The organism is Candidatus Zixiibacteriota bacterium (genome assembly GCA_029860345.1).
Taxonomy (GTDB): Bacteria; Zixibacteria; MSB-5A5; order GN15; family FEB-12; genus JAJRTA01.
Genome location: JAOUBJ010000004.1, coordinates 230,686 through 288,356, shown reverse-complemented (window position 1 = coordinate 288,356; position 57,671 = coordinate 230,686). Strand labels below are relative to the sequence as shown.

At 53.2% G+C, this 57,671-nt stretch carries 35 protein-coding genes; 17 read left to right on the top strand and 18 right to left on the bottom strand.

What is annotated here, in order from left to right:
* Positions 1 to 55: 55 nt before the first annotated feature.
* Both OEV49_06295 and OEV49_06290 read right to left on the bottom strand, forming a co-directional pair.
* Positions 56 to 1,993, bottom strand: a complete 1,938-nt coding sequence (locus OEV49_06295) for a hypothetical protein (protein MDH3890676.1) — start codon at positions 1,991 to 1,993, stop codon at positions 56 to 58.
* A gap of 179 nt (positions 1,994 to 2,172) precedes the next feature.
* Entirely contained in the window at positions 2,173 to 4,932 is a 2,760-nt protein-coding gene (locus tag OEV49_06290; GenBank protein MDH3890675.1) for a T9SS type A sorting domain-containing protein, read from the bottom strand.
* A 164-nt stretch (positions 4,933 to 5,096) separates the two neighbouring features.
* Between OEV49_06290 and OEV49_06285 the strand changes: the two genes are divergently transcribed.
* Both OEV49_06285 and OEV49_06280 read left to right on the top strand, forming a co-directional pair.
* Entirely contained in the window at positions 5,097 to 7,547 is a 2,451-nt protein-coding gene (locus OEV49_06285) for a M14 family zinc carboxypeptidase (protein MDH3890674.1), read from the top strand.
* 184 nt (positions 7,548 to 7,731) lie between these two features.
* Positions 7,732 to 10,482 (top strand): PAS domain S-box protein, encoded by a 2,751-nt coding sequence (locus OEV49_06280; GenBank protein ID MDH3890673.1) that lies wholly within the window; start codon positions 7,732 to 7,734, stop codon positions 10,480 to 10,482.
* 401 nt (positions 10,483 to 10,883) lie between these two features.
* On the opposite strand, the gene OEV49_06275 is transcribed toward OEV49_06280, so the two are convergent.
* The 8 genes from OEV49_06275 to OEV49_06240 all read right to left on the bottom strand — a co-directional run bounded on the left by OEV49_06275 (position 10,884) and on the right by OEV49_06240 (position 28,299).
* Complete coding sequence (locus tag OEV49_06275; GenBank protein ID MDH3890672.1) at positions 10,884 to 15,644, bottom strand: choice-of-anchor J domain-containing protein; 4,761 nt, start codon at positions 15,642 to 15,644, stop codon at positions 10,884 to 10,886.
* A gap of 612 nt (positions 15,645 to 16,256) precedes the next feature.
* Positions 16,257 to 17,267 carry an ABC transporter ATP-binding protein gene (locus OEV49_06270; protein MDH3890671.1) on the bottom strand — a complete coding sequence of 337 codons (1,011 nt, stop codon included), beginning with the start codon at positions 17,265 to 17,267 and terminating at the stop codon, positions 16,257 to 16,259.
* Positions 17,268 to 17,313: 46 nt separating this feature from the next.
* Positions 17,314 to 18,402: a DNA replication/repair protein RecF gene (locus OEV49_06265; GenBank protein ID MDH3890670.1), complete on the bottom strand. Its 1,089-nt coding sequence runs from the start codon at positions 18,400 to 18,402 to the stop codon at positions 17,314 to 17,316.
* Positions 18,403 to 18,459: 57 nt separating this feature from the next.
* Positions 18,460 to 19,572, bottom strand: coding sequence for a DNA polymerase III subunit beta (gene dnaN / locus OEV49_06260; GenBank protein ID MDH3890669.1), 1,113 nt, complete (start codon positions 19,570 to 19,572; stop codon positions 18,460 to 18,462).
* Between the two features lie 271 nt (positions 19,573 to 19,843).
* On the bottom strand, positions 19,844 to 21,208 hold the full coding sequence (dnaA, locus tag OEV49_06255) for a chromosomal replication initiator protein DnaA (protein MDH3890668.1): 1,365 nt from the start codon (positions 21,206 to 21,208) through the stop codon (positions 19,844 to 19,846).
* A 409-nt stretch (positions 21,209 to 21,617) separates the two neighbouring features.
* Entirely contained in the window at positions 21,618 to 22,682 is a 1,065-nt protein-coding gene (locus OEV49_06250; protein MDH3890667.1) for an Mrp/NBP35 family ATP-binding protein, read from the bottom strand.
* A gap of 1,169 nt (positions 22,683 to 23,851) precedes the next feature.
* Positions 23,852 to 24,370, bottom strand: a complete 519-nt coding sequence (locus OEV49_06245; protein MDH3890666.1) for a nuclear transport factor 2 family protein — start codon at positions 24,368 to 24,370, stop codon at positions 23,852 to 23,854.
* A 260-nt stretch (positions 24,371 to 24,630) separates the two neighbouring features.
* Positions 24,631 to 28,299, bottom strand: coding sequence for a vitamin B12-dependent ribonucleotide reductase (locus OEV49_06240; protein ID MDH3890665.1), 3,669 nt, complete (start codon positions 28,297 to 28,299; stop codon positions 24,631 to 24,633).
* Between the two features lie 1,015 nt (positions 28,300 to 29,314).
* On the opposite strand from OEV49_06240, the gene OEV49_06235 reads away from it, so the two are divergent.
* The 9 genes from OEV49_06235 to OEV49_06195 all read left to right on the top strand — a co-directional run bounded on the left by OEV49_06235 (position 29,315) and on the right by OEV49_06195 (position 37,937).
* The gene (locus OEV49_06235) at positions 29,315 to 29,728 is read left to right on the top strand and encodes a hypothetical protein (protein ID MDH3890664.1); all 414 of its coding nucleotides are present in this window, start codon (positions 29,315 to 29,317) and stop codon (positions 29,726 to 29,728) included.
* 891 nt (positions 29,729 to 30,619) lie between these two features.
* Positions 30,620 to 31,480: a DUF4388 domain-containing protein gene (locus OEV49_06230; protein ID MDH3890663.1), complete on the top strand. Its 861-nt coding sequence runs from the start codon at positions 30,620 to 30,622 to the stop codon at positions 31,478 to 31,480.
* A complete protein-coding gene (locus OEV49_06225) occupies positions 31,477 to 32,127 on the top strand; it encodes a hypothetical protein (GenBank protein MDH3890662.1) in 651 nt (216 codons plus the stop codon). Before OEV49_06230 ends, OEV49_06225 begins: the two co-directional genes overlap by 4 nt.
* Entirely contained in the window at positions 32,120 to 32,350 is a 231-nt protein-coding gene (locus OEV49_06220; protein ID MDH3890661.1) for a hypothetical protein, read from the top strand. Before OEV49_06225 ends, OEV49_06220 begins: the two co-directional genes overlap by 8 nt.
* Positions 32,343 to 32,531 (top strand): hypothetical protein, encoded by a 189-nt coding sequence (locus OEV49_06215; GenBank protein ID MDH3890660.1) that lies wholly within the window; start codon positions 32,343 to 32,345, stop codon positions 32,529 to 32,531. The genes OEV49_06220 and OEV49_06215 overlap by 8 nt, the downstream gene beginning before the upstream one ends.
* A gap of 380 nt (positions 32,532 to 32,911) precedes the next feature.
* Positions 32,912 to 34,966, top strand: coding sequence for a tetratricopeptide repeat protein (locus OEV49_06210; protein ID MDH3890659.1), 2,055 nt, complete (start codon positions 32,912 to 32,914; stop codon positions 34,964 to 34,966).
* Between the two features lie 499 nt (positions 34,967 to 35,465).
* Complete coding sequence (locus tag OEV49_06205) at positions 35,466 to 36,419, top strand: CxxxxCH/CxxCH domain-containing protein (protein ID MDH3890658.1); 954 nt, start codon at positions 35,466 to 35,468, stop codon at positions 36,417 to 36,419.
* A gap of 18 nt (positions 36,420 to 36,437) precedes the next feature.
* Entirely contained in the window at positions 36,438 to 37,043 is a 606-nt protein-coding gene (locus tag OEV49_06200; protein MDH3890657.1) for a YceI family protein, read from the top strand.
* Positions 37,044 to 37,106: 63 nt separating this feature from the next.
* Positions 37,107 to 37,937 carry a DUF5777 family beta-barrel protein gene (locus OEV49_06195; protein MDH3890656.1) on the top strand — a complete coding sequence of 277 codons (831 nt, stop codon included), beginning with the start codon at positions 37,107 to 37,109 and terminating at the stop codon, positions 37,935 to 37,937.
* Between the two features lie 8 nt (positions 37,938 to 37,945).
* Here the strand turns inward: OEV49_06195 and OEV49_06190 are convergent, their stop codons facing one another.
* The 3 genes from OEV49_06190 to OEV49_06180 form a co-directional block, all read right to left on the bottom strand.
* Positions 37,946 to 38,332 (bottom strand): hypothetical protein, encoded by a 387-nt coding sequence (locus tag OEV49_06190; GenBank protein MDH3890655.1) that lies wholly within the window; start codon positions 38,330 to 38,332, stop codon positions 37,946 to 37,948.
* Between the two features lie 374 nt (positions 38,333 to 38,706).
* Complete coding sequence (locus OEV49_06185) at positions 38,707 to 42,843, bottom strand: PAS domain S-box protein (GenBank protein MDH3890654.1); 4,137 nt, start codon at positions 42,841 to 42,843, stop codon at positions 38,707 to 38,709.
* Between the two features lie 316 nt (positions 42,844 to 43,159).
* Positions 43,160 to 45,244, bottom strand: a complete 2,085-nt coding sequence (locus OEV49_06180; protein MDH3890653.1) for a sulfatase-like hydrolase/transferase — start codon at positions 45,242 to 45,244, stop codon at positions 43,160 to 43,162.
* A gap of 334 nt (positions 45,245 to 45,578) precedes the next feature.
* On the opposite strand from OEV49_06180, the gene OEV49_06175 reads away from it, so the two are divergent.
* The 6 genes from OEV49_06175 (at position 45,579) to OEV49_06150 (ending at position 51,718) form a co-directional block, all read left to right on the top strand.
* The gene (locus OEV49_06175) at positions 45,579 to 46,181 is read left to right on the top strand and encodes a sigma-70 family RNA polymerase sigma factor (protein MDH3890652.1); all 603 of its coding nucleotides are present in this window, start codon (positions 45,579 to 45,581) and stop codon (positions 46,179 to 46,181) included.
* Entirely contained in the window at positions 46,162 to 46,410 is a 249-nt protein-coding gene (locus tag OEV49_06170) for a zf-HC2 domain-containing protein (protein ID MDH3890651.1), read from the top strand. The genes OEV49_06175 and OEV49_06170 overlap by 20 nt, the downstream gene beginning before the upstream one ends.
* Before the next feature lie 654 nt (positions 46,411 to 47,064).
* Positions 47,065 to 49,380, top strand: coding sequence for an MMPL family transporter (locus tag OEV49_06165; protein MDH3890650.1), 2,316 nt, complete (start codon positions 47,065 to 47,067; stop codon positions 49,378 to 49,380).
* Positions 49,381 to 49,403: 23 nt separating this feature from the next.
* Positions 49,404 to 50,201 carry an outer membrane lipoprotein-sorting protein gene (locus OEV49_06160; GenBank protein MDH3890649.1) on the top strand — a complete coding sequence of 266 codons (798 nt, stop codon included), beginning with the start codon at positions 49,404 to 49,406 and terminating at the stop codon, positions 50,199 to 50,201.
* Between the two features lie 12 nt (positions 50,202 to 50,213).
* On the top strand, positions 50,214 to 51,461 hold the full coding sequence (locus tag OEV49_06155; protein ID MDH3890648.1) for a hypothetical protein: 1,248 nt from the start codon (positions 50,214 to 50,216) through the stop codon (positions 51,459 to 51,461).
* 68 nt (positions 51,462 to 51,529) lie between these two features.
* A complete protein-coding gene (locus OEV49_06150; GenBank protein MDH3890647.1) occupies positions 51,530 to 51,718 on the top strand; it encodes a DUF2892 domain-containing protein in 189 nt (62 codons plus the stop codon).
* Between the two features lie 1,251 nt (positions 51,719 to 52,969).
* On the opposite strand, the gene OEV49_06145 is transcribed toward OEV49_06150, so the two are convergent.
* The 5 genes from OEV49_06145 to OEV49_06125 form a co-directional block, all read right to left on the bottom strand.
* On the bottom strand, positions 52,970 to 53,377 hold the full coding sequence (locus tag OEV49_06145; GenBank protein ID MDH3890646.1) for a hypothetical protein: 408 nt from the start codon (positions 53,375 to 53,377) through the stop codon (positions 52,970 to 52,972).
* A 158-nt stretch (positions 53,378 to 53,535) separates the two neighbouring features.
* Positions 53,536 to 54,366 (bottom strand): damage-inducible protein D, encoded by an 831-nt coding sequence (locus OEV49_06140; protein ID MDH3890645.1) that lies wholly within the window; start codon positions 54,364 to 54,366, stop codon positions 53,536 to 53,538.
* A 115-nt stretch (positions 54,367 to 54,481) separates the two neighbouring features.
* Complete coding sequence (locus tag OEV49_06135; protein ID MDH3890644.1) at positions 54,482 to 55,381, bottom strand: DUF58 domain-containing protein; 900 nt, start codon at positions 55,379 to 55,381, stop codon at positions 54,482 to 54,484.
* A 164-nt stretch (positions 55,382 to 55,545) separates the two neighbouring features.
* The gene (locus OEV49_06130; protein ID MDH3890643.1) at positions 55,546 to 55,998 is read right to left on the bottom strand and encodes a GNAT family N-acetyltransferase; all 453 of its coding nucleotides are present in this window, start codon (positions 55,996 to 55,998) and stop codon (positions 55,546 to 55,548) included.
* Between the two features lie 101 nt (positions 55,999 to 56,099).
* Positions 56,100 to 57,563 carry a DUF1566 domain-containing protein gene (locus OEV49_06125; protein ID MDH3890642.1) on the bottom strand — a complete coding sequence of 488 codons (1,464 nt, stop codon included), beginning with the start codon at positions 57,561 to 57,563 and terminating at the stop codon, positions 56,100 to 56,102.
* Positions 57,564 to 57,671 lie beyond the last annotated feature (108 nt).

Here is a 57,671-nt window from a genome sequence, read left to right as displayed (position 1 = left end):
GTCCAAGACCCGACACAACGGTTCGGGGGCACCGCACTTCTCACATATTGCCGTCTCATTGATCCCCCTCGCTGCTGTCGACCGGGTTCAACTCGATATCCATGCCGCCGCCCCACTTGGAATCGGTTCGCCAGTAGAAATCGTTGCGCCCGTTACCCAGGTACTGATCGGCGCCGCCAAGATCGATGAACAAGCCTATCGAGCCAAAGTCCCTGCGCGGGTTGCCATACCCTTGTGTATTAAGCGGATTCTTGACAAAATAGCGATCCTCCCCCTCGCTGTCGATCAGCAAGCCGACACCGTTGGCCGAGCCTGCCCCCTGCGAGAGGTCGTAGGCGGTGTAGGTATCGTTGCCGTGTCGGTCCAGAAGGATACCGGCGGCATAGTCGTGACCACAACCATGCATCAAACCCTTGCCGAAATAGGCATCGGAGCCGTAATCGTCGATCAAGATTCCCAGCGTCATGTGTGTGGCCGCTCCCTGGGCATACTGGAATGACTGGTAGTTGTCATTACCGGATGAATCGTATATGAACCCCAGCGACCACCAGTAGCTGGCCGCCTGCGCGAAAATATCGGAGTAGTAAGAGTCGTTGCCCTTCAGATCGATAATGGCGCCGATGCCGCCTGACATCCACGGACGCACGCCGTAACCGAATCCTTGCGACAATGACAAGTAGTGATCCTCATACCGCAGTATGTCTTTGTACTTTCCGCCGGCGTAGTAGCTGTCGGAACCGTCGCTGTCATAGATCAGTCCGATGCCACCGACCCCGCCGAATCCCTGAGCGTACAAAGCAGCGTTGTAGATGTCGCGGCCACCTTCATCGATAAGCAATCCCAAACCGAACACGGCGGCGGCTTCGACATGAGTGTCGCCTTCGTAGCGGTCGATCCCCTCGGCGTCATAGAGCAACCCGAATCCGAAAAAGCCTGAGCCGAGCGCGAACGATTTGGCGTCGTAACGATCATCACCGCCGAAATCCACCAGCAGGCCCACCGATAGACAGCCGGAAGCCAGTCCAAAATCATCTTCGGTGCGATATATATCATTACCGCTCAAATCGATTATGATTACGCCGTGAGGATTATCGGGATCATATTCGAGATTGTAAACATCGTTGCCGCCCAAATCGACGATAAAGCTGAAGTCGCCTTCATAGTAGTCATTACCGGGACCGCCGACCTTCCATCCGGACTGAAAACCGAGATAGGCCTCCCGGTCGGCATCGTCCGGCAGATATCCGGTGGTGGTAAGCATCTGATGGACGTCGCCGGATTGTAGTTTCCGTCTAAGGTTCTGAGACTCAAGCAGTACTTCACGCAGACAATCAATCCCGGCCGCTATGACCGGATCGGGGTCGATCAGGTGTCCGAATTGGGCAAACTCCTCGGCATATCCTTCTTCGACTTTCTCCACCGAGTCGGACTGCTCGACCGTGAAGAACTCATGCTCAACGTGTTCGACAATCAGTTCCTTGAGTTCTACGGTCAAGAACTTCCGTTGGGCCGGGGTGAGTTTCGAGAGCATCATTTCGGTTGAGCCGGGAAAGATGACATTAAGATAGATCGCCGCCCTGGTCAACAAACGATTCAGGTCTTCGTTCCTATAGTGCAGGTTGTACTGCCGGGCAACTTCCGACGGATCGCCTCGATATGGCCGGGCTCGAACGGTCTGGCCCTCGCCGGCCAGGTCGGAGAACAGAATCCCGGCCAACACCTCAGGCTGGGTCGGCACGTGGGCATCTTTGAGCATCTGCGTGTAGTCGATCATCTGAAGAGGTCGCACCATCAGATCGGATATGATCTGGAGTCGAAACGAGTCCGGCTCGGTATAGTCGGGGCGGAAGCTGATATCGGACGGCTTCAGCCCCAGATACTCGGAAAGATGCATCAGTCCGAACTGTTCCGGGCTCAGACCGGTGCTATCCTGCGCCACCGTTTTCGAAGCGAACAGACAGAGCAGTAAACATAGAGCAACTCGGTGTATCATACTCCAGAGGTTAGGTGCACCGGCTGTCTATATCAACCATAAAATTGGAGAGTCTTTGACCGAGGTACGTCCCAAAAGGTCGGGCGCATGTAATTCAAGTTGCGCTGGGCCCTTTCCCGCTGAGGGTAAAGTTGTATACGAGCGAAGCGCAAGAGAGCCGTTTATGGCTCATCTGTCAATTACTTTAGCAGCAGCATCTTCTTGGTCTGGGTGAACGACCCCGACTCCAGACGGTAGAAATAGACACCGGCGGCAACCTCTCCTCCGGCCATCGAACGCCCGTCCCAGACAAACTCCTTTCGACCGTGCCCGAAGTACTGTGTCTTCTGATAGACAACGCGGCCGAGTACATTATATATCTTGATTCTCACGTCGCCTGCTTGTGGCAGATCGAACTGTATGACCGTAGAATTATTGAACGGGTTGGGATAGTTCTGTTCCAACGCATATTCCGTCGGCACGATTCCATCGTCTACGTCGATACCCAATACTTGATCGATAATCGCCTCGACTTTGGCGCCGGTATAGGTGCAGGTCTGTACTTCCAGCAGCGGCGCATGGACATTGCCAAGCAGCGGCCCGGCCGGGATGCGGCCGCCGCTTAATGATCCCAACCAGACACTTGTTGTCGAATCGGAGCGGTGATGGTAATCCATGCCGACAACATCGGTCAGATTCTGCGGTGTAACGACGCCGCCGAAATGAAACCAAACCGGACCCAGAGTGTCCGGGGTGGACACACTCGCCACACCATCAGACGCCTGTCTGAAGATAGCCGGGTTTGAGGATGTGCTGTCCCACTGAAAATAGGGGTCGCCATCACCGACGATTATTTGGATAATGTACTGCAGGTCCGCAATCGACAGCGGGATTCCGTCCTGATTGGCATCGCTGCGTTCGGCTATACAGGTCGTGTCGCTAAACACCGACAAACCTCTGACAAAGTAATTGGTGTAGAGAACAGCATCGGACACCTGGAAAGGTACCCCGTCGGAGTTCAAGTCACCCGGTTGACACCAGCCGGTGGTGTCACAGGCTATATGTAAGGCTCCGCCGTAAAAATCGATCAGGCGATGAGTTTGGTCACCTCGCGAACCATCCAGACAGCTATCCGGCGCCCCGGAATACGACGGGATCGTCTCCGGCGTCAGCAGACTGCCCTCGCTATCGAAGACCTCACGCGACATGAAGATATCTCGACCGGTTTTCGATGAAATCCTGTTGTCGAAACAGTGCTGCCAGAAGAAGTCGACCGGAGGTGAATCGCATTCAAACGTCCGGTCATTGGTGACCAGAAAATCAATCGTAAACAGTGTCGCAGGTAAACTATCGGGAAAAAAGCAAGTCGGCCGAAGAGTGTCTCCTTTATGGCCGGCTTGCCCTGATACGCGAAATAGTCCCGGCGGCAGATCGTCCTGCGGCGGTCCGATGGGACCGCGATGGAATTCGAGGTCCGCCCAATTACACTGCTGGAAGAACGGTCCCGGACTTGCGCCTACCGGCATCAGGGCCGATACGTTATGGGTCAAAGAGAAACTGAATCCGCCCATCGGTATGTTGCCCTCCTCCAGCACCACGTCGACATAGGCGTGTTCACCCTGCTGCACCTCCTCCAATGTCTGGATAACTATCCGGTACGGTTGTAACTCCTCGACCACCAGATCTATTTCACAGCTGTAATACTCCCCTGAAATACTAATGCACTCGATCACCAGATGGAACGTCTGATCTCCATCCAGACTGTCCGGCAAAACCGTCAAACGATGAGTCTCTCTGTTGGGACTGTTCGATCCGCGATTCTCAACCACATCTATCGTGCCGACGAACGAGGGTGTCACCTCTGCCACTCTAACCCGTGTCTTAGAACAGTCGCCGGCAAAGACCCGCATATTGAACGAAGATGAAATCTCCGATGGGATCGTTATAGGCTCACCGCAGGTGAAATCCATGGGATGAATGCCGACAGGTTGCTCGATTACTGTCACATTGAAGCGGCAGTTCTCATCGCCGCTGGTAACGACCGGTCCATAACGAGCCGCGATTTCGACCTCATAAGTCTGACCGATATCCGCTACTGTCGGTTCGAAAGTCCAATGCCAGTTTCCCACCATATGGCCCGGGCCGCTGACCAGATCGTAGAGTATCCCACTACTACTCACAGAATCCGGAAAGCGCGCCAACGGTGCATAATGAACCTCGTCACACGCCGTCATAGTTATGTCGTCTGAGCAGCGATAGAACACCGGGGTGGGTATGTTTTCTCGTGTATCGAAGTAGAACTCATGCACCGGGGTGGGAGGACCGCCCGGCGTATGGAGAGTAACCTGGAACTTCTTGCCCTGGTCAGCCTCAGCCGCCTCAAAGATCAGCTTGTCATTCTCGATATAAAGCGAACCCGCGGGTGGATACCATACGCGAAATATCTCCACTGTCGGTGCGTCACACTCATCCGGGTCAACTATTTCAATGTCGAATTCATGTACCCCCGGGGCTGTGACGAAAAAGATCGACCGGTGCGGCTGTCCATCCAGAAGGATACGGCTGAATACATCCTGCGGTTCCACCATGAACCGGCAGTACTCCTCCGGTGGCGTCGTATGCATCGGGCTATGGCCGACCGAAGCAGCAATCTCAACCGAATGCCACCAGGAGAAGGTTGCGGTGTCAGTATACCAATGCCACCAGCCGGTATGCTCGTCGATCTCCCCCGGTCCGGACATAAGATGGTAGCGGATGTTGGCATTGTTAGGATGATCCCTCTCAGGTAGTTCCGCTCGCACCTGAAAGTAAAACGAATCACAATGGTCGCCGGACATTCTGGGTGAGCAATCTACGAATTGGGGGTAGCTTTGATCGCCTGCATTGGCTGTCCCAACCGAACCGGCAGCGACAATAAGCAACGGCAATAGATAACTCAATAATATGGAAGTCGTTCTCATAGTTGGTCTCTTCCCGATGAGTACGTGATGTCTGACTATAAGATATCAGGAAATCCATTTTTGTCAACGCCAGGAGAGAAGAGTTTTCGGTTTCGCCTTGGATTGAGTCGATTTGTCGCTATATTGTTGCTGACAGACTTGATTCACCGCATTCGGAGGACAACTTGAAGATCAGATTGCTCTTTGTTATTCTGCTTCTGTTGATGACCACTCCCGCAGCATCAGCCGCCGATTCCAAACTGATGCAAGTGCGGGTTTACCTTGACGCCAAAACCGAGTACTCGAAACTCCGCACCCTGCACCTCGATCAGGTATATCAGAAGGACAATTATATAGAGGTGGTTGCCGATCAGGCTGAGTTCGAGACAATTGAAAGCGCCGGATTCAGAACCGAGATCGTCATCGAAGATGTAGTAGCGTACAACCAGTCACGGCTTGATCTGTCCAAAGACATGGGTGGTTACAAAACGCTCGATGAGATCAATATCTATATCGACGGCATCATCAATGAACACCGCAACACTGTCGCCCCCAAGCTCAATATCGGCTACACTATCCAGGGACGTCCCATTTGGGCGGTCAAGCTGTCCGACAATCCCACGACCGACGAAGATGAACCGGAAATCCTGTTTCACGCCGCCATCCACGCCCGCGAGGTTATTACACCCGAGGTCTGCCTGGCTATTATGGATACACTCACCGACTACTATGGAATCGATCCGCATATTACAGAACTCGTGAATACCCGCGAAATCTGGTTTATCGTGCCGGCTAATCCCGATGGCTATTACCACAATCAGGTGATCGAACCAAACGGCGGCGGTATGTGGCGCAAGAACCGTCGCGACAACGGTGATGGTTCTTTCGGCGTCGATCTCAACCGAAACTATGGATACCAGTGGGGCTACGACGACGAAGGCTCCTCACCCTGGCCCGATGATCCGACCTATCGCGGCACGGGGCCGTTCTCGGAGCCTGAGTCGCAAAACATGCGTGACTTTATTGCCTCGCGCAATTTCGTTATCACCATGGACTACCATGCTCACGGTAACGAGATTCTCTGGCCATGGGGGTACGATTACATTCTTTGCCCCGACAATGACTTGTTTGCCGTTTTAGGCGACTCGATGCAGGTTCTCACCGGTGGATACGCACCTTATCCGATTACCGGCCTCTATCTCGTAAACGGCGGCACGGTCGACTGGGGGTATGGAGAGCAGACGATCAAAAACAAAAACTTCGCGCTGTCAATCGAAGTAGGTTCCTACAGTGACAATTTCTGGCCGCCCTTGAATCGGGTGGAACCACTGGTCCAGGAAAACCTGGGTGCGGCGCTGTACTTGATTGAAGTTGCAGGCAGCATCCACCAGATCGCTCCGCCGGAGGCGCCCCTGTTATTCGTTGCCGACAGTGTGGACAGCATCGGCTACGAGGTTGCCTGGAGTCATGATGACACCTTGAACCCGGCGGTGCGGTACGAGTTGATGGAAATGCAGAACCTCCAGCGAATATTCGACCCGGCTGACGATTTTGACAATTGGACCAACAATCAATTCTCCATATCTACGGCGCGCGATCATTCGTTCCCATCCAGTTTCTACTCCGACTCCGGCCACAACTGGCAGAGATACGTAGAGACCGCCAACCCAATCCAGGTGTACGGAGAAGACAGCGTGATAGCCTGGCTATGGTACGACATCGAAGAAGATTGGGATTACGCCTACGTGGAAGTGTCCACCGACGGCGCCGTTTTCAATCCCATTGCCGGCAGCATCACCACCAACTATGATCCCTACGGCAACAATCGCGGCAATGGCATAACCGGCTCCTCGGGAGGATGGATCGAAGCGAGCTTCAATCTGGCCGCCTATCTGGGTCAGTTGATTTACATACGAGTCTCGTACCACACCGATGCATCGGTAGCCGGTGAGGGTATCTACGTCGACGATATCTATCCGGTCGAAGGGTTTGGCACAAAGACCATAATCGCCTCCGATCTGCCCGACACTTCGTATAGTTTCGCCGAAAAACCGACCGGGGTTTACTACTACAAAGTGCGCGCGCAGGATGCCGAGGATCAGTGGTCTGCATTTTCCGAAATCGATGAAACGTTTGTGGGTTCGTTCTACGTGTGTATCGATACAGACGCCGACGGTTTCGGCGACCCGGGTCATCCGGAAAACTCGTGTCCGGACGACAATTGCCCGTCGCATTACAATCCCACCCAGTCCGATGTGGACCTGGACGGCCTTGGTGATCTATGCGATGATTGTCCCAACGATCCCGATAACGACATCGATGCCGATACTGTCTGCGGCGACATTGACAACTGCCCGACGATAGCCAACCCCGATCAGGCGGATACTAACGGAGACGATGTCGGTGACGCCTGCTGTTGTACGCTGCGCGGCAACATCGATCATGCCGGTGGCGCTATGATCGATATCGCCGACCTTATTTGGATTGTCGACTTCATGTTCAACGACGGTGACGGGTTTGGCTGTCCTATGGAGGCGGATATCGACGCCAGTGGGGCAGGCCCCGATATTGCCGATCTGGTGTTTCTCATTGACTACATGTTCAACGCCGGGCCGCTGCCGCCGGTCTGTCCGTAAGGGGTGAACTGCAACATTTGAAATAGAATGATCTCGCGGATATCGCAATACAAGGCTGACAGGTGTGGCTTGCATGAGCGGTTTACAATCAGTATCATGATATGACATGACGGACAAACCCTGTTATAACAAGTAAGTCGGTGACCCGGTGACCCATTTCACAAGACCAGCAAAGCAATGTGCCATGCTTTCGGCTTTGGCGGTATGCCTGTTTGTAACGCTGGGATCGCCCAATGTCGCGGCCGCCGCCCTGCCGAACGAACCGACAGATTCCATAACCATCGCCCACTCGCTTGACTATCGACCGATTTGTTATGTCGACAGTTCCGGCCGGTCAATGGGAATCCTGATCGACTACTGGCGGCTGTGGTCGCAAAAAACAGGCAGCCCCATCAGGTTCGAACCGGCGCCATGGGATGAGTGTCTTAAGCGCGTTCGCGCCGGCGAAGTAGACATTCTGGCCGGCGCGTTCTACTCGCCGGAACGCGACCGTGAGTTCGACTTCTCGCAAACGTTGATTGAAATCAAAACGGCCCTGCTGGTTCGCAAGACCCTAACGGTAGCTGATTACACTGATCTGGCCGGACGGACGATCGCGGTTACACGAGGTGATCGAGCGGGCGACTTCCTGAAAAAGTATTATCCGTTTCTAACGGTACATGAATTCAATAGCTTCGAGGGACCGGTGCAAGCAGCAGCATCCGGCGAAGTAGACGCCCTGGCTATGGATTCCCCCAGCGCTGCACATTTCCTGAAAACCTACAGTATTGATGACGACTTTCGAGCGTTCAAAACGCTCTATGTGGGACGTTTGTGCGCCGGTGTGGCCGAAGGCCGGCTTGATCTGCTGGCGCATGTTGATGCTGGAATTGGGCAGATTCAAGATGAGGAGTTGGCCGACATTTTTGACCGCTGGGCGCCAACCAAAGCCGTCACCGGATGGCTGCTACTCAAGTGGTTGTTGGGAAGCCTGGTTGCTATCATTGGAGCCATGAGCCTGACCCATATTGTTACTCTGCGTATCCGTTTGCGACGGCACAAACTTGAACTTACGGCCGCCCAGGAGAAGTATCGACTGCTGTTCGAAAATGTTCCGCAGGGCATCGGCGTGAGCCGCGAGGGACGCTACATTTTTGTCAATCCCAGCATGTCGCGGATGTCCGGCTACAGTGCGCAAGAACTGACAAATCGTGACAAGATCGATCTGCTCGATCCCGCCGATCGCGCCAAGGGTCAGGAGTTCAAAGCTATGCGTCTGCGGGGTGAAACACTGCCCACCAGCTACAGTCTCCGGATAAGAACCGCCGATGATTCGCTTTTGTGGCTTCAACTCAACACGGTCGAGATCGAATGGGAAGGGGAGCCGGCGTTGCTTGAGTTCATCACCGACATCACGGAGTTGAAATCGGCAGAGGCGGCCTTGATAAAGGCGGATCAACAACTGCGCGCCATTGTCGACGTGTCGCCGGTGCCGCTGATTGTAACCAGGTTTGACGACGGTCGTATTCTCTACGTCAATAACAACCTGGCCAAACTGATGGACTATACCAAGGATGAACTCCTTGGGCAATTGTCGCCCAACTTCTACTACGATGTGGAGGATCGTCGGCGCCTGTTGGAGATTCTCATGCGCGACGGCCGCATAGACAATTACGAGGTTCGCCTCAAGAAAAAAGGTGGCCAACCGCTCTGGACAATCTTCTCTCTGGCCATTACCAATATTTCGGGTGAACAAGTCATCATGGGCGGCCTGTACGACATTACGGCACGCAGACAAGCGGAGGAACAGCTAAAGCTGTATCGTGAAATCTACCTGAGTTCCAACGATGGGATCGTGGTGATTGACGACAACGGAAAATACGTCGAGAGCAATCCAACCCACAAGGAACTTGCCGGCAAGACGGCCGAAGACCTCAAAGGGTGCAGTTTCGACAAAGTACTACCTATTGATTGCGCCCAGGAGTGCCACCGGCAAATCCAGCAATCCGGCAGCTACCGCGTTCAGAACACACACACCGCCGCCGACGGACAGGAACGAACTGTTGACATTTCAATCTTCCCCATCAAAGATGAATCGAATCGAAACAACTACTACGTCGGTATCGGCCGCGACGTTTCCCAAATGAAGAAACTCGTGGACGAATTGGAGAATGCAAATCAGGAATTGCGCGATGCCCAGACTCAACTGATTCAGTCTGAAAAGATGGCTTCGCTCGGCATGTTGGTGGCCGGTGTTGCGCATGAAATCAATACACCTCTCGGCGCTATCAACAGCATGCACGATACTCTGGTGCGGTCTGTGGATAAACTCAAAACTGCCCTCGAACAAGCAGGTGACCAAAGCAATGAACTGACACGCCGTCTGTTCAGTTATCTTTCCACAATCGACGATGCCAACCGGGTGATCACTACCGGCAGCCAACGGGTCACCAACATCGTTCGACGCTTGCGCAGTTTTGCCCGCCTGGATGAAGCGGAACTTCTCAACGCCGACATTCATGAAGGAATCGAAGATACCCTGACCTTGATCCATCATGAGATCAAACACAGCATTACGATAGTCAGGGATTATGGTGACCTTCCCCGCATCAACTGCTATCCCGGTCAGCTCAACCAGGTCTTCCTGAACCTATTGATTAATTCCAGCCAGTCGATCAGCGGTCAGGGTGAAATCAAAATCACGACCTTGGTGCGTGATGGACATATCAGGATTGCCTTCAGTGACAATGGCCACGGCATTCCGGCCGAGCAGTTGCCGAAGGTATTTGATCCCGGATTCACAACCAAGGGGGTAGGTGTTGGTACCGGGCTGGGTCTTTCCATCTGTTATCAGATCATCCGGGATCATCACGGTGGAATAGAGGTCGACAGCGAAGTCGGGCGCGGTACAACATTCACAGTGGTGCTCCCGATCGAGTCCGACGAACCATCGTAATAGATTTATATTGTGCAGGCTCCTTTGGCCCGCCACCGGCGCTTGTTAAACAGGTCCCGCTTGGCGTCATTGCGAACGATCCGCCGTCGGCGGAGGAGCGCGGCAATCTCATCCTCTGTCACCCTGAGCGCAGTCGAAGGGTGGAGCTCCAATTACGAATTGAGATTGCCACGGCACGCAAGGCGTACTTCGCAATGACGGTTCCGTGGGTTCATCAACAAGCCTCTTGCGCCGGACAACGTGGTGCACGAGGACGTACAGCACGCACACTCGGTGTCTTGAGTTTATCTATCGACAATGATTGCGATGTCAGGTATCTCCTATTTCAACCAGCGCGCCAGCCATAGAAAAACCCGCCGGCGCGAAGCCGGCGGGTATGGACATCGTATCAAGAAATGTGCTTACGGATGCTGTGGAGCGGCTCCACCCTGGAACATCCAATCCACGAAGTGGACCAGATCGGCGATATCAACCTCGCCGTCTGCGTTCACATCCGCAGTTTCCAGAAGTACGGGAGCGTCGCCGCCACCGAACATGTAGTCGACCATGAAGACCAGATCGGAGATATCAACGATGTGATCAAGGTTCAAGTCGCCTGAAATGTGACCGCAATAGGTAAAGTCGTCACTGGCGGCGAAGGCGCCGTTGTCGTCGGTACCATATACGGTGTAACTGCGGCTGTCGCAATCCCACATCAGGCCCTCGTTGTACATCATTGTGAAGTCAGCAAGGTCGAAAGTCAGCATCATCACCGGATCGGTCAGTCCCGGGTAATACGCGATGTATTCCCCGGCACATGGAATGGTGGCTCGGCCGTTTCCTATGGTCATGGAACCCATGTCCATATTGAGGACGCCGAGGTCGTCACCCATGTAGATGTGTCCGTCCATGTCCTCGTACTCGTTGATCATCATGGCGTTGATGACCGCAGGATCGATTACGAGAGTATCCGGCTGGACAGCATCACCGATGGTAATCGTGCACGGCACGATCTTCTCACCACGTCCGTCGTGAGTGATCTTCAACGCGGCGTCGTACACACCGTCGGTGAGATCGGTCGCATCGTAGTTAACCGAAATCGGCAGCGTACCACCGGCCGGAACGACGCCCGAAGTAGGATCGGCACTCAGCCAGAGCACCGGACCGTCCGGACAATCCAGGTTGATCCAGTAGTCGTTGTTGGTGCCGCACGGGTGGTCGTAGTAGTCCTGGTGACTCACAAAGACCCAGTAGGTACCGGGACCACAAGTGCGAGTGACACTGACGACATCATCCGGGTTACCTGTTCCGTAAGGATCGAGGGCTCCCGCGATGGCGCAGTCGGAGGTATCGACGAAACCGATGACAAACGCGAAGTTGGCGCTTCCCGAGAAGGTCACTTCGGTCTCAACGAAGAAATCAACGGTGTACCAGTCGGTGTCACGAGTGCCGCCATCGGCCCAGATCGTACCACAGATGGTCTGGCCGCAGTTGATAGGCTCAAACGCAGGCGAGGCCATGTTGCAGCCGCCGTTGGAGTCGCCACCGCAAGCTTCCGCTTCGGTGCTGGCGCCTGGCGGACATTCAAACGGATCGGGCTCTTCGTACTGGGTGACATTCAGTTCGTAGTCACCGGCATCGCCGCCATAACCGTCAATGCAGATATAGTAGGTATTGCCTGCGGTCAACGGCACCATGAGAAGCTCGGAGCGATAGCCCGGACAGGCATCGTCGTTGCAATCGACCAGGTTGCCGACCGTGTTTTCGTAGACAAACACCTTGGTGTCGTAGCCGGAGTTACAGAGATCGATATCGATCATCATATTGGAACCCGGCGCAAACGAGTAGACAACGTCCGGTGAAGTCGATCCGGTGTACGGACAGGCTTCATCGTAGTCGTCGGTGTAGCCGACTGTGGTACCGGTGCTGCTATGCGGCAGCCCGGCGATCACTGTGGCCGAACCGATATCGTCGCCACCCTGTTTCTGACCCGAAGGAACATTCTGCGGGCCATCGTAAGGCGGTTTCGGACCCGGGGCGACAGGGCTAAGATCAGAGTAAGGAACGGCGTTGCTCTGAATAGCCCCCTTGGAGTAGTCATAGCCAATGGAGAAATTGATATCTCCGGGGCCGTTGGCGCCGAGGGTCAGCGTCTGGCTGCCCTGGGAACCAGCCGGCTGGGTTCCGAAGTCGATCGACGCCGGAGATGCCGTCAACTCAGACGGAGCCAAGCCGACCACATGAATGGTGTAGGGACCAACTGAACCATAACCGGGATCCTTCATTACCGGATAGTAATAAGTACCGGCGGCCAGATCGTCATACACGATAGTGACGTTGCCGTCACCACATGAGGTGAACTCATAAGCGCCTGCGGCAGTGAAACTGTCGCACGGGCAACCATAGGCCAGGTTCAACCAGGCGTTACCCCAGGCCGGTGAGTTGGTGCAGTAATCCAGAGTTACATCCATCTGCGTCGGCAGAGTGAATGCCAGCCAGGTGTGCGGACCCGGGAAGGAAGCGCACTGGTTGGTGGCACAACTGTTGTCACCCGTAAAGGTCTCTGTTGCGCCGTGGAGCAACGTGACCGGGGTGACGCCTTCGCAGTTGTCATTGTCCGGAGGTGTGCAGGTGTCAACGCCTATGTTGAGAAGACCGGCACCGGTCGCACTGGAATATCCACCCACTTCGATCAGGATCGGAACGTCTTTCACAAACGGGATATCCAATATCTCAGACTGCAAGGAGCGGTCCTTGTAACAGTCGGCATCGTCGTTACAGCCCAGCATCACGGCGGTGTACGGATCGAGTCCGTCGTAGACAGCCAGCTTGGTATCGTAGCTGGAACCACACAGCTTGACATAGCCGAGACCGTCGGAATCCGGGGTGTAACAGTACCAGCGGTTAGGCGAGTACAAGCAACCCTGGGGACCGTCCGGCGTGAAGCCGACCGTGGTGAAGGCCAGGTCGACAACTTCGCCGCCCAATGCTTCACAGTCTTGCCAGGCATCGCCGGGTTCCGGCTCTCCCGCCAAAGCGATCAACAGGTTGAAGTCCGGCATACAATCCGGTGACGGCCAGGTATCAACCTGGATGTAGTAGTAGCCGGCGGCCAGAGTCAGATTCAGAATCGTGACGTCGCCGCTGGAGGCGGTGGCCTTGGCGATACAGGAGTTATCAGAGTCCGGGCACTCATCATCGACCGAGAAACCCTTCCAGGTGGAACCGGAGCTCAGGGTCAGGTCAATGGTAACCTCGGCGCCGACGTCGAGCATGTAAATCATGTCTTCGCCACCGTCGTAGGAACCCAGACAGGTCGCATCGTAGTTATCGGTGCGGCCACAGGTATAGCTGGTGTGGGCGAACTCATCGTCAACCATATCATCCGGCAACTTAACCACGAAAGGATCGCCGCAGTCGTCACCAGCTTGTGGCGGCGGCGGCGCTTCGAAGGTCAATGAGAAGGCCGGTAGACAGGCCGGTGACGGCCAGGTGTCGACCATGATGTAGTAGGTACCAGCAGCCAATGACAGTCCGTCAATGCTGTGCGGGGCACTGCTGCTGCTGGTGGAGTAGTCGATACAAGGATCGAAGGTGCCACAAGCATCGGAGATCGACACACCTGAGTAGGTAAGACCCATCGGATCGAGCGTGATCTTAAGATCCATTGCTTCGGTCAGGGTAAGTTCCATGATGAAGTCTTCACCGCCATCATAGTAACCCAGACAGGTAGCATTGTAGACATCGCCCATGCCGCAGGTGAGCAGACCGCTCTCGGTGTGCGGCAGATCGCCGGACCCGAGTGAGAGCGGATAAGGATCACCGCAGGAACCACCCGGAGGCAGCGGAGCGGACTCAGACAGACTGAAATCGAACGAGAAGTCCATTCCACCCTTGAGACCATCGTCGGTATAGACCGGGAACAGATAAGTAGCCGGTCCGGGGAGACGATCCCAGTTCATATCCGGGTTGGTGGTGCCGTCACCACAGTCGTTAAAGGCATAGCCGTTGGCAATGATATATGAGTTGCAGTCCAGCGGAAGAACTTCCGGATAGACGACAATTCCTACCGTGTAAATGTCCAGCGGAGTGCCGCAGTAGTTGATATACACGTCGTTTTCAGTGTATGGAGCCTCAAACACATACCAGACAGCTTCCCAATCCAGCACGCCGGGGCAATCGATAGTGGCCGACTGAGTCGAACCGGTGACGGTTTCACCGTCGACGATTACGATAGCGTTTTCCGGATTGTCGTTCGGCGGTACCGAAGGACACGGCGTGGTGCAGTCCAGGCCGAGGGTCCAGTTACCACTCAGAGCGGCACATTCACCTTCGGTGTTATCCAGGCATTCGAGCATGTCGACGCCGTAGCAGCAACGACCCACCGGCGGGGCGGCATCGTTGATCGACATTGCGTCAACCGAGAACTGGGCGCCGTCGTAACCGGTGTAGACAAAGGCGATTTGAACGCCGTCTACCAGATAACCGGCCAGCGAAATCTGAGCATTGTACCATTCCCAGTTGGTCCAAACGTCGGTCGGCTCGGTCCAGAGATCGTCCCAGTTGGAGCCGCCGTCGGTGCTGATTTTCACCGTCAGGTCGCAGTTGTCGTTAGGATCGACCGACCAGTAGTAACTACCATTCCACCAGAAATCAAGCACCCAGGCGGTACCGCCCGACAGATTGAGCGACGGGCTGATCAGCCACTCGTCCTGGTTGCCTGAGTAGGTAGCATCATATTCACACGTGGCGTAATACAGTCCCTCATAGGGAGCATAGTCGCCCTGTGCCCAGGTCTGGACGTTGTTAACAATCGTGGTCCAGCCAGTTGGCGGAATGCCGTCGTTAAAGCCTTCAAAGAACAGCTCCGCACTCGGGTGCATGTACTGCTTGGCCTCGACCTGAATCGGCGTCGAGCGCAGGTCCAGTTCGAACCTGTGCTGAGTGGCCATTTCAAGCAGCTCGAGTTCTTTTTGGTCGATAACTGACTGGTCCGGCGTCACATCCTCTTCAGGATCTTCGTGCACCGGGGCCAATTGTTCTTTCAGTTCAAAGTCGGCGCCGTCACCCTGAGGCAGGGGTTGGATTGGCACCGGGCTATCTGAGCCGATAACCACCAGTCCAAAACCCATCAACAGAGCGCAGGCTGCCAAGGCTTTGAAAACAGTTGAGAGTTTAAGCATGTAGTAACCTCTCTGCAAGTGTGCAGTAAGTTAGGGGTTCTGTAAACTACTCTAGATAGAATTCTGCTAAGTGTGAAGAATTTTGTTACTCTCCTTCAACAACTCCCGCTCAATGTCAGCAGACAAACATTGGTCGGAGTGGGATTACCTCATACGTCTCTCCTCCTTTTGCATCGTAGATAGAACATGTTGGAATTCAAAACGCGAATATCTCGATAAATTACCTCATCCCGTCATTTTGCCAGTCGGACCCGACCAGGGGTATGAACATATCCTGCGTCGAATGGTAAGGGACCGCCGGACTGTATAATAGACACGTAACCTGATATTCTCTGTTAAATTAAGGCCGGTTTGCCCTATAGTCAAGGGGTTTTTTGGATTAAGGCCAACAAAACGGCCTTGCGGGCGGGTTTTGTGGATGTCGGAAAAACGGAGGAGGGGGGCTACAGTGACGTTCTCCAAACGAAGAGTGAATCCACCCACGTCGCGTATGGACTAGTGAACCGTCGGCCAACCTCACCCGGAGTTAATGAGATTAAAAGTGATCGACCTATCGCTCGACGATAACCGATTGAACTAGAGGTTAGTACGATGGCACCGGAGACGCGGTGTTCAACCGCCCGAGTCTCTCAAACGGTTGCCGTTCTCTTGATCAAAAACAAGAACCTGCGCGTTTTCGATATCAAATCGGACGTGGTTGCCTGCCGAGAGCGGCTTTTTGCAGCCGGCTGCGGTCAACTTGAATTGCTTGTAGTCTATTTCAAGCACGTACTGGTTGCCCAGGTATTCACACCCAGTCACGGTTCCTTCATGGCTTCCCTCATCGACAATGCGGATTGATTCCGGTCTGATTCCCAGTAGTACACCGGACTCAACGGCCATCAGTGCGATGGATTCATTTGAAAAACCAAACAGAGCCAACTCTGCCGGAGTTTGAACGGGTATCACATTCAGTTTTGGTTGCCCGATAAACTCAGCCACAGCCAGACAGTCCGGATCGCGATACAGTTGCTCAGGTGTGCCGACCTGCCGCAAACTCCCTTCATGCAGCACGGCAATGCGGTCGGCCATAGTCAACGCCTCCGTTTGGTCGTGAGTGACATAGACTGTCGTGACACCGAGCATTTTCTGAAGGTCTACGATCTCGCGTCGCATGCGTGCCCTTAGATCGGCATCGAGGTTGGATAACGGTTCATCCAACAGAAACAACTGTGGCTTTCGAATAATAGCTCGCCCCAGTGCCACCCGTTGCCGCTGGCCGCCTGAGAGCATGCCAGGTTTGTCGGTCAGTCGTTCTGACAACCCCAGCATCTTGGACGTTCGCAGCACCCGATCTGCAATCTCGGCCTTGTCCACACCCGCAATCTTGAGGGGAAAGGCCAGATTCTTCGCGATGGTCATGTGGGGATAAAGAGCATAATTCTGAAACACCATAGCCACTTGTCGGTCTCGAGGTCGCATGGCGTCTATTCGTGTTTCATCGAGATAGATCTCTCCTTGATCGGTTGTCTCCAAGCCTGCAATCATTCTAAGCAAGGTCGTTTTGCCGCAGCCGGAAGGACCCAACAACACCAATAGTTCACCGTCCTTGAGAGACAGCGAAATGTCCTCCAGTACCTTCACCCGACCAAAACTCTTGCTGATTTTTGTTAACGTCAGTCGAGGCATCCTAACCGACCATTTCCACTTTACCGTCCACAATTTCAAAGTTGCGACTGTTTTGCCTGAGTGAATCCGGCGCCGTCACCGCCGTGGTTAGAAAAAGCTGCCCCATATCGCCAAATGCACCGATTAGAGCGTCGCAACGTTTGGCATCAAGCTCCGCGAAGACTTCATCCAAAAGCAGAATAGGTGTCTGACCACGTCGCTTCTTCAATAAATCAAATACGGCCAGTTTGAGCACGATTGCAATCGAGCGCCACTGCCCCTGGGAACCATGACTGCGGGCCGGAAGATCAGCCAGGCCAAAGTACATGTCATCCCGGTGCGGACCCACCAGAGCCGTCTGTAAGATCGCCTCGCGATTATGCATCTGTTCTAACCGAGCTTTCATGCTCGCCGCAATAGCCTCGGAATCTGATTGTATTTGATCGAACGACACCGAGGGCCGATACTCAATTGCCAACTCCTCGCCGGAGGAAAGCCGACGATAAAAAGCAGAGGCCAGTTGATTTACGTCGGCGATAAACCTCGCTCGGGCATGCATGATACGACTGCCGACAGCCACCATGATAGTATCAAAAGGTGAACTGTCACCTTCGGATTTTAAGGCGGCGTTTTTCTGCGCTAAGGCTCGCTGATAGTCACTGAGGTCGGTAAGATAACTAAAACTGAGTTGACTTAGGTGGATATCCAAAAAGGCACGTCTCACCGACGGTGAGTCGGCCACCACACCATTGTCCTCCGGCCCGGCCGAGACAACACTGAAATGTTCGTACAATTCAGATAGACGGGCCGACAGGCCGTCAATTGTCAGTTTCTTGCGTCCTCCTCGTTGGTAAGCGGCGGTCACATCACATATCTCGTTTTCGTTTTGCAACTCGCCCTCCAACCTATACACATCCGACTGCGAACCTAACAGCACCTGGTCACCGGCGCCTCGCTGGGAGCGACCAAGACAGAGGGTGTGGATTGCTTCCAAAAGGTTGGTCTTCCCGGACCCATTATCACCCGAGAGGATATTTACCCCATCTGAGAACTCTACCTTAACAGAGGAGAAATTGCGAAAGCCAACGACGGAAAGAGACTTGATCTGCATGGTCTACACCGTCGATATACTCACTTGAGTGTGGGTGGTTGCGGCGGTACGACCGCTTTACTCGGCCAGACGTAACGGCATTACGAGACAGAGATAATCGTTGCGTGGTATTGATGGAGCATATATTACCCCAGCCGCCACCGGCGTCGATAATTCGAAAATCACCTCTTCACCTTCCATTTTTCCGAGTATTTCGGTCACGTATGTAGCGTTATATCCCATTTCAATGTTCTCGCCGTTGTACTCGCAATCCAACTCTTCAATACCCTCGCCACCCACATCAGCGTTGGTCGTAGATAAAGTCAGCCGTCCGGACTTGACGGAAAACCTAACCTGGTGCGTCAGAACGTTTGATAGAATCGATACCCGACGCACGGCGCCGGCCAGTTCATCTTTGGATACTACCAGTTTCTTATCGTTAACAGTTGGAATAACCTGTTCGAAGTTCGGGTAGGGGCCCTCGATAAGCCGCGATGTTAAGATGATATCACCAAGGTTGAAAATGATATTGTTCTCACCAAAAATAATCCCGATCTCCCGCGTTTCATTTTCAAGAAACTTCGGAATTAGGTTGAGTACTTTTGGCGGAATGATCACATCTTCGTTTATTCCGCGCAGTTTTGTATTTTCGATAGACATACGTGCCAGGCGATGCCCGTCGGTAGCCACCATCTGCATCCGTTCGCTTTGGGTCTGCCAGAGTACACCGTTCAGGGCCGGGCGGGTCTCATCATCGGAACAGGCAAATGATACCTTACGAATCATCTTCACCAGGCCGGCCCCCTCGATTTTGATCTCTTTTTTGGTATTGACCGCAGGTAATTTTGGAAAATCTTCAGCCGCCACGGTAGCTATCTTATAGGACCCGTTCGGTATTTTGATTTCCATGCGTGACCCGGTAGTCTCAAACACTATCTCCGATTCAGGAACTTCCTTAACGATATCGAAAAGTATCTTGGCTGGAATAGAGGCTGACCCCTTTCGGCTCACCTTACACTCCAGTGAGGCGGTAATTGAAACATCCAGATCGGTCGCCGATATTTTCAGTTTATTCTCCAAAGCCTCAATCAGCACATTGGTGAGAATCGGCAAAGTAGATTTACTTGGTACTACCTGAAGTATATGCTGCAGATAATTCGTAAGTTTAGACTTGGGCAACGAGAACTTCATTTCATGTCTCTCCGTCAGGTTATCCTCAACTTATCCTTAAAACAATCCAGTATATCTCAAACTAATAGTATTAATAAGGTCTGTTAAAATGTTCACAGCTGTCATTTAGCGTCTTTTTTTACTTCGTATAAGCTGGGCGTTTAGACACTTAGGGTGACCCTCACTTATCCTCAAACCTACCACCATTCCATCCACAACACAACACCTTTTCCACACAACTCAAGCCAAAAACAAAACCTAACATCTTACACACAGTACAGTCCACACCTTATCAATAGAGCAATGATGCTGAAATTTGGTCGATACGCTCACGAAATGTAGGCTCCACAGCCATTTTTTTCGAGATTAAATCGCAAGCGTGAATAACCGTTGAGTGGTCCCGCCCGCCGAATTCACCACCAATCACCTTAAGCGAACTGTCAGTCAGCGACCTGGCCAGATACATGGCTACTTGTCGGGCCAGGGCGATGTGTGATGTCTTTTTCTTGGCCTTCATCATGGTGGGGTCGATATCAAAATGATCGGCCGTCGTCTTCTGGATGGCGCCTATAGTAAGCTGTTTCTTCTGCCTGGTGAATGTGTCAGAAAGAAGCTTGCGAGCCATCGACAAATCGACAGAGGTTTTTTTGAGTGATGCATAAGCTACCAGCCGGATCAAAGTGCCTTCAAGTTCTCGAATGTTGGTGGTGACGGTATCGGCGACCAGTCGAATAACATCATCGGGTAGAGATATCCCCTCGGAAGTCAGCTTCTTGTACAAAATAGCCATACGGTTTTCAAGATCGGGCGCCTGAAGATCGGTCACCAAACCCCACGAAAAGCGGGAGAGTAGCCGTTCTTCAAGGTCCTTGATTTCGCGCGGGGGACGATCGGAGGTAAGGACTATCTGCTTGCCGTAATGGTAAAGAGAATTGAAAGTGTGAAAGAACTGCTCCTGGGTCGATTCCTTACCGGTTAGGAACTGAATATCGTCAATCAGTAGGGCGTCCACCTCGCGATACATCCGAGTAAACTGAGAGACAGCTCCCTCGGAGATAGACGTGATAAAATCGGATGTGAATTTCTCCGAGGTGGCGTACACCACTCTCTTGTTGGGAAACAACTCCACAATACGATGACCTATAGACTGAAGCAGATGCGTCTTTCCCAACCCGGTACCGCCATAAATGAATAGCGGATTGTAGCGAGTAATCCCGGGAGCATCGGCAACAGCCATCGATGCCGCGTGAGCCATCTGGTTAAAATCACCCACCACGAAAGAATTGAAGCGATATCTTTGTGACAGGTGCGGAGTATCACCACTCTTGACCGGGCGGGTCGTTTCTGCGGTGGCTTTTGCTTTTTCAAATTCAATAGCCACCTGATGCTCCGAGCCACCGTTTTCATTTATGGCATATCGCACGGCATAAGGTTGCCCCAGGACCTCATAGAAAGCTTCCGTGATCAACTCGCTAAAGTGACCGCTGATCCAGTCAGCTACAAACTGATTGGGTACGCTTAGCACGAATTCACCATTCTCAAGCGGTGCTCCGGTCGTCTGCTTGAGCCAGGTGTTGAAAGACTGCTCTTTCATGCGTCGTGACATGTAACTGAGGCAGTCTCGCCACTGCTTTGAATTGGCTATTTCCGTTTGCATGTTCTGGCTACCTCCCTGATCTATCCACATCACGGCCGCTAATCAATCGGTTGCCCCAGTTCGAATTGACGGACAGCACAGTATTGCCGCGATTAGATTTCAACATTTTGTTCCACAATTTCAGCCCTGCAGGTTGTCGCTAAATCCATATAGCATAACAGACCTGATATTCAACAACGAATCAGCCCACATGTTATCAACAATTTGTGATTTGACTCTCTTCATGAGCCTATTTACGGAATACGTCCCCCCCGGTCAAGCAACGCCTGTTGATAAATCGGACTATTCTTGAAGTGGCTGTTTACGAGAGCCTTACACCACAATCAAAAAACCATCAAACAAAGACATAGAGAGCACATGTTTGTCGGATGATAATCTCGGATGGCAAAAGACCGTTGGTAGCACACAGTTATCTACCTGCTGTACCGTCGATCAATTGTGCAATGCTCTCGAACAGTTTCACCTGATCAGGCGTACCGTCCGATGCGACCGGTTTGCCCGAGTCGGATCCTTCGCGCAACGACGTCATCAGAGGTATCTCACCAAGGAATGGGACGCTGAGTTTTTTGGCCAGGTTCTTACCACCGTCGCGACCAAAAATGTATTCACGTTCCCCGTTGGTCTCAAAGTAAGCCATGTTCTCGATAACACCGAGTACTCTCAAATCTGTCTTTTCAGCCATCTTGGCCACCCGCCCGGCTACATGGGTCGCCGTCGCCTGCGGTGTGGTGACCACCAGCATCTCGGCCGAAGGAATGGCCTGGGCGATGGTCAGGGATACATCGCCGGTGCCGGGCGGAAGGTCCAGAAAAAGATAGTCGAGCTCATCCCACACGACGTCGCGTATGAACTGGTTTATCGCTTTGTGCAAAAGCGGACCGCGCCAAACAACCGGTTCGTCCTCGCTGATAAAGAGGCCCATCGAAACAACCTGGATATTGTCCCCCTTGCGTAGCGGTATGATCTGATCGTCGATCATGGTGGGACGGCCTTCGACACCAAGCATGTGCGGAATCGAAAAACCGTAAACATCGGCGTCCAACAAACCCACTTTGTAACCAAGTCCAGCCATGGCCACGGCGACATTGGTCGTGACAGTCGATTTACCCACCCCGCCCTTGCCGGAGGAGACAGCAATAAACCGTTTGGCATAGCTGACCGGGGCCGGGCCTTTGGCTTGAGCTGAATCACTGAAGCCGAGTTTCTGACGCAGGTTCTTGCGTTGTTCATCGGTCATAACATCGAATTCGACCCGAACCGATTCAGCACCCGACAGCGCCCCCACGCCGGTAGTGATATCGCGCGAGATTTTTTCTTTCATTGGGCAGCCGGGCACAGTGAGCGAGACACCGACGGTGACATCGCCGCCCTGGATATCGATAGATCGAATCATGTCAAGATCGGTCAGCGGCTTTTTCAACTCCGGATCGTCGATTTTGTCGAGTACTTCTCGGACAGCAGTTTCGGTAAGCATAAGGAATGAATTCCTTCTTATCAGTTTGGTTGGTCGGCCTCATATCATACGTGCCCGACGGGTGGCACCCTCAAGGTTTCTTTGGGGGTGATTTTTCTCCAGCCGATTCCCGTCCCAAACAAGGTTTGAGACGGCCACCCAACCGGATTGCGAGGGCCTAATATACTGCCTTCTTCTCTATATAAAAGCAGTTTGTAGCGAACTTGGTTCCCAGGCCACAGGTGGCTTACATTGGGTGGCACCCTCAAACCCGGTTTGGGGGTGGCGATAGATCGCTTGCTAGTTTGTATCCTCACCCTGAGCTCATGCACAACTCGTCATGAGGTGACGCCGCGCAAAGCGCAAGGAACCCATTTATGGGCGGCTTGACCGTGTCGCCCTGAGCGGAGTCGAAGGGTGAATCTACTGCGCCGATGGCGAAAGTCTCTGGGCATGTCATTCCGGCGAAGGCCGGAATCCAGGTCTGTATTCCAAGACTGGATGCTGGCCTGCGCCAGCATGACGGACACAGTAGCCCACCTAAAGCGTCGCGGCGGGTGGATTGCATGTTCCTCCGGTTCCTGCTTTCGCCGAAGGCGAGGGTGTGATCCGGAGGTTTCAAAAGCTGCTTTTACACAATGCCTTAGTGAGAGTCGAAGGGTCACAATCCCGTCTTCGTCGAGATCAGGACCCAGCCAAACGCCATTCTGACACATGAAGGTCTGAAGTGGCCACCCAATTGGGGTGGCAACGCGGCAATCTGTGGGGCATGCCCTTAATAACACAAGTGCCCCCGGTCCTAGCCGACCGGGGGCTTGGTGATGTTTCCAGAGGGGGGTGGAAACATCGATATCAGGAACTAACGACAGGAGAAACTAATCTTCATATTCTGATCTTCTAAACAGTTAGTCTGATAAACCCGGACTTGGTTCACTCAAATCGATCGAATTGGAGAGGAAAAACGGCCACCGTCACCCCGATCGGAGTCGATGGGCAAGCGGAATCGAAGCGTATGCGGAATCGAATGACAGGCTTGCCTGTCGGGACCACAGGGGTCCTGACCTACTTCATGCTGAGCGCAGTCGATGCATGAACGACTCACAAAAAAGACGCCACCCGGGGTTAACCGAGTGGCGCCGTGCTCATCCCTAAGCAAGGTCGTCATCCGATGACCTTACATAGAATTCTTATCAGTTTTCTCCTTCGTCGGCATCCCCCGCAGCCACACGTTCGTGTGGTCCGGGCTCACTTTCCTCACCAATCTCGGCGACAATCTTACCGGCCTCGTTAAAGCGGTATAAAGTAATACCACCCCAGCTATGGAACTCGTTGGTCGGCTGCATGCTGTCGTTGGCTGTAGCCACATTTCGTCCTGTAAAGCTCCAGAGCAAAACCACTCGGTCACCCTCTTCAACCGCCTCATGTATGGTCACCTGAGTGTCCTTCCACCTACTACCAAAACCGACGGCAAACTGTTTGACCGCCTCGCGGCCGCGAATTGCAGGTTTGTTGAACAACTTCTGGAAGATAGGATAACTTATGACAATGTCATCGCTGGCCAGTTCGTCCACAACGGTTGGGTCGCCTCCGTAGACACCGCGAAAGAACCTTTCGACCAAAGCTTTGCGATCAGATTTCACATCAACTCCTGTATTGCAGCAACCGTTCAGCAGGAAGAGCATGAGTGCGAAGCAAAGATGTTTGAACACTTATTCCTCATTCCCTTACGCCATCACCCTTCGACTGCGCTGAGGGTGACAGGCTAAAAGCTCCTCCTATGTCACCGGGCACGAAGCGCCAAGAACGGGCTTGCCCGCCGTCCCAAACAAGGTTTGAGACGGCCACCCGAAGATGGATTCCCGCTACCCGCGTGAAGCTCAACAAGCACGGCTTGACCATGTCATGCTGAGCGGCGTCGAAGCATGACGTGGGCGAACCGGGCGCGTAGCGCCAAGAAAGTGATTTATCACTAACTACACCCGGACGTGGCGCCGCACGAGTCGCATTTGAGACAGGTACCGTTGCGAACCATAGTAAATTGTCCGCACTCACCGCACATGTCTCCCTCGTAACCTTTCATTCTCGCCGCTCTGATTGCACTGTGGAGTCTCTGGCTTCCTTCATCGGTCGCCGTCGATCCCGTCTGAGCGACGTATTCCAGCACACCCTCCGTTTCTTCAACTGTCTGCTTTGCAGCCTGATTGTCCAGCGACTTACCATCGGCAAAACCTCCTTGATGTCCCTGCTGGTCTCGACCGTGCCCATTGCCGCCGTTGTCGGCTTCCCTGGAGCCCAGACGCAAATGAACGGAACGAATATCCTGGGCGGTGCGACTCCCTGTCGCCACCGATCCGGACATAATACTGTCGGCTGCCTCCTCTTCTTCGAATTCAACCGATGATTCTGTCGGATCGCCCAGGGTATCACCGCGCAAGTCCTCTTCGGAGACGTGCGCGAGATCATTCCGGCCGAGATAGCTGATAGCCAGTTCACGGAATATGTAGTCAATAATCGAAGTCGACATTTTGATGGCCTTGTTGCCGCGCACCATACCGTTTGGTTCAAAGCGGCTGAACAGGAATGCTTCCACATACTCCTCCAGCGGTACGCCGTGCTGAAGACCAAGCGAGATAGCAATGGCAAAGCTGTTCATCAAACTGCGGAAAGCAGCCCCCTCACGGTGCATATCCAGAAAAATCTCACCCAAAGAACCGTCGGAATACTCGCCGGTGCGCAGGTAGACCTTGTGCCCACCGACCACCGCCTTCTGCGTATAGCCGCCGCGTCGATAGGGCAGCTTGCGCCGTTTGGCAATGTAGCGATAGATCACCTTGCGAGCCGCCTGTTCGGCCACCTGGCTGACCGTCATCTCAATCGGTTCATCTTCCTCGTCTTCATCGATCAACGATGCCGCCAGCGGCTGGCTCAGCTTGGAACCATCGCGGTAAATGGCAATCGCTTTGTTCATCGTTTCCCAAGCCAGCCGGTAGGCTGTCTTGATATCATCGATAGATGCCTCGGAGGGCATGTTGATTGTCTTGGAGATGGCACCCGAAATGAACGGTTGCGCCGAGGCCATCATACGAATGTGTGACTCGAAGCCGATCAAACGACTGCCTTTCTTGCCGCAACGACTGGCACAATCAAAAATCGGCAAGTGTTCATCTTTAAGATGCGGCGCTCCTTCTAAGGTCATGGTGCCGCAACAGAATTCGTTGGCCGCCTCAATCTGCTCTTTCGTGAATCCCAGTTCTCGCAGCAGGTTGAAATCCCATTGATCGGTGACGTCACTTGACAGCCCCAGTGACTCGATCAGAAAATCATCACCAAGCGTGTGGCGGTTGAAGGCAAAGGTGATGTCAAAAACATTCCCCACCGCCTCTTCCAGCAGGTTGAGTTCATCATCGCTAAAACCTTTGGCTTTGAGCGATTCATGATTGATGAAGGGCGCTTGTTTAAGAGTCTTGTGACCGGTGGCATGAGTGATGATATCCTTGACCTGATCACTGGTGTAACCCAGGCGACGGAGCGCGACGGGGACCGAGCCGTTAATGATCTTGAAATAACCACCACCGGCCAGCTTCTTGAATTTGACCAGCGCATAGTCCGGTTCGATACCGGTCGTGTCGCAATCCATGACCAGCCCGATAGTGCCGGTCGGCGCCACCACCGAAGTCTGCGCATTACGGAAGCCGTAGATCTCGCCCTGTTCCAGGGCTTGATCCCAGACCACCCGCGCCGCCTCGACAACTTCCTCCGGGAGATAGGCCGGGTTGATGCCGGATGGTTTTATGGTAAGTCCCTCGTATTCGGACGGGTCGGCATTGTAGGCGGCCCGACGATGGTTGCGAGCCACCTTTAGCATGTTGTCACGGTTTCGATAGTAGCCCGAAAAAGGACCCAGCTCTTTAGACATTTCAGCCGAGGTTACATAGGCTTGCCCCGTAAGCATCGAACTCAGAGCGCCACACCAGGCGTAAGCCTCCGATGAATCATACGGAATGCCCATGCGCATGAGCACCGAACCAAGGTTGGCATAGCCAAGACCGAGAGTGCGATATTCAAAACTCTTTTGGGCTATCATCGGCGATGGATACGATGCCATCAGAACCGAAATCTCCAACACCACCGTCCAGAGCCGAATGGCGTGCAGGTATCCGTCGAGGTCGAAGGAACCATCATCACGCAGGAACTTGCCCAGGTTTATCGAAGCCAGGTTGCAAGCGGTGTCGTCCAGAAACATGTATTCCGAACAGGGGTTGGAAGCGTTGATCCGACCGTCTTTGGAGCAGGTATGCCATTCGTTGATGGTGTCGTCAAACTGAACACCGGGATCGGCGCACGACCAGGTGGCATGACAAATCTTATCCCACAGTTCAGCCGCAGGAAGCGTGCGGGCAGTACCACCGTCGGTGCGCGAAATCAATTCCCAATCCCCTTTGGACCTCAGTATTTCAAAGAACCTGTTGGGGACACGCACCGAGTTGTTGGAGTTTTGCCCCGATACCGTCATGTACGCTTCCGATTCCCAATTGGTATCCAGCTGAACAAATTCGATTTCCCGAATGCCCTGGTCGGCCAGTTCAAGAATCTTCTTGATGTAGGCCGATGGAATGGCCAGACGACGAGCGGCGCTGATCGCCTGCTTCAAGGATTTGTTTATGGCCGGGTCAGCTTCGATGATAACGCCGTTGCCGTTGTCTGAAATCTGTGTTGCCTGGAAGACCTCCTGAAGCTGTTGTCGGATCACGGCCGAACCGGTCACCATGGCCGCTACTTTTTGCTCTTCGATTACTTTCCAGCTTATGAACGCTTCGATATCCGGATGATCCAGATCAAGACAAACCATCTTGGCCGCGCGTCGTGTCGTGCCGCCGGACTTGATCGCGCCCGCCGCTCGATCACCGATGCGCAAAAACGACATCAAACCGGATGACTGACCACCGCCGGAAAGACGCTCACCGGCGCCGCGCAGATGGGAGAAATTGGTCCCGGTGCCGGAACCATACTTAAACAGACGCGCCTCACGCACCCAGAGATCCATTATACCGCCGTCATTGACCAAATCATCCGACACCGATTGGATGAAACAGGCATGGGGCTGAGGGTGTTCGTAGGCGTTGGCGGCCCGGGTCAATGTTTGCGAATTAGGATCAACATAGAAATGACCATTCGATACGCCACCGATTTGATATGCGAAATGCAAACCGGTGTTGAACCATTGCGGCGAGTTGGGCGCTGAAACCTGCGAAGCCAGCATGTAACAAAGTTCATCGTAGAAGGCCTGAGAGTCGGTCTCGGTGTCAAAGTAGCCGTGCTTCTCACCCCAATGTCGCCAGCAACCGGCCATGCGATGAAACACCTGGCGTGAATCGGTCTCGCCTGCCAACACGGGCTGGTCGTCCTTGTCGACAATCGGCTGACCCTGTTCGTCAATCTGAGGAACCCCCGCCTTGCGAAAATACTTCTGAGCCAGTATGTCAACAGCTACTTGCGACCAGTTTTCCGGAACCTGAACACCATCAAGTTTGAAAACCTCCGAACCATCGGGGTTTTTGATCTCCGAAGAACGCTTCACAAAATTGATTCGACAATAGGGCGATTCCCCATCGCGAGTAAAATACCGGTCTATCTTCAAGCTGTACCTCCTGTACAAGAGCAAAAAAATACCAGGACCGGCCGGTCCGTGGCCAGGTGAGAATCCTGATAATTCCTTACTGCCTGATAAATTATAATAGTCTCAACGTACACCCCGGGCAATGGCCCAGAAAAAAACACCCATTTCCTGCTGCGGGGTACAATATGTAGTGTCTGCAATGGTCCCCCCCACTAAAAATTGTGTTTTATTTGATAATAACGTATTCTCCTGAAGGTCAGTCCTATAGCTTGAAAACTCAACTGAACAAAAATAGTGCGTGCCCTTTGCGCCCCCATATTGAAAAAACCAAGTCTCGCAAGTAACTATCTCGCAAATAATTAGAAGCCTTTCAGTTTTTAGTCGAAGTCAACCCAACTTATCCACAGACCAAAGAAAGATAACATATTGATTTTAATCACTTTACCAATTCGCCAACAAGCAAATAACAAGGTATACACAATCCTTGTGGATAACAGCGAGTTTCGGCGATATGCTCTTTTGAGCCAACTGTCGGGTGTTGTCAAGTAGTTTCTGGATACTCGTCCTATTAATGGTGGACAAGGAAAAAACCGCTTGGGGGTTGGTTTTTCGCTGTTTACCACTGCTTTTTTTTTGAGTTATTTGGATTTTTCGCTTGACAAGATTGTGAAGTTTGTTATGTTGGGTGTGCAATCGGAAAGTGTTACTCTTTCTGTGGATTACCTAATATCGTCCGCCCAGGCAGGCACCACCTGTCTGGGTTTTCTTTTTGGTGATAAATCACTTTCTTGCACTTCGCGCATTTGTAATCTCACCCAGTTCGCCCCCCAACCTCATCCTGAGCGGAGTCGAAGGATGAATCTACTGTGCTGAGTTCTGTCCTTGAGAAAGTCTGAGATGGCGGCCGGGAACAAATCCTCAGCACCAAGGTTTTCATGGCAACGGTCGCCAGTCTTATAGGGCGGGTCCGTCTTCGCCTGCGCGCCGCGGCGTGAACCCGCCGATTGCGTCTGAAACCTAATCTCAGGAGAAACAAATGAACACACTGCGTTATTTCATCGGCAGCTTCGTAGTCTTTCTGTTTATCTTCATGGCCGAGTGGCTTTTCCATGGCATGATTATGAACAGCACCTACATCGAATCTCAGCATCTACTACGACCTGAGGCGGAGGCGGTGGCCTACTTTCCATCGATGATTGCCGGCTTCCTGGTCTTGTCGTTTGGGTTCTGCTACATTTTCACCAAAGGATATGAAGACAAGGGGCTGGGCGAAGGTGCACGGTATGGTTTCTTGATCGGTTTGGCTTTTTCGATTCCAACCAGCCTGATGAATTTCGCAGTCTTTCCGATACCGAGCAACTGGATTATTTCCTGGTGTATCGGCGAGCCTATAATAATGACACTGGCCGGAATCATCTTCGCCTCGATATATCGACCGCGGAAGGTCTAACACTCTTCGGTACCCCACCCAACGGGTGGATTTTCACTATGTGTCATGTAGGTCGGGTCCTTCACGGACCTGACTTAATCTTGTAGGGCGGGTCCGTCTTCGCCTGTGCGCCGCGGCGTGAACCCGCCAAATCTGCAGAAACACGGCTTGCATGTGTCAGGACCACAAGGGTCCTGACCTACTTGAACCACCGGGCGGCCTGATGGCTGTAGAAAGTCGCACAGACCTAGTGCCGTGGGAAGAGCCCTTCCCATCTGTGGTTACTAGAATGTAGGATGGGGATAGTGTTATTTGGGCATCTGTGGTAGAAGACAATCACAAATCCACACTCACCATATCCCTTTGGCTTCTTTGCATTCGCGGGTGGCCCGTGGGCTTGCCCCAGGTTGCTGGTTTGGTTCATCCTGCGACTCTGCTGAGGAGGAGGTGGAGGGAGCTCAGGATGAGGTGGAGGGAGCTCAGGATGAGGTAGGGGGAGCTCAGGATGAGATAGGGGGAACTCAGAATGAGGTGGGGGGTAATCAGCCAACGAAGTTTTGTAGGGCAGGATCCCTGGGATCCTGCCATGTTCGGCGGCATCGCAGGGATGCCGCCCTACTGTCTAAAATGCTCTCAGTGTGACGAAGATGGATTCCGGGTCAAAGCCCGGAATGACGGAGCCGGGGAACTCTGTCATTAATGAACAATGATGCAGGTCCGTCTTCGAAGCCGGCTTTCTTGGCTTTAGCCTGAGTAATTGTTGACTGGGCAACCTCTATGTATTAAGCTGTCGAACAACGGGCGGCGTCGAAAATGTCTATGCACCGAGCTTTCCAATCGCGACGCGGTTGGTCTGTTATTCTTGGTGACAGCGCCGCCGGATAACTACTTTCTCGATGGTACGGAGCAGCAATGGATCTTGATTTACAAGGACGAATCGAACGTTTCACCCTACCGGAAATCCTGCAACTGATAGCATCCAGCCGCAAAACCGGAACGCTCGGTATCCAAAAAGATGACTCTATTGTCATGGTCTATTTCAAAGAGGGGAGCGTCATCTACGGCTACGGACCCAGACAGACCTTTCACCTGGGCCAGCTTCTCAGAGAGCGCGGGGTCATCACCGATGAACAGCTTGAGGATGCAGTACGTGTCCAGGCCAAAAGCGAAAACTCCAAACGGCTTGGCGAAATAATGATCTCCCGCAACTATATCGACCGGGCCGATCTTGAGCAAGTGGTCATAAAGCAGGTGAAGGAACTTCTGTACTCGCTGCTGTCGTGGCAGAGTGGATCGTTCAAGTTCTACGACAACCAGTTTCCGACCGAGGAAGAGATCACTATCGACCTCTCGATAGAGAACGTGATTTTGGAAGGCCTGCGTCGGGTCGATGAAATGAATATGGTTCGTGAAACTCTGCCGGACCTTGAAGCCGTGTTCACGATTTCCGCATCCCAGGCCGGACGTAAGCGCGAAGTGAGTCTCGAAGCGGACGAGTGGAACATCATGGCTCTGGTGGACGGTCGTAGAAGCCTCGATGAAGTCTGCAAACTGGGCGGCGGTCAGCGCGATGAAACACTCAAACGGTTGGCTCATCTTAAACTGGCCGGCCTGATCACCAAGACTGAGAAAAAAGAAGAAGCTGCCTCCCCACAGCTGGACAAAATAGCCAACCGCCTGGCCGGCTTGTTCGAGGACTATCTGACGGCCAAGTCACCCAGCCGCCCAGCCAAAAGAATGGTCACCGAAACATTCGTCGAGGAGGCTGATTGAGCCAGGTCGATTCATTGCGCACCCTTGAGAAGACGCTTGAAAGTTTTCTCGACCGAGCCTTGGCCCAGAAAGAAAAGCGGTTGAGTGTGCTCGACGGAATCAACCGGCTGGATGAAATCGCGCGCGACGATTCCGGTGCATCAACAGCCGAAGCGGTCGGCAACTGGTTCGCCCGGCACAACCAGCAACTCAAACAAGGCGATTTGAAATCAGCCGATATCGACCGGATCGGCGGTATTCTCAAGCACATCAAATCAAGGCTGTCAGACTCAAGTACACCCGAAACGGCCAAACTCACTTCGGAGATCGACCGTTGGGATCAAGTGGCCAAAAAACCGAGTAGTTCGATTACGCTCAAGCGCCCTCCTGAAAGCCAAACAACAGACGATGATTCCATCAGCTTATTCGGCAAAACCATGGCTCGCACTTCCGGGCTGTTCCTTGGTAAGGCCAAAGGGCGCAAACATCTACTCTCAATCCTCGATGAATCCCTGAACACCGCCGCCCTTCAGAAAAACAGAGAGGCCTTGCTTTTGTCCGGGTTTATCATATATTATCTCAAAATCGGCGGCTACAAAGTAGAGCCGTTCGTGAAAAGACTCAAAGAAGCTGAGCAGATTCAAAAAGAGAGTGCTGCTCATGCTTAACACGGCGGAAAAAGCATATTTTCAGGCCCTGACGGCGCTGAAACGTAAGAATTATCCGGCGGCTGCCGAACAGTTTGATAAGGCGGCGCCCTTTTTTGAGAAAGACAAGGAGTTTGGAATCCTAAGGGAAACCACTCACCTTTTGGTAGCAACCAAGGCGGAATTGAAGAAACTCGAACAACAAGAAGCAATATCTATAAAGGAGTCATTTTCAGATGGCTAAGAAGCAGTCGTTTGCAGATAAATCCAATAAACGTGCCCACACCATGACCTGCCCCACCTGCGATGAGGCCCTCCAGTTCATCAAGCTCATGAAAGCGGTCAAAGGAGACAAAGGCGGCTGGAAAATGCGGGCTCAGAATGTCGGCGTCTGCAAGTGTAACAACGCAGAGGTTTACGGCTGATACTTTTCAAGCCGACCCAAATTTGGAACCCTCCCAGGTTTATACGGGAGGGTTTTTTCGTTGTCTGAGAACACTTTTGCCGATAGACTGGGGTAGCTCCTAAGCGTAGGAGGCGGCCTGGTGTCGCCCCATTGGTTTGTCACACTTCGACGGTGCACAGCATGACTGCGTTCGGCGGACACAGGCAAGTCGACAGGTCAGTGCTTTGCGCTTCGTGCCTTTCTCCTGTCATCCTGAGCGCAGTCGAAGGATGAGCACAAGGCGCGAAATAGTGAATTACTGCGGTGGACTTGCAGGACCCGCCGCAACTATGTAAATTCGGCGGACCCAAGGCCCGCAACTACGCGGGATTAGAGCCGATTGAACCGACTCGGATGTGAATGATCAGTATGCACAACGACCCGCCCAAAAGATCGAATCAGCTTCACATCACCGCCCTGGTGTCTCTGTTGATGCTGATGGTCTATTATGTCGCAACATGGTTTCCGCAGGGGCGCGTCTGGGGTCTTAACCTCTGGGCGTACTTTCCATCGATAGTTCCCCTGGGTCTGTTGACCGGCGGCCTTTTGGTTGTGACAACACTCTGGCTGTTCGGGCGCCGACGGAATCGACCCGACGATGCCACCCAGCCGGATATCGGTGTCACTATATTCTGGGCGGCCACGGCGGCGATGACGCTGCTTATGACCGTGCTGTTTTTTTACCTGCGCGCACGCACACATTTTCTTGGCGACGGTTACACCGTACTTTCCCTGTTGGCCGCCCCTGAGCCTCTGGTCAAAACGCGCGAATATGGTGCGGCAATGCTGCATATATGGGTCAAGCAGCTTTGGGGCAGTGGTGAACCGGCTGCTTTGGCCAGTTTCAGGTCCATCTCAATCGGTTGCGGTCTGCTCTTTCTGATGTCAACGGCCTTGCTGTCAGGACGACTCTTCCAGCACAACCGTGATCGCTTTCTGTTCCTGGCCGGACTGGCCTCGTGCGGATACATGTACAACTTCTTCGGTTACGTTGAAAACTACTCGCTCTTTATCCTGACCAGTCTGCTGTACTGCATGACCGGGCTGTTGGTATCCCTCGGTCGAGCACCGCGATGGACCATACCCCCCTTGCTGGGACTGACTGTGCTTAGTCATATTTTCGGAGTCGTATTCCTGCCGGCCACAATCTACCTGATGTTGGCCGGGACTACCTTTGGCAATCGGGTAGGACGCTGGTCAACCAAGACCAAAGGAGCCATCGCGGCCGGTCTGTCGGTGGTCGGCATTTTGACGTTTTTACATTTCTATTTCAACTACTACTATTTCCGTTTCGCCATCGTCCCGCTGTTGCCGGATCGCTTCACTGTCGAGGGATATCATCTGTTTTCGCTTGGGCACCTGGTCGACATTATCAACCTGGCTTTGCTGTTGGTTCCAGCTCTGCCGATTGTGATCGTACTGGCCTTTGCAATCGCATTCAAGCGCATCTTCCGCCGTTATGAATATCGTTACCTGGCCATACTGGTTCTCTCTTGCTGGGCAGCCATGTTCATTTTTGATCCCAAGCTGGGGATGCCGCGCGATTGGGACCTCTTTTCTTTCGCCGGGATTCCGTTGGCTCTGTTTTGCTTTTATTTCGTGCTGGACCCGAAAGTTCGTCCGGCCCGGTATATACCTATAACTCTCATGATGATTGTGTTGGCTTCGGCGATGCTGTTCCCGCGGGCGGTCAGCCAAACCAACCCGGATCAGTCGGTAGTCTGGTTCGACAACTACGGCGCCCTGGACAAAACCAAGAACATGTACGGGCGCACCCTTTTGAAGAAGTATTACGATCGGCTCGGTGATGTTGCGGCTGCTGACCAGGCGGGTCGACAATACGTTACCGATTATCCGCAGTTTGTTTTGAACCGGCAGGGTATCGCCTTGAAGGACCAAGGGAAATGCGCCGAGGCAATTGAAAAATACCGCGCCGCCCTCGAGCTGCATCCGACCTTTGTGGCTCCATACGCCAACATCGGCATGTGCTATTTGATTCTTGGCCAGTTAGACAGCGCTGAAGTGATGTTGCGAATAGCGGTCGGCATGAATCCTTACAACCATTTAGTCCACAACACCCTGGCTCGAACCTACTTCGAAAAGGGAAACTACGCAGCCGCTGAAGGGCTGCTTTTGCGTGCTCACGAACTCTCGCCGTCTGAATTGGAGCCGTTGGTCGGACTGGTGCAATTGTACAAGAAGACCAACAAGTTGGATAACTGGTTCAATTACCTGAATCAACTCGTCGCGCGCGATGACGCCCCGTTAGTGGCGCTGAACGAGCTGGCCGATTATCACCTCAACCACCGACGCTACCTTCTGGCCGCCCCTTTGTTCCGGCGGGCCGTACCTTTGGGACTGGACAGTGCGTACCTGGCCCATTTGCGCCGAAATTTCCCGCAACTGGGCTTGTGAGCGGTCCACAGATCATCATACTTGCACGTCGGGTCCGTCTTCGCCTGCGCGCCGCGGCCTGAACCCGCCGGAGACCTGAGCAAGTTGATACAAAGTCATTCTGGCGAAGGCCAGAATCCAGTCTTCGGCTTGGGTGCCCGCCTCAAACCTTCAGGCTTGGTCATATTCTAGTCTAAGGTGGTGTCGGGCGACCCCGCCCGACACAGTCAAGCCTGGTTATCGCTGCTGAGCCATAATGTGGTTTCGCAGAGGTCATGCTTCGACTCCACTCAGCATGAGGTTATAAGCGTGCGATGTGCGATAAACCAGGTTTGCCTGTCACCGGCAAACCGAGTTTGAGGGTGACACCCGGCCGATGAGAAAAATCTCTAAACGCGGACCCACTTTTCCGGGAGCCTAACATCGTTGACTGTTGTTAGACTTTCAGCTTATATTGTTCCGCATAACAAAAGGAACTGTGAACCATCCGTATTGACAAGCAGCGCATCACTGGATTCGAATGAAAGACATAACCGCCAAAAGTGAAACCTCCAGGCCGCTTCTCTCGGTCGAAAGTTCCGGTTTTATGTCCCGGTCGGTGTTGGCGCTGATCTCCCTGGGTTTAGTTGTAGTTTTCCTCGGTTGCGACTCGGAAGAAAACAGCATTCCCTGGTCGACATATCATCCGCCGGTCTGGATGACGACCCAGGCGGAAGGGTTTCATGGTACTGATGTCCTGACCAATGGACTGAAGGACTGTCTCAAATGTCATGACAACGATTTGACCGGCGGGATCACCGAAGTATCCTGCTTCGAATGCCACGGCAGCGGCCAGGACAATTGCGTTGCCTGCCACGGTGGCTTCCGGGATAATACCGGCGCACCCCCCCCCGGCTTGAGAGGGGAGGTAGCCCCCGATACCCGCGCGGTCGGGGCGCACCAGGCTCACACGGTCGATGCTACTATTTTCACCGGTATGGCGTGCGTGGCCTGCCACATCGTTCCCGAAGTTTCGTGGGATTCGGCTCACTTTGACTACTCACTTTTTGAAGAACCCTCCCGGATAGATTCTATAGCTGAAGTCACCTGGAACAGCATTGATACCACTGTCATGTGGAATCGTGGGGCAAACAGTTGTTTCAATTCTTACTGCCATGGTAATTTCACCGGCGGGTTCTTTACCAACACGCCCTACTGGATCGGTGCCGACCAGGCAGCCTGCGGGTCCTGTCATGATGTCGGCGCGAACCCCGGGTTCATTGACCGGCTGCATAGTAGCCATGCACGGAGTAATGTTGGCTGCGAACAGTGCCACGCCACTGTCGTTGATGCCGATCTGGAGGTTATCGGCCCTGCGTATCATGTCGACGGTTTGAAAACTATCGAGTTCCAAATTGATTCAGGTGGTGTCTTTATCGACAGGACTTGTAGCGATCTGAGTGTCGGCTGTCATGAAGCGCGGGATTGGAATTGAGGTTAACCACGAGGCCGCATGACTAAGCATCACGCCTGCCGTCGCTGTTTTCTCGTAGTCACCTTGGTTAGTATGACAGCTTTGAAGCTGTCGTCGGCCGAGTACCACATCGAGCGGTCACCTGAAACAATTGTATCGTTCGTTTCAGAGTCTCCGTTGATAGACTTTGAAGTCAATACCGACAAAATCGACGGCTACGCTTACTGGGAGGGTGAAGGATTTCCCCCCGATGATTCTCAACTACAATCCAGTGAAGTCTATTTTGAGGTGCAACTCAATACTTTTGATGCCGGCAACGGCATGTACAACCGCCACCTGAAAGAACGATATTTCGAAACCGAAAAGTACCCTTATGCTTCCTACAAAGCCAGGATTACCAAGGTGGAATCTATGGCCGACAGTTCTTTTGTTGTACATACAACCGGTGTCTTCTCGCTGCACGGCGCCACCAAAGAAATCCAGGTGTCCGGTTCGGCGGTATCGACAGACCAGGGATTGACCATCCATTGTGAGTTTGCGGTTAAAGCGTCCGACTACGATATTGAAATGCCCAGCCTGATGATGATGGAAGTGGACGACGACATTAATGTCCGGCTTGAGTTTATTCTAAAGATCGCTAAGTAACAGACAAAGGCAGGAATTATGTTAAGATGGGTCAGCCTCACGGCAGCACTGCTTGTGGTTATTATGTTATGGCCAACGAAATCCTTGGCTCAGCCAAAATGGCAGCGATCCGATCCCGAGATCGAGTTGGGTCTTCAGGTTTTTCATTCCACCAAGGTGCTGGGGCTACCGACCGCGGCCATGCTAAAAACCGGCGATATCGAGTTTGAGATATCGCATCGTTTTGTGCCGCCTATAACCGACGGCTATGACGTTCTCTACGGTTTTGACGGACCGGCCCGGATGCGTTTGGCCTTGGGACATGCGATCAATGACGCTTGGATGATTACTTTGGGTCGAAGCAGTATAGATGCCAACACCGATCTTTGCATCAAACACAGCCTGCTGCAATCCAAAGAATCTGCCATGTCGTACATGGCCGCCGTTCAAGCAGGAGTGGCCTGGAACCCGGTGGAGACATCCCGACGTGATCACCGAGACAGCGTAATCATAAGACCCAAAAGCCACAGCCGACACTTCCAGTCTTTCGGCCAGTTGATTATCGATCTGCAACCGCACCCGCGGTTAGCCGTCGGTCTGGTGCCCTCTTTTCTGTACAACCGCGATATCAGCGCCAGGGATATTGAAAACACGTTTACGCTGGGGACCCATGGTCAATGGTTCGTGCGTTCGCATCTGAGTTTTGTCGGCGAGTATTCTTTTGTACTTTCGAACAAGTCAAACTCCCACAACCCGGTCGCGCTAGGTCTCGAATTGGAAACCGGCGCTCACATTTTTGAACTGTTCATTACCAACCAGGTGCGAATCAATCCGTCGCAATATCTGGCTGGAGCCGAATTCCCTTTTGACGCTGATAACTTAAGAATAGGTTTTCTGATCAACCGGATTCTCTGAAAGATGCATCAGTCGCTCTCAAAAAGTCCGTCGCGAATCCAACTGCCGATACTATCGCTCAGTTGACGGGGGAGGGTGTCGTCTATCGGCATGGCCGGCGCACTGGTTCCGACCATGGTGCGATAGAGCAGGCTGGCTTCGGCATTACCGGGCACGACCACCGGACCGTTTTCCGAACCGGCCAGGATATCTTCATAAGATTCCATGTTCAGCCCAACCGCCGGTTTACTCCCGGCATGACAGGCGGTGGTGGCACACTTCACGTCGAGGATGTGTCTGACATCGGCGTAATACATGGTCCTGGCAGAAGGGACGATTGTCTTCTCCTCGGAACAACTCATCAACAGCCATGCTCCGGCTATTGCAATGAACAAGTATATCGTGGCGTTGCGCATCTGTATCTCATTCTGCCAATGTCTTTTTGGTTTGCTCCAGCTGTTGCCAACTGTGGTTCTCTTGCATCTTCCATGTTCACACTCGGTCAAGATACTATTTCGCATGTAATACGCAAGGTTGGGCGGGAATCATCGTGTTCGGGTCGTATATGGGACGAAGTTTCGCGCATGTCTTTGATCGCCTACTGGTTGCCCGGGCGGCGGGCAAGCCCGTTTTTTGCGCTCCGCGCGTGCTGCCGTAAGAAGTGCTTGCGTGAGTAACAAGGTGCGAAACACAAAAAGTGATTTAGCACCCCCAAACCGGGTTTGAGGGTGCCACCCGCATCGTTTGTTGATAGAAGTTTCGCGCATGTCGTCCACTGCTGCTGGTTTTGCTAAGACGCGGATTGCACTCGATCCAACTCCTTGCGGACCGCGTGGGCCAGCGACTTGATGGTCAGGGGCTTGCGCACAAAAACACCGGCGCCCAGATTCAACGTTTCCTGAACCCTGTCACTTTCGGCATAACCGGACACGATGATAGACTTCTGGTCGGGATGCAGGCGGAGGATCTGCCGATAAGCTTCGGCGCCGTCGATTCCGCCCGGCATGATCATATCGAGTATTACCAGGTCACAGGAACTCTCTTTGAGCAGATTGACAGCAGCTTCACCGCACTCGACCGCCGAGGCGTCGTACCCCAGTTTCTTCAACAAGGTCACGGTAACATCGCGCTGGAATGGGTCGTCGTCGACCACCAGCACCTTTTCATCCCCGCCGACAATGTGATCGTCGCCGGGATCGATCAAAATCGATTCACGAGAGGCCGGGAAATAAAGAAAGAACGATGTTCCTTCACCGGGAGAACTGTACAAATCAATGTGGCCGCGATGGTCCTCCATTACGGCATGTACAATACTCAACCCAAGTCCGGACCCGCGTCGCCTGTCGGTCGTTTTGGTAGTAAAAAACGGTTCGAAAATCCGGCTCATGAGATCATCCTGCAGTCCGCTGCCGGTATCCGAGACGGTCAGTTTTACATACTCTCCCATGGGGATGGGGCCGTAGACTCCAACCATGTTGTCCAGATAGAAATTCTCCGTCTTGACAGAGAGACGTCCGATATCCTGCATGGCGTCGCGGGCGTTGGCCATGATATTGGCTATGGCGCGGAAAACCTGGGAGGCGCCGCCTTTGACCGGCATGAGATTCTCGGCCAGTTCAACCTCGACCGCCAGAGTTGACGGCAAGGGGCTGAGTTGTTTGACGACTTGCCTGACCGTATCGTTGAGCGAGAACGGCGCCACGGTATAGTGCCCTCGTCGCCCCAGGGTAAGCAGTTGCTGGTTTATTTCGGCGATCTGCTCGGCCGCGTTTTCGATCTTGTCGACAAAGTCACGCGCATCGTCGCCTTCGGGCAAAGCCTCTTTGATGAACGAAGGGTAAGCCATGAGCGGCGCCAACAGATTGTTGAAATCGTGGGCCACCTGACCGGCGATACGGCCGGCTGTTTCCAGTCGTTGGGCGCGCACAGCCAGTTCCTGCAGGCGTTTGGTGTCGGTGATGTCCCTGAACACCAGCACCACGCCGATCGTCCGACCTTCCGGGTCACGTATAGGCGCGCCGCTGTCGTCGATGGATCGCTCGGTGCCGTCTTTGGCGATCAAAAGCGTTTGCCGTGTGAAACCAATCACTTTGCCGGTCTGGACCACTCTGGTCACCGGACTATCCATGTCCTGACGTGTTTCAGCGTCGATGATTCTGAAAACCGCCCCCAATGGTTGACCCACCGCCTCGGACTCTTTGTACTCCGTAAGCTGCTCAGCCATTTTGTTGAACAGAACCACGTTTCCTTCGATGTCGGTGGCGATAACGGCATCCCCAATGGAAGAAAGTGTCACGGCCAGTCGTTCACGCTCTTTGGCCAGCGCATCCTCCGCCTGTTGGCGGTCGGTGATATCTCTAAAGGTGCAGACGAAATGCCTATGGTCCACCCGGAAGCAGGAGATGTCAAAGGCCATGTTGAGATCGTCGCCCTCGTAGTAGAAGTCCTCAATATGGGCCGGTTTGCCGGTAGCCATTACCTCGGCATAACGATCCATCAAACCGCGCTCGATCACGTTTGGAAACAACTCCAATACTCTCTTGCCGACGATGTCGACAGCCTTCACGCCGGTAATCTTCTCGGCGGCGGGATTCCAGTCGACAAATCGATAGTCGATCATCCGGCCATTTTCATCAAAGATCCCCCCATGCAGTGCATAGGCATCCATCATGTTAGCTATGGAGAGTTTGAATTTGTCGGCGACTTCCTTTTCTTTGCGGACAGCCTCCTGGCCTCTTTCCTGCTGTGCGATACTATGAAGAGCAAAGGCGATGTCACCGGCGACTTCCTCAAAAAGCGCAATCTCATCGGGATCATCCACTAACGCCTTGGGGATGGCGGCCACCAGGTAGCCAAAGGAGTCATCCTCATGGGTCAACTTGGTGCTGAGGATACCTGCGTCAAAATCCAGAACGACATGCGGACAATCGCCACATTCGCTCGAATCTCTTAGTATAGCCACCGTTTCGACATCCCTCGCCCGCAGGCAACAGTTGGGCCATTCGCCGCGATCGAATTTCTCGGCCAGAGATTCAAAACTCTCGTCGAGACCCGCCTGGCAGGCAAAGGTAGAACCTGATTCCCGGCCGCCCAGCACCATGAAGGCAAAGAAGAAGCCGCGTGTCTCCACCAGGCATTGGCATGCTTTTTGGGCCAGCTTGTGAGGTTCTTTTTCGCGAGTTATCAACTGATTGACATTGCGCACAGCCAGCAAAACTGAGTTGAGATGCTCGATACGACTTTCGGCCTGGCGACGTTCACTAATATCATGGAAGACTAAAATCGAACCCAGAATTTCGCCGGATTCTCCCTTGATCGGCGCGCCGCTGTCGTCAATCGGCTGAACCGTGCCGTCTTTTGCGATCAGGGAAGTGTGGTTGGCCAGCCCGACGATGACTCCCTCACTCAGTACACGCACGACCGGATTATCCGCCTTCTCACCGGTGTCTTCATTGACGATCTCAAACACATCCTCAATCGACTTTCCCTCGGCCTCGGAAAGCGTCCAGCCCGTCATTCTTTCTGCAATCGGATTCATGAAGGTTATATTGCCGGCCAGGTCGGTGGCGATTACGCCGTCACCGATAGAGCGCAGTGTGACGGCCAGATGTTCTCGCTCTGTACTCAGTTCTTTGGTGCGAAGCCTCACCTCCTCGCCCAATTCCTGATGCCAGGACTGGATTCGTTGAATCATGGTGTTGAATGTGGCCCCCAGGCGCCCCACTTCGTCGGCTGAAGTTACCGTGGCGCGCGCTGAAAGATCACCATCGGTAACAGCGTTAGCCGTTGTTACCAGATTCCGGATAGGACGGGTCAGCCAATTGGTAGTCAGTGCGATTAAGATAAGGGACAAAAGGGTCCCAAGAATACTTATGCCTACGACATACGATATTTCCTCACGCAAATCGGCGAAGATTTCCTGCTCATCCTGTTTGACCACCAGCCCCCAACCTATTTCGGTTGACAGCCTGAGATGCCGGTAGGCGGCCAGGACAGCTACGCCACGATAGTCCCGGGCTCTGATAATTCCTTCTTCCCCCCGAGAAGCAAACCTGGCCGGCTCCGCCTCAATCTGGTATTCCAGCGGTCGAGCCATACTGCCATCGGTCAAAGGATGTTTCAGCGAGGCCAGAATCCGCGTATCGCTGTTGATCAATAACGCCTCTCCGGTTCTGCCGAGACCTTCGCCAGTTTGCAGGATAGGGCGGAGGACTTTGTCCGGATCAATAGCCAGCGTCATCACGGCGACCGCCTCTCGGGGTTCACCCGAGCCGGTCGCAGGCCCAAAGATCAAACTGGAAAACAGGAGTCGTGGTTTTCCGGTCACAGAGTCGCGCTTGATGTCGGTGACATGAACTTCCCCGGCAACGCGCAGGGATTTGTAGTAGTCTCGATCGATTATCGACCACCCGACCAGAGTTGTGTCGCTGGATACCATGACCAGGCCAAAGTGGTGATCAGCAATTGAGACCGTTTCGAAATCACCGTAGGCATCTCGCATGCGCCTGAGTTGTGCCTGGACTTCTGAGTACAGATCGCTCGTCTGCATACTTGCCCATAAGCGGTCACCACTCAATCCCCTACCTATTTCACGATGCAGAAGCTCGTCCAACCGAGTCGCCTGAGATTCTATAGTGGGCGCCTGCGAAGCCAGCCTCAGATCACGGCTGCGCTCATCCAACCAAGCCAACAGTTGCCCCTTTTTAAGGTCGGCCAAGAGTCCTAACTGCCCAAATCGGAGAGCCTGCTGATTGTTGAATTCACCATCAAATCCGGAAAACGGCAAACCGTATGCCTTTGTCAAGCCGATACCGATAAGTGTGATGATGAACAGCATTCCAAACGAGATTAGGATTTTCATGCGTAAGCCGACAAAACCGGAAGGCTGAGAGTTTACACCGGAATCTCTGTGGTCGGATTCAGTCATCGTCATCTCCCAAAGATATCAAACCAAACACGGCAAAAGAGACCAGCGTCCTCATCTTTCGGGATAGCACAACAGCTATCCGACCATCGACAACTCCCTCATCGGCCATCACCACTCCAGTTTCTATGCTGCCTAGACGTGAAGAAAAGACAAATACTGTGGGCATGTCACGCCAGAATCCTTTACCAGGCTTGCCAAGCTCCCGACATCTCTGCCGAATATGAACTCGGCTTGACTCTGTGAAACCACGTAAGTTAAGAGTTTACACCCTTCTTGGCGGTTGTGTCAAGTCAAATCGTTCGACCGGCCCGGCCGATTATCGAGATACCTCTCCAATCAGCTTAGCTGATCGCACCGGGCGACTCATGTTTTCATAGGCTGTTTTGAACATGGCGGCCGCTTTGTCCAGATATGGACGGGCCAGCTCGTGCTCACTTTTGGCCAGGTCGACAGTGAGGTCGTCGAGTCGGTAGCACGAGCCCGGCTCGCCTCGGAGACGGTAAATGCTGTAGTAATCACCTTCAATATAGCCCACCCTGAACCACTCGGAAAACTGGGCAAAGTCGGTGATTGGCGCCAGGCTGTCCAGCAGGTCGTGCCCAAAACTATAATTGTCATAATCCAGACGCACCTGTCCCATAACCGTGGCCAGGATATCAAGCTGACCGCCCAGTCGATCAATACGTCTTCCAGCCGGTAACCGGTGATCGGTGTCGATTATCAAAAGCGGGATTTGCAGGTAGCTGAGGTCCAGGTCTAATGTCGGTGCAAAGGGCGTGCCGTTGTCGGCCGTTATGAATATCAGGGTATTGGACATGGCAGGATCGTTTTGAATCTGCCGCACGAACCGCCCCAGCGCCCAGTCGGAATACTTGAAAGCATTCAGTTCATCGCTTCTGTCTACATCCTCCGGAATGCGCTCAAACGGCACATCGGGGACCTGCCAGGGTCCATGGTTGGAAGTGGACAAGAGCATCGCGAAAAAGCGGTCATGTTTACCCTGGCTCAGCACCTCGACAGCCCGATCGAACAAGATATGATCCGGTACGCCCCACGTGCCTATCCATTCATCGGGATCGAAATCGAGCGATGAGTACATGCGGTTGACGCCGTTGGACATGGTGAAGCCCTGCATGTTGTCAAAGTGTGGATCGTGGGTGGTGAAAAACAACGTCTGATAGTCATGACCCTTGAGAATAGCCGCCAATGAATGAAAGTGCGTGTGTCCCGGCACTTGCTTCATCACCAGTTCCGTGAATTGGTGGGGATACCCGGTTAGGGTGCTGAACACGCCGGTGTAGGTATGCATCCCGGCCGAATAGAAATTCGTAAACAGGATACCCTCGGCCGCCAGAGAATCGAAGCAAGGAGACAAATCATGTGGAAAGCGGTTGTCCAGCGCACCCAATTTGGTATTGCCGAATGATTCCATCACTACCAGGATTACATTCGGTGGATCGTCGTTGGGTGGCGCGAAACGCACCGGCCTGAGAATCTTCTCATCGCTTCGATGTACCAGACTATCGGGCAAACCCAGCAATCGTCGCACCATCGGTTCGCCGCCGGATGATTGCACAGTGGCCATCATTTCTTCCAACCGACCTTTGTCGCGCGCATCGTATATGGCGTCGCGCCAAAACGTGAAGGCCGGATTCAATGCCAACTGGTTGGCAAAATCGTATTCGGAAAAGTAAGCCACGCCGGTTCGGATGGGCGACTTGTCAGCCAAGCGACCGCGGGCGCCGACAAACAACAACGCCGCAACCAACGGCAGGTAAACCCAGTGCAGCCAGATTGGAGCCTCCTTTTGGCTCATCAGCAGCCGGGCTTGCAGGCGCCGCATCAACCAGACGAATCCAAGCAGCACGACCAAAATCAGCAGGAAATACCAGATTACCGGAAACATGTTCCAGGCCATAGATAGAACCATGTCCGGCGTGTCGCGCCAGGTGAGGGCCATACCGTTGAGACGGGAATTGAAAAATGAAAAGAACTCCAGGTCTATCACGTGCATGAAAAAGATGACGGCGGCCACGGCTGTCATAAAGGCCAGATGAACTCGTCGCACCCAGGTCCTTCGTGTGATTTCCAGCCAAGGGATGATCGACAGAACGTAGAAGACCACGGTTAGGTAGCAGGCGATCACAAGATCGAAACGCAAACCGATCAGGAACGACTTGAACAGATCAACTCCCGGTACCGCCGCCGCCAGGTCCCATTGTCTGATAAGCAAGGCCAAACGCCACAGTTCAAAAAAGCAAGCCAGCACGACCACGGTGGCCAGCGCGTACAAGGCCGGTCCGGAAAGATACTTGGCAGGGAGACCGAGTAGCCGATGGTTTGAGCTGTTCATGCGGGCCATGATGCAGATATCAGAGCCGCTTGTCAAGAGTGGGTTCATTTGTTACGCAGTGTTCGTGCGACCGATTGCCGGTGCTGTCAGGCGACTCGCCTGGGGTCCGCGAATGATGTGTTCGCACCACCCGCCATTCCTTGTGCGTGGAGTACGTCCTCGTGCGCCACGTGGGTACAGCGACGACGGGTAGCCGTGTTTGTCACCCCGGCGAAGGCCGGGGTCCATCTTTTCCTCTGCCGTCATGCCACCCTGCGTGACGGCTCTTGTAGGTCAGGACCCTTGTGGTCCTGACGCGGTCAAGGCAGGTTCACGCCGCCGCTCACCATGCGCCACAATTGTTTTATGTGGTTCTGAATCGTTTTGCCTATATTGCCGTCAAATGAATGAGAAGCAATTAGTAGCCCAGGCCAAAGCCGGCGACTTTGATGCCTTTGCCAAACTGATCGAGGCCAATAAGCAAAAAGTTTTCGCCCTCATCCGAAGGTTGGCCGGCAACAACGAAGATGCCGAGGATATTTTGCAGGAGAGTTTCCTGAAAGCGATTGACAAGATCGATCAGTTCCGCCAGGAATCGACCTTCGGCACCTGGTTGTCAAGTATCGCTCTCAACCAGGCCAGAGCCTTGCATGCAAAAAGTAAGCAAGCCGATTTGAAGCCGATTGAAGAGTATCTTCCCGGCGGTTCAACGCACGGTGATGGTCATCATGATAGTCTGCGACTGTTCGATTGGAAGGACCCACATCAACTGATGGAGTCGCGCGAAATCAAACAGTTGGTCGATGATGCCGTGGCGGCGTTGCCCTACAAATACCGCGAAGCATTTCTTTTGCGCTATGTCGAAGAACTGTCGGTGAAAGAGGTGGCCGGGTTGACCAACCAAAGCGTCGCCTCGGCCAAGTCTCGTATCCTGCGCGCCCGGCTGGCCTTGCGTGAGACGTTGTCTTCAGAATTCGAGGATCGTTATGGCAAAAAAGTGTCCTGACTACATACAGAGTCTCAACGACTATCTCGATGGCGGCGTTGATCCCGAACTGTGCGCCGAGATCGAGTCGCATATAGGCCAATGTGACAACTGCCGAATCATGGTCGACAGCCTCAGGCAAACGGTCACACTGTGCCGCGACGGTAAAGAAGAACCGTTGCCTGCTGCTCTCAATGAAAAACTAACCGGCTTGCTTCGCGAACGCTGGAACAAGAAGTTCGGGCCATAAATGGCTTACTGCGCTTCGCGGTGATAAATCACTTTTTGGTGCATCGCGCGTTGCGCAAAAAACAGGGCTTGACCCTGTCACGCTGAGCAGAGTCGAAGGGCGACAATGGCTGGGTGGCACCCTCAAGCCCGGCTTGGGGGTGGATCTTGTTCACCGCACGTTTGTCATCTCACCCTGCGATTTGTGCGTGGTGTACGTTCTCGTGCGCCACGTGGGTACAGCGACGACGGGTGGCCGTGTTTGTCACCCCGGCGAAGGCCGGGGTCCATCTTCTCTTGTGCCGTCATGCGACCCCGCGTGACGGCTCTTGTAGATCAGGACCCTTGTGGTCCTGACGCGGTCAAGGCGGGCCCACGCCGCGGCGTGAACCCGCCGAAGGGACAGACGAAGACGGCCACCAGTGACTTCCACTTGCCGCCCACAACCACATGCCGAGCGGAGTCGAAGCATGGCCAACCGTCCCCAACAAGGTTTGAGACGGCCACCCAGCACCCGCCAACAGAACCCACGGCATGTTGTGAGGTACCCGGGGGGCGGGCGGTGCGAGCAGCTCGAAAAACAGGGCTTGACCCAGTCCACTTTTTCTTGAATCATTTTCCAAAGCAACCTATCTAACGAGCTAAGTAAGAATAGAAGCCGAAAGAGACTCCGAATATGAAAAAAGCTCTTACCGAATTCGCCATTAAGAAACCTATCTGGGTTATTGTAATCGCGGTTTTGATCACCGCCTTTTTTGCTGCCCAGTTTCCCAAGATTCAAATCGATACCGATCCGGAGAATATGCTGGCCGAAGACGAGCCGGTGCGCGTTTTCGAACATGACATGAAAGAACTCTTCGGGCTGTCGGATTTTCTGGCCGTGGGAATTGTCAATGAACCGTCCGCTTTCACACCGGATATTCTCAATCGGATCTACCGGATTACCGCCGAGATTGAGGAAATCGACGGCGTGATATCCGAGGACATCATGGCTCCATCGACGGTCGACGATATCAATCAGGGCGAAGCCGGTGAGCTGATCATCGAATCGTTGATGGCCGACGAGATCGAAACACAGTCCGAGGCCGATCACATTTTTGCCCGCATTCAGGACAACGCCATTCTGCGTGGCAAGCTGGCCGGTGAGGACGGCAAAGCGATCGCCATCATGGTGCCGATTGAATCCAAGGACCAGTCGCGCCGGATCGCAACAGAAATACAGGCGATTGCAGACAAACATGCGGCTGGTTTCGAAGTACACATCGCCGGGCTGCCGATGGCTGAGGACTCATTCGGCGCCCAGATGTTCGCGCAGATGGCATACTCGGCCCCGGCCGCCATGCTGATCATATTCCTGCTTCTGTGGATACTGTTCCGAAAGGCAAAAGTCGTCGCGGGTCCCATGATTGTGGCTATGATGACGGTAATCTGGTCGATGGGTCTGTTGATTCTTACCGGCAACACCGTTCACATAATGTCTTCGATGATTCCGATTTTTCTCATGCCGATAGCAGTGCTGGACTCCGTTCACATTCTCTCTGAGTTTCACGATAATTACAGGAAGGGAAAATCCAAAGAAACCACTATCCGACAGACTATCTCGGAGCTTTTCACGCCGATGCTGTTTACATCCCTTACCACCTTCGCAGGTTTTCTCTCTCTGACACTGGCTCCCATTCCACCTGTTCAGGTTTTCGGTATCTTTGTTGCCTTCGGAATCCTGGTGGCCTGGCTGTTGTCGATAACTTTGAATCCGGCTATCGGGATGCTGATCTCTGAAAAGACGCTACGCAATTTCGGTGGCGAGGACAGTGAAAACAGTGCGCTCGCAAAAATCATGCACGGCTTTCGCGGCTTCTCTTATCGTCGCAACAAAGCCATCATTTTGGGTGCTTTGGCGCTTATGGTGATTTCTGCGGTGGGACTTTCGATGATCGTGGTCAACGACAATCCGGTCAAGTGGTTCAAGAGATCGCACCCGATCCGAGTCGCCGATGCCGCCATGAATATGCATCTGGCCGGAACCTACATGAATTACCTGGTGCTGGAAGGTGCCGAAGAAAATATCATGAAACGCCCCGACGTCCAGCATTATCTGGAAGCACTCCAGGACGATCTTGTCAAAAACGAAATAGTCGGCGCCGTGACCGGTCTGCCGGATATCGTCAAAAAGGTTCGCTATGAACTGTTCGGCGCGGATTCGTCCAAACTTACCCTGCCCGACAACGCGAATGAAATAGGTCAAATGCTGTTCCTTTACGAGATGTCCGGCGGTGACCCTGATGATCTGTTCAAATTTGTCACGCCGGAGTACGATCAGGTGAATCTCTGGGTTCAAATGAAAAACGGCGACAACCTGGCCGTGTCATCGGTAGTCGAGCGGGGGGATAGGTATCTCGCTGAACACCCGCTGCCGGATGGAATCACCGCCCGTTGGGCAGGTCTGCCGTACATAAATATCGAATGGCAAGATCAGATGGTAACGGGAATGCGCAACTCCCTGTTAGGGTCTTATGTGGTTGTGCTGATCATGATGATGTTCCTGTTCCGCTCATGGCGTTGGGGTTTGGCCTCGATGCTGCCGTTGACTATGACGATCATGGCCATCTACGCCTTTATCGGATATATCGGTAAACCCTACGACATGCCGGTGGCGGTGCTGTCATCGTTGACGCTCGGCCTGTCGATCGATTTCGCCATTCATTTCATCCAGCGCCTGCGCATGATACACAAACGAACCAACGATTTCCGGGCCTCGTTCGAAGAAGTGTTCGAGAGCACGGGGAGGGCTATCGCGCGTAACGTACTGGTTATCGCAATCGGTTTTGTGCCCATGTTATTCTCCAGCCTGGTTCCGTACATCACGGTCGGATCGTTTTTTCTGGCTATCATGATCGTATCAGGACTGGTCACCATGTTGCTGCTGCCGGCCGTTGCAAGGACCTTCCACAAAAAAATGCTGCCGACCACAAATACAAACAAGGGCGAGTAACTGAAATCAGGAGGAATACTACAATGAAAACTATTACGATTGTAACATCGCTATTGCTGAACTCTCTTCTTGTATCAACCCCGGTGTTTGCCCAAAGCGCCGACGATATTATGCAAAAGTCGCATCTGGCTTACTACTACGCCGCCGACGATGGCGTGGCTGAGGTCACCATGCGTATCGTAAGCAAACGCGGCAAAGAACGGATCAAGCAATTCGTTATGCTTAGGCTTGATGAAGAAGATGGCGGCAATCAAAGATACTACACCTATTTCCGGAAACCGTCCGACGTGTCCCGGCTGACCTTCATGGTACACAAATCGCCCCACGGAAACGATCAACGATGGATCTACGTACCGTCGGTTGACCTGGTGAAACCGATCTCGGCCGATGACAAGAATTCGAGCTTCGTAGGCTCACATTTCAGCTACGAGGATGTATCCGGTCGTCACTATGGTGAAGACAAACACACGCTGTTGTCCGACTCGACTTTGAACGAACGCGCCGTTTATGTCGTCCGGTCGGTCCCGAAAGAAAGCTACAAAGGGTTTGCACAGAAAATGACCTACGTCGACAAGGCGAACTTTCTACCGCTGAAAGAGGAGTATTTCGACAAAAAGGGTAACATGGTGCGCCTGTTCACAGCCGAGAGAGTCGAGGTTATCGACGGCATCACCACAATGACCGCCCGCTCGATGGAGAATCTGAAAAAGGGCGGCAAGACGCTGATTGAGTTTTCAAGTATCCGATACAATGTCGGCCTCGAGGCTTCTTTGTTCACCGAACGATATCTGAAAAACCCGCCTCGGGATTACATAAAGTAGGTGGTGCGGAACGTGAAGAAAATCCCAATCATAATCCTGACGTCGCTGGTGACTATGACCGGCTCGGCATTGGCCGAGGTATCTTTCGACGGATTCCTGCAGGCTCTTTACGGCGGGCGGCTCGACGAGTCCAACCCAACGGCCACCGAACAAACAGCCTCAGAGACGCGGATGCAACTTCGCGCCGAACATTACGGCGACGGGGCTGAGTTCTTCGGACGCCTGGACTTTCTCTACGATGGCGCCGACAGCGCCGGGTACTATTGGGAACTGCGCGAAGGATACATGAAATTCCGGCTGGGTAGCCATCTTGACTTCAAGGCAGGTCGACAGGTCCTTACCTGGGGCACCGGCGATCTGGTTTTTATCAATGACGTTTTCGCCAAAGACTATCGGTCGTTCTTTGTGGGACGTGACGATCAATATTTGAAGGCGCCGCAGAATGCTATCCGAGCGGATTTCTATTCCGCTATTGGTTCATTGTCACTTGTGTGGACGCCTCGGTTCGAACCCAATCGTTTGCCTACGGGACGACGGTTGAGCTATTTCAACGGCATGACAATCGTCGGTGAAGGATTCTATCTCGATCCACCCAGGCCGGACCCGAAGTTTGAAAACAGCGAGATAGCACTGAGGCTGAGCCGTCGCATTGGGTCCTGTGCCGCTGCTCTATATTTCTACCATGGATTCTACAAGAACCCGCTGGGGGTCACGGTTGTTGGCAATATGATGACACCGCTGTATCCGAAACTGAATCTGTACGGCGCTTCGTTGCGCGGACCTTTGGCCGGTGGGATAGTCTGGTTGGAAACCGGGTACTTCGACTCGCGTCAGGACAAACGAGGCAAAAACCGACTGATGCCGAATTCATCGGTCACCGGCATGATCGGCTTTGAACGACAGATCGCTACCAATTTGACTGTCAACGCCCAGTGGCAGATTGACATCATGTCCGACTGGACCACCTATCAAGAACAGCAGAGCGCCGCAGCCGCTTTTGTTCGCGATGAAACCAGGCACCTGATTACTTCGCGCGTAACCAGACTGCTCTATGATGAACTGCTCACATTATCGATGTTTGTCTTCTACTCTCCCACTGACGAAGACGGCCACCTGAGAACCTCGGCCGAGTACAAGTACTCAGACGAACTATCGATAGCTGCCGGGGCCAATGTTTTTGAAGGTCGGCATGAAGCAACCGAGTTTGGGCAGTTTGATAAGAACGACAATGTCTACCTGAAACTTACGTATGGTTTTTGAGGATGGTCATCGCTCTGAGGTCCATATTGGAGCGCTGGATTGATTGGTCATAATAGAAAGGTGTTAAGATGTCTGTAGAAAACATGGTAAGACTATTGGCGGGGTCATTTGTGCTGCTGTCCCTGACTTTGTACTATCTGGTGTCGCCTTACGGTTTGCTCCTGGCGGCCTTTGTCGGACTCAATCTGATTCAGTCTTCTTTCACGAAATTCTGCCCGGCTGAAATGTTTTTCAATAAGATCTTCTTCAGCAAGTAGCCGCTTCCGACTGCTTACAATAAAAACGCGCGGGAAGTCCGGTTGACCCGCGCGTCGTGCAGCAAGAGGATCGGAATCAGAGAGACTGATTCCTGCAAAGAAGTTTTTTTCTCTTAAGTCACTTTTTCCACTTTATAGTTGGGCGAATAGAGCAAGAGGTGGGGAGGGTCTTGACCTCCCCACCTCAGTCTGGATTATTGACGAACGAAATCCTGTCCGTTCAGCCCCCTTTTGGTCTGTGTCGAGTCAGTCCCCCTTTTGATGCCCACCAGACACTGCCAGTCTACCCGCGCTCCCAAACGACGACCCGATTTCTGTCCCGACGACGCCCCTGTGTTAGCCACCCTTTTTGCCCCCACGTCGAACAGGCCTGTTCCCCCTGGTCGTTTTTTGGAGCTGTTGTATGTCATAGTCCCAGACTGCCATAATTGTGGCCGGAGCGGCGGATGTAGTGATCCCGATGCAGTGCCGAAACCGCACCGACCAAGAACATTCATCCTCCCAAGAGTCACCGCACCGCTTCGGATTGGAGCATGTTGCTGCTCAGTTGAGTTTAAGAAAAGGTGGGAGAGAGGGCCGTTGAGAGCCAAACCGAATTCTCTCTTGCGATCGAATCCGAGCCGACAACGGGTCCCGACCTCCCCCCTTCGCTTGACCGCAACGCCCCACTTAGAAAGTACTGCGGTCATAACCTCACACCCGCCGTCCCTGGCGCCAGAAGTGAATCCTGATTTCGTTGCGACTTGACCGCCGCTTACCTCCCACACAGGATCACCTCTGTCTAGCCTCCTTTGACCAAACCGTACCGCGGCCCCCTTGGCTGAAAAGCGGTTAAGCACCCCTATCTCCGGATTCAACTTCGAGACCGTCAGCCCCCGTCGACGGCCATGTTGAACGCCCCCGGTTCCGTGCTTTGATGTCGCAACGCCGTTGTGTTGTTTCGTCAGAGTTGTCAGCATCATCTTCCCAGCTTTGCCTAGCGGCGGTTTGTGCGCCGGTTGTATTCCAACCAGATTCTACCCCCTTGATTCGGCAATAACCGAAGTGACTGGACAGGACATGAACGAGTACAAAATGGCCACCTTAGATAGCCATTTTGTCCTTCATCCTATTGAATCGTAACACCGGCCCGGATGACGAGCCAGGCAGGCCGAAACCGCTGAAAATCAGACGTTGTCCCCCTGAGCGCAGTCGAAAGGTGAGCGCCGTCGAAGGCGATAATTCGCATTTTTGCGCTTCGCACGCCTTCTGTCATTCCCGCGAATGCGGGAATCCATCTTTCCTTGGCGAATTACCCGCCACTCGACCGACCAGCAGAATCGCCACAAACATCAGCCCGAACGGTATCCATGTACCGATTGGGCTTTTGAACATATCGAAACTCTTTTCGATCAAGAGCGCCACGATCAGGACATCGAGGGTGATTACACAGCCAATAAACAGCCCAGCCGTTTGTACCGGTGTTGTGTATGCAAACTTCTTGAAGTATACGAACCATACACCTGCTGCGATGAATGGTGCCGCGACGAGATGCGCGATCAACGCTGTCTCTTCTGTCGAGACACTCAACCCGACTCCCATGACTGCGCCGCACAGCCCCCACGCGACTATAGCGTGGGCGAGGAAGATGACCACTTGTTTGGGTGAACTGTCATTCATGTATTCTCAACCTGTCTGTCTTTACCTTGTCTTCTCTACGGTCAGCCTGTCTTCTCTTCGGTACCCCACCCAGAGCGCCCCGCGGCGGGTGGGGGAACGATTTAGGCAAAATGAAAGCCCACATATCGGTGGGCTACACTGGGCCTAGGGCTTCGCGATTATTTGTTCTTCGGGGGTTTTTTGGGTTTGTCCATTTTGACAAACTTGCGACGAGTCTTCTTCAGCTCACTCTGAACTACTTTGATGTCGTCTGTTGCCGGTAGCTCCTCTGGCTTGATGCCACTGATGTCAATCATAGTCGCTCGCACTTTGCTCCCAACTTGTTGTGCTGCTTTTTCGAGGCCCATCTGCCCGCGGATTTCTTCTTTTCGGATTTTCTGCTCAGTTTGTGTAATTCGAAATAGATTGGCGGCTAGCTCTGTCTTGCCCATGTAGTCGAGCACACTTCTTTGCCCGGATACACCTTTGAGCAACTTGAGCTGCCTAAGATTCATATTGTACATGCCTCTATAACCGGCGTTCTGAAAGTAACCGTAGTTTGTCACACCCGCTTCGTTCGCCGTACTACTGAGGGCCTTTTCACGTCCGGTAACTTCTCCTCTAAGGACGACTCTTTCAACATTTTCGGACTCTTCCAGATATAGCCTGAAGCTTTCGGCGATGGTAACAAAGTAAGCTTGCGCCGAAGCAACCTGCGGCTTTCGAACGTCACCATTCATGGCCACGAGGTAACATGCAAAACGTGTTAGCTTGAAGTCTTCGGTTCCATCATCTTGCTTAAAACTGATGAAATTCTCGTGTACCGGAATATTCAAAGTGATGCATGCTGAGGTAGCTTTGTCAATTGCTTTACGGAATGTGGTCATCGTTTCATAGCCCAACATCCGCATTAAGTCAGAAGCAAGCCAGTATCGAAATCCATTGGAGCTTCCAAAATCCTCGAAGGAGGTCTGACCCTCCTCAAACGTGAATACATCCAATTGTGTCACAAATGAGATTCCTTCGGTTATTGGCTTCCCACTAACACAGCCTTCGGCTGTGCTTGCTGCAGGAGTTCAACTAAGATTACCGCCAACGCATCCCAATGTCAACAATATTCCCCCCCTAATACAACCGCTCCCGCTTGGCCAGGAAAGCATACAGAGCTTTGTCGAAAGGCATCGCGGTGTCGATCGGGTGGTAGTCGATGTTCGACTGGCGGCAGGCAGTAGCAATCTCGTCGGAAAAAGCAGTCACAGCATTGGCGTAGTGCTTCTTGATCTGGTAAGGCAGGGTGGTAACCTCTTCGCCGGTCTCCATATCTTTGAAAATCGCCTCGCGCGGGAATGCAAAATCACGTTCACGAGGATCGAGAATATGAAACAGGATCACCTCGTGACGATCATAGCGGAAATGCTTCAACCCCGAGATGATCGCCTCGGCATCGTCTAACAAGTCGGACATGATTATCACCAAGCCGCGCCGTTTGATCCGGTCGGCCATCTCGTGCAAAGTCTGTGAGACATTGGTGGTGTCGGACGGTTGCTGGCCGGCGATTTCGTTCAGCAGCACGTGCAGATGGCCGGCTTTCGAGCGCGGCGGAATATAGCGGCGGATTTTTTCGTCAAACGTGACCAGCCCCACGGCGTCACGCTGCCTTAACATCATGTAGGACATCGACCCAGCCAGCAACCCGGCGTAGTCCAGTTTGGTCATTCGTTCGCCCGACTGGTAGGCCATCGAAGCTGAGCAGTCGACCAGCAAGTACGCCTTGAGGTTGGTCTCTTCCTCGTACTGCTTGATGTAGAACCGGTCGGACTTGGCGTAAACTTTCCAGTCGATATCGCGGATGTTGTCACCCGGCATATACTGGCGATGCTCGGCGAACTCGACCGAGAAACCGTGGTAGGGCGACTTGTGCAGCCCGGCGATGAACCCCTCGACCACCATTCGGGCACGCAGTTCCATCCCCTTGAGTTTGGAGACCGTTTCCGGATCGAGATACTTGCGATAGTCAGTAGCCATTGGACTATTATACGGCAGAGCCGCCGGAAAGCCCACAGGAAAAGCGGGGATAGGGACGCAGCTTCTTCAGTAGGGCAGGTCTCTCTTCTCTTGGAGACCTGTCGGTAAAGGCGGGTTCGAAGTCGGACCCACCCTACCAATGTCAGGAGCGCAGGGCTCCTGACCTACTCCACTGTGACGTACTCCATCACAAAGTGGTTTTCTGTTTCCGATGTAGTGCAAAATCCCAGCCGTAGATAGAGGCTGATGACCGGATTGACTTTGAGAACACGCAGCCGAATCGGTTTCTGTGCAGCGGCTGCTTCCCGAATCAGTTCCTGAACAAGATGCGTACCGATGCCCTGGTTCTGGAATTCCGGTCGAATGTAAATTGAGTTGAATTTGATACAGTCCGGTCGACGGTCAACCGACAAGGCGCCGATATCTTGTTCGCCTAATGTGATAATCTTCTGTAGTCCGCTGGCCCACCGGCGCGAGAATTGTTGTCGCTGGAAGTCTTCGTCCCATCCCCAGGTCGACTCGATATAATCGCCAAGCGCCTGTCTCAGTGTCTCAAATCCAAACTCGGCATCTTCAGCAGTTGCGGGGCGGAGTTTGATCTTTGATAAGTCTGTCATTGTATCGTCGTATTAATCGCCGGGTCACACCCTCGACTTCGTCGAGTGCAAGACCCGGCGAAACGTGCGTCGTCAACCGCGAAGCGCAAGAGAGTGATTTATCACTCCGTATCTCGGACACAGCGGACATGGTTATAAATACGGATAACATCACCCTGCGGACCGTGTCCATACGGCCAGTCGTTGGGGTCACCGGCCTTGGGGTCCGAGCGTTGCGCGCCGGCGCCATGAACGTCCAGTAACTGCCATGGGCTGCCGGGTGGAATCTGCATCCAGCCAAAGGCCTGACCAAAACTAACGTAAGCCGCGCTGCCACCATTCATCATGTTCTCATGGGTAGTGCTCGACCAATAGTACGGGTAGTCGGTACCGCCACCTTCGTCGGTAATCTGGGAGCAGTAGAATAACGGGTCAATCGCGGCTGAACCGGTGGTCAAGGGCGAACGAGAATAGTCGACAATACTCTGCAATTCCTTAACACTGGGTAGTCGCCAGTTGTCGTGTCCCGCGTGCACAAGATTCTCGGCATAATCCAGTGCTTCCTCCCAGTTCAGAGCCGAGTCACTGTCGGTCTGTTGCCAGATGAGACCGGTAGCATTATCGGTGATTGTGCCGTCGAAGTTGTCGACGAAGTCATTGATGCCGTAGTTTGCGTTACCCCGGACATACTTGACATAGAAAGTCTTGTCCGATCCAAACAGGGTCAGGCCATAGCCCTTGATACGTCCATCCGCGAAATTCACGCCGAAAGCAGTTTCGTCATTGATCATCGTGGTCGTATCATACATCGTGCTGGAAACATATTGCGCATCAATCAGTCGCTCCCCGGCCGACTCATCCCCCCAGCCGAAATCGAAAAAAGCAGTGTCTATGAACGGAACCAACAGGCTGGGGTCGCCCTCATAACCGCTGGGGTCCAGACCACTGAACAGAATCAGCGAGTACTGTTCTTTGATGGTCGGCAGCCGCCAGTCGGTATGACCGGCCAGACTGAAACTGCTCGCCCCTGCCACCGCCTCATCGTAAGTCACTTTGTCATCGGCATCGATGTCTGAGTCACCGTCCATGTCGGCACTTTTCTGCCACATCAGACCCGTCACCAGATCAGTGATGGTGCTGTCGCCGTTATCGAGATAGGCCGGTGGGTTGCCTGGATACTGGCCGTTCTGACCATAAAACGACTGGCCGGAATCGGGACAAGCTATCTCGCTACTGTTGTTATAGCACGTCGTCTGATTGGTGCCGACCACGACATAGGTGAGGTCGTTGTTGATCGGGGCGCAGGTAGGTTCCGGTCCACTGTTGAACATAAAGTCAACCAGGTAGACTAAATCGGAAATATCTATTCCATTCAAGCCGTCGACATTGGCTACATCCATTTCAGGCGGCGGCGGGCCGCCGGTGAACATGTAGTCGACCAGCCAAACCAGGTCTGCGATGTCGGTACCGTTGTCGCCACCGTCTATATCACCACAGGAATAGCCAAACGTCCCGTCGGGCAGAGCCAGACAGACTATCATCAAAGCGGTGGTCGTGATTCGTTGATGTACGCTCGTCGGTTTCATGTTTCGACTCCCTGCGAGAAGTGGTCTGTCCTATTTGTGTTGTCGGTAATAGGACATGGTAGCGACAGAAAAGGATTAATCGTCGGTGCCGGTTTTCATCTCTTGTTG

Bases quoted from the DNA above. Each gene is read 5' to 3' on its own strand.
- OEV49_06265 (MDH3890670.1), bottom strand. From the start codon at position 18,402: ATGCAGATCAAGTCTCTTTCCGTCGTTGGCTTTCGCAATTTCTCCTCT.
- OEV49_06195 (MDH3890656.1), top strand. From the start codon at position 37,107: ATGTTATGGCCAACGAAATCCTTGGCTCAGCCAAAATGGCAGCGATCC.
- OEV49_06295 (MDH3890676.1), bottom strand. From the start codon at position 1,993: ATGATACACCGAGTTGCTCTATGTTTACTGCTCTGTCTGTTCGCTTCG.
- OEV49_06290 (MDH3890675.1), bottom strand. From the start codon at position 4,932: ATGAGAACGACTTCCATATTATTGAGTTATCTATTGCCGTTGCTTATT.
- OEV49_06175 (MDH3890652.1), top strand. From the start codon at position 45,579: ATGAATGAGAAGCAATTAGTAGCCCAGGCCAAAGCCGGCGACTTTGAT.
- OEV49_06135 (MDH3890644.1), bottom strand. From the start codon at position 55,381: ATGGCTACTGACTATCGCAAGTATCTCGATCCGGAAACGGTCTCCAAA.
- OEV49_06200 (MDH3890657.1), top strand. From the start codon at position 36,438: ATGACTAAGCATCACGCCTGCCGTCGCTGTTTTCTCGTAGTCACCTTG.
- OEV49_06215 (MDH3890660.1), top strand. From the start codon at position 32,343: ATGGCTAAGAAGCAGTCGTTTGCAGATAAATCCAATAAACGTGCCCAC.
- OEV49_06230 (MDH3890663.1), top strand. From the start codon at position 30,620: ATGGATCTTGATTTACAAGGACGAATCGAACGTTTCACCCTACCGGAA.
- OEV49_06160 (MDH3890649.1), top strand. From the start codon at position 49,404: ATGAAAACTATTACGATTGTAACATCGCTATTGCTGAACTCTCTTCTT.
- OEV49_06205 (MDH3890658.1), top strand. From the start codon at position 35,466: ATGAAAGACATAACCGCCAAAAGTGAAACCTCCAGGCCGCTTCTCTCG.
- OEV49_06250 (MDH3890667.1), bottom strand. From the start codon at position 22,682: ATGCTTACCGAAACTGCTGTCCGAGAAGTACTCGACAAAATCGACGAT.
- OEV49_06220 (MDH3890661.1), top strand. From the start codon at position 32,120: ATGCTTAACACGGCGGAAAAAGCATATTTTCAGGCCCTGACGGCGCTG.
- OEV49_06125 (MDH3890642.1), bottom strand. From the start codon at position 57,563: ATGAAACCGACGAGCGTACATCAACGAATCACGACCACCGCTTTGATG.
- OEV49_06210 (MDH3890659.1), top strand. From the start codon at position 32,912: ATGATCAGTATGCACAACGACCCGCCCAAAAGATCGAATCAGCTTCAC.
- dnaA (MDH3890668.1), bottom strand. From the start codon at position 21,208: ATGCAAACGGAAATAGCCAATTCAAAGCAGTGGCGAGACTGCCTCAGT.
- dnaN (MDH3890669.1), bottom strand. From the start codon at position 19,572: ATGAAGTTCTCGTTGCCCAAGTCTAAACTTACGAATTATCTGCAGCAT.
- OEV49_06235 (MDH3890664.1), top strand. From the start codon at position 29,315: ATGAACACACTGCGTTATTTCATCGGCAGCTTCGTAGTCTTTCTGTTT.
- OEV49_06130 (MDH3890643.1), bottom strand. From the start codon at position 55,998: ATGACAGACTTATCAAAGATCAAACTCCGCCCCGCAACTGCTGAAGAT.
- OEV49_06190 (MDH3890655.1), bottom strand. From the start codon at position 38,332: ATGCGCAACGCCACGATATACTTGTTCATTGCAATAGCCGGAGCATGG.
- OEV49_06185 (MDH3890654.1), bottom strand. From the start codon at position 42,843: ATGACTGAATCCGACCACAGAGATTCCGGTGTAAACTCTCAGCCTTCC.
- OEV49_06165 (MDH3890650.1), top strand. From the start codon at position 47,065: ATGAAAAAAGCTCTTACCGAATTCGCCATTAAGAAACCTATCTGGGTT.
- OEV49_06150 (MDH3890647.1), top strand. From the start codon at position 51,530: ATGTCTGTAGAAAACATGGTAAGACTATTGGCGGGGTCATTTGTGCTG.
- OEV49_06145 (MDH3890646.1), bottom strand. From the start codon at position 53,377: ATGAATGACAGTTCACCCAAACAAGTGGTCATCTTCCTCGCCCACGCT.
- OEV49_06170 (MDH3890651.1), top strand. From the start codon at position 46,162: ATGGCAAAAAAGTGTCCTGACTACATACAGAGTCTCAACGACTATCTC.
- OEV49_06280 (MDH3890673.1), top strand. From the start codon at position 7,732: ATGCTTTCGGCTTTGGCGGTATGCCTGTTTGTAACGCTGGGATCGCCC.
- OEV49_06275 (MDH3890672.1), bottom strand. From the start codon at position 15,644: ATGCTTAAACTCTCAACTGTTTTCAAAGCCTTGGCAGCCTGCGCTCTG.
- OEV49_06180 (MDH3890653.1), bottom strand. From the start codon at position 45,244: ATGAACCCACTCTTGACAAGCGGCTCTGATATCTGCATCATGGCCCGC.